General features: G+C 65.5%; 50 protein-coding genes (1 of these 50 only partly in view). 35 read left to right on the top strand and 15 right to left on the bottom strand.

The window, feature by feature from the left end; genetic code table 11:
* The 6 genes from LGM89_RS24845 to LGM89_RS24820 form a co-directional block, all read left to right on the top strand.
* Positions 1-334, top strand: the final stretch of a protein-coding gene (locus LGM89_RS24845) for an FUSC family protein (RefSeq protein ID WP_226274235.1). The gene continues 1,808 nt to the left of window position 1, outside the view; the window shows 334 of its 2,142 coding nt (coding positions 1,809-2,142); its start codon lies off the left edge, out of view; the stop codon is at positions 332-334.
* Between the two features lie 34 nt (positions 335-368).
* Positions 369-581 (top strand): DUF1656 domain-containing protein, encoded by a 213-nt coding sequence (locus LGM89_RS24840; RefSeq protein WP_011350409.1) that lies wholly within the window; start codon positions 369-371, stop codon positions 579-581.
* Between the two features lies 1 nt (position 582).
* Positions 583-1,557 (top strand): HlyD family secretion protein, encoded by a 975-nt coding sequence (locus LGM89_RS24835; protein WP_089499010.1) that lies wholly within the window; start codon positions 583-585, stop codon positions 1,555-1,557.
* Positions 1,554-3,053: an efflux transporter outer membrane subunit gene (locus LGM89_RS24830; protein WP_089499011.1), complete on the top strand. Its 1,500-nt coding sequence runs from the start codon at positions 1,554-1,556 to the stop codon at positions 3,051-3,053. The genes LGM89_RS24835 and LGM89_RS24830 overlap by 4 nt, the downstream gene beginning before the upstream one ends.
* Before the next feature lie 189 nt (positions 3,054-3,242).
* On the top strand, positions 3,243-3,668 hold the full coding sequence (locus tag LGM89_RS24825; RefSeq protein WP_089499012.1) for a TOBE domain-containing protein: 426 nt from the start codon (positions 3,243-3,245) through the stop codon (positions 3,666-3,668).
* Positions 3,669-3,752: 84 nt separating this feature from the next.
* Positions 3,753-4,343, top strand: a complete 591-nt coding sequence (locus LGM89_RS24820; protein ID WP_089499091.1) for a nitrogen fixation protein NifQ — start codon at positions 3,753-3,755, stop codon at positions 4,341-4,343.
* 108 nt (positions 4,344-4,451) lie between these two features.
* Here the strand turns inward: LGM89_RS24820 and LGM89_RS24815 are convergent, their stop codons facing one another.
* Positions 4,452-5,513: a DMT family transporter gene (locus LGM89_RS24815; RefSeq protein WP_089499013.1), complete on the bottom strand. Its 1,062-nt coding sequence runs from the start codon at positions 5,511-5,513 to the stop codon at positions 4,452-4,454.
* Positions 5,514-6,013: 500 nt separating this feature from the next.
* A complete protein-coding gene (locus LGM89_RS24810) occupies positions 6,014-6,679 on the bottom strand; it encodes a ProQ/FinO family protein (protein ID WP_089499014.1) in 666 nt (221 codons plus the stop codon).
* A 729-nt stretch (positions 6,680-7,408) separates the two neighbouring features.
* Here LGM89_RS24810 and LGM89_RS24805 point away from each other — a divergent pair.
* Positions 7,409-7,993, top strand: a complete 585-nt coding sequence (locus LGM89_RS24805; RefSeq protein ID WP_089499015.1) for a DUF2889 domain-containing protein — start codon at positions 7,409-7,411, stop codon at positions 7,991-7,993.
* 94 nt (positions 7,994-8,087) lie between these two features.
* Here LGM89_RS24805 and LGM89_RS24800 read toward each other — a convergent pair whose 3' ends face one another.
* The gene (locus LGM89_RS24800) at positions 8,088-8,579 is read right to left on the bottom strand and encodes a flavodoxin family protein (RefSeq protein WP_089499016.1); all 492 of its coding nucleotides are present in this window, start codon (positions 8,577-8,579) and stop codon (positions 8,088-8,090) included.
* Between the two features lie 196 nt (positions 8,580-8,775).
* On the bottom strand, positions 8,776-9,429 hold the full coding sequence (locus LGM89_RS24795; protein WP_124578686.1) for a TetR/AcrR family transcriptional regulator: 654 nt from the start codon (positions 9,427-9,429) through the stop codon (positions 8,776-8,778).
* Between the two features lie 83 nt (positions 9,430-9,512).
* On the opposite strand from LGM89_RS24795, the gene LGM89_RS24790 reads away from it, so the two are divergent.
* The 4 genes from LGM89_RS24790 to LGM89_RS24775 all read left to right on the top strand — a co-directional run bounded on the left by LGM89_RS24790 (position 9,513) and on the right by LGM89_RS24775 (position 15,396).
* Positions 9,513-10,637, top strand: coding sequence for an MBL fold metallo-hydrolase (locus LGM89_RS24790; RefSeq protein WP_226205273.1), 1,125 nt, complete (start codon positions 9,513-9,515; stop codon positions 10,635-10,637).
* Between the two features lie 126 nt (positions 10,638-10,763).
* Positions 10,764-11,780, top strand: a complete 1,017-nt coding sequence (locus LGM89_RS24785) for an AraC family transcriptional regulator (protein WP_226274234.1) — start codon at positions 10,764-10,766, stop codon at positions 11,778-11,780.
* 1,896 nt (positions 11,781-13,676) lie between these two features.
* Positions 13,677-14,372, top strand: coding sequence for a ParA family protein (locus tag LGM89_RS24780; RefSeq protein ID WP_031398033.1), 696 nt, complete (start codon positions 13,677-13,679; stop codon positions 14,370-14,372).
* Positions 14,365-15,396, top strand: coding sequence for a ParB/RepB/Spo0J family partition protein (locus LGM89_RS24775; protein ID WP_089499021.1), 1,032 nt, complete (start codon positions 14,365-14,367; stop codon positions 15,394-15,396). Before LGM89_RS24780 ends, LGM89_RS24775 begins: the two co-directional genes overlap by 8 nt.
* Before the next feature lie 95 nt (positions 15,397-15,491).
* Here the strand turns inward: LGM89_RS24775 and LGM89_RS24770 are convergent, their stop codons facing one another.
* Positions 15,492-16,808 carry a replication initiation protein gene (locus tag LGM89_RS24770; RefSeq protein ID WP_039369202.1) on the bottom strand — a complete coding sequence of 439 codons (1,317 nt, stop codon included), beginning with the start codon at positions 16,806-16,808 and terminating at the stop codon, positions 15,492-15,494.
* Between the two features lie 1,527 nt (positions 16,809-18,335).
* On the opposite strand from LGM89_RS24770, the gene LGM89_RS37215 reads away from it, so the two are divergent.
* Both LGM89_RS37215 and LGM89_RS24765 read left to right on the top strand, forming a co-directional pair.
* Positions 18,336-18,458, top strand: a complete 123-nt coding sequence (locus LGM89_RS37215; RefSeq protein ID WP_256990214.1) for a hypothetical protein — start codon at positions 18,336-18,338, stop codon at positions 18,456-18,458.
* 954 nt (positions 18,459-19,412) lie between these two features.
* Positions 19,413-19,721: a hypothetical protein gene (locus tag LGM89_RS24765; RefSeq protein WP_046547226.1), complete on the top strand. Its 309-nt coding sequence runs from the start codon at positions 19,413-19,415 to the stop codon at positions 19,719-19,721.
* A 179-nt stretch (positions 19,722-19,900) separates the two neighbouring features.
* On the opposite strand, the gene gcvA is transcribed toward LGM89_RS24765, so the two are convergent.
* Entirely contained in the window at positions 19,901-20,806 is a 906-nt protein-coding gene (gene gcvA / locus LGM89_RS24760) for a transcriptional regulator GcvA (RefSeq protein ID WP_226274232.1), read from the bottom strand.
* A gap of 139 nt (positions 20,807-20,945) precedes the next feature.
* Between gcvA and LGM89_RS24755 the strand changes: the two genes are divergently transcribed.
* The 3 genes from LGM89_RS24755 to LGM89_RS24745 all read left to right on the top strand — a co-directional run bounded on the left by LGM89_RS24755 (position 20,946) and on the right by LGM89_RS24745 (position 24,724).
* The gene (locus LGM89_RS24755) at positions 20,946-22,244 is read left to right on the top strand and encodes an adenylosuccinate synthase (RefSeq protein WP_226274231.1); all 1,299 of its coding nucleotides are present in this window, start codon (positions 20,946-20,948) and stop codon (positions 22,242-22,244) included.
* A gap of 299 nt (positions 22,245-22,543) precedes the next feature.
* Positions 22,544-23,485 carry a LysR family transcriptional regulator gene (locus LGM89_RS24750; protein ID WP_089430038.1) on the top strand — a complete coding sequence of 314 codons (942 nt, stop codon included), beginning with the start codon at positions 22,544-22,546 and terminating at the stop codon, positions 23,483-23,485.
* A 267-nt stretch (positions 23,486-23,752) separates the two neighbouring features.
* Positions 23,753-24,724: a sulfonate ABC transporter substrate-binding protein gene (locus tag LGM89_RS24745; protein WP_226274230.1), complete on the top strand. Its 972-nt coding sequence runs from the start codon at positions 23,753-23,755 to the stop codon at positions 24,722-24,724.
* A gap of 80 nt (positions 24,725-24,804) precedes the next feature.
* Here the strand turns inward: LGM89_RS24745 and LGM89_RS24740 are convergent, their stop codons facing one another.
* On the bottom strand, positions 24,805-25,785 hold the full coding sequence (locus LGM89_RS24740; RefSeq protein ID WP_226274229.1) for an AraC family transcriptional regulator: 981 nt from the start codon (positions 25,783-25,785) through the stop codon (positions 24,805-24,807).
* A gap of 597 nt (positions 25,786-26,382) precedes the next feature.
* Between LGM89_RS24740 and LGM89_RS24735 the strand changes: the two genes are divergently transcribed.
* The 4 genes from LGM89_RS24735 to LGM89_RS24720 all read left to right on the top strand — a co-directional run bounded on the left by LGM89_RS24735 (position 26,383) and on the right by LGM89_RS24720 (position 33,495).
* Positions 26,383-27,267, top strand: a complete 885-nt coding sequence (locus LGM89_RS24735; protein WP_226274228.1) for a LysR family transcriptional regulator — start codon at positions 26,383-26,385, stop codon at positions 27,265-27,267.
* A 229-nt stretch (positions 27,268-27,496) separates the two neighbouring features.
* Entirely contained in the window at positions 27,497-28,753 is a 1,257-nt protein-coding gene (locus tag LGM89_RS24730; protein ID WP_226274226.1) for an efflux RND transporter periplasmic adaptor subunit, read from the top strand.
* Positions 28,754-28,768: 15 nt separating this feature from the next.
* Positions 28,769-31,960: an efflux RND transporter permease subunit gene (locus tag LGM89_RS24725; protein WP_226274225.1), complete on the top strand. Its 3,192-nt coding sequence runs from the start codon at positions 28,769-28,771 to the stop codon at positions 31,958-31,960.
* 2 nt (positions 31,961-31,962) lie between these two features.
* Positions 31,963-33,495 carry an efflux transporter outer membrane subunit gene (locus LGM89_RS24720; protein WP_226274224.1) on the top strand — a complete coding sequence of 511 codons (1,533 nt, stop codon included), beginning with the start codon at positions 31,963-31,965 and terminating at the stop codon, positions 33,493-33,495.
* A gap of 141 nt (positions 33,496-33,636) precedes the next feature.
* Here LGM89_RS24720 and LGM89_RS24715 read toward each other — a convergent pair whose 3' ends face one another.
* The 3 genes from LGM89_RS24715 to LGM89_RS24705 all read right to left on the bottom strand — a co-directional run bounded on the left by LGM89_RS24715 (position 33,637) and on the right by LGM89_RS24705 (position 36,270).
* Positions 33,637-34,350, bottom strand: a complete 714-nt coding sequence (locus tag LGM89_RS24715; protein WP_089430049.1) for a dienelactone hydrolase family protein — start codon at positions 34,348-34,350, stop codon at positions 33,637-33,639.
* A gap of 322 nt (positions 34,351-34,672) precedes the next feature.
* Positions 34,673-34,984, bottom strand: a complete 312-nt coding sequence (locus LGM89_RS24710) for a DUF4148 domain-containing protein (RefSeq protein WP_222153302.1) — start codon at positions 34,982-34,984, stop codon at positions 34,673-34,675.
* A 320-nt stretch (positions 34,985-35,304) separates the two neighbouring features.
* Positions 35,305-36,270, bottom strand: coding sequence for a GlxA family transcriptional regulator (locus tag LGM89_RS24705; RefSeq protein WP_089498212.1), 966 nt, complete (start codon positions 36,268-36,270; stop codon positions 35,305-35,307).
* A 214-nt stretch (positions 36,271-36,484) separates the two neighbouring features.
* On the opposite strand from LGM89_RS24705, the gene LGM89_RS24700 reads away from it, so the two are divergent.
* The 4 genes from LGM89_RS24700 (at position 36,485) to LGM89_RS24685 (ending at position 38,875) form a co-directional block, all read left to right on the top strand.
* Positions 36,485-37,126 (top strand): HD domain-containing protein, encoded by a 642-nt coding sequence (locus tag LGM89_RS24700; RefSeq protein WP_011349307.1) that lies wholly within the window; start codon positions 36,485-36,487, stop codon positions 37,124-37,126.
* Positions 37,127-37,376: 250 nt separating this feature from the next.
* Complete coding sequence (locus tag LGM89_RS24695) at positions 37,377-37,580, top strand: DUF1289 domain-containing protein (RefSeq protein ID WP_089498213.1); 204 nt, start codon at positions 37,377-37,379, stop codon at positions 37,578-37,580.
* 363 nt (positions 37,581-37,943) lie between these two features.
* Positions 37,944-38,399: an antitoxin Xre/MbcA/ParS toxin-binding domain-containing protein gene (locus LGM89_RS24690; protein WP_089430054.1), complete on the top strand. Its 456-nt coding sequence runs from the start codon at positions 37,944-37,946 to the stop codon at positions 38,397-38,399.
* The gene (locus tag LGM89_RS24685; RefSeq protein ID WP_089498215.1) at positions 38,396-38,875 is read left to right on the top strand and encodes an RES family NAD+ phosphorylase; all 480 of its coding nucleotides are present in this window, start codon (positions 38,396-38,398) and stop codon (positions 38,873-38,875) included. The genes LGM89_RS24690 and LGM89_RS24685 overlap by 4 nt, the downstream gene beginning before the upstream one ends.
* Positions 38,876-38,916: 41 nt before the next feature.
* Here LGM89_RS24685 and LGM89_RS24680 read toward each other — a convergent pair whose 3' ends face one another.
* From LGM89_RS24680 to LGM89_RS24665, 4 genes are all read right to left on the bottom strand, one after another.
* Positions 38,917-39,855, bottom strand: coding sequence for a tyrosine-type recombinase/integrase (locus LGM89_RS24680; RefSeq protein ID WP_226274222.1), 939 nt, complete (start codon positions 39,853-39,855; stop codon positions 38,917-38,919).
* An 81-nt stretch (positions 39,856-39,936) separates the two neighbouring features.
* Entirely contained in the window at positions 39,937-40,449 is a 513-nt protein-coding gene (locus LGM89_RS24675; RefSeq protein WP_226274220.1) for a DUF2165 family protein, read from the bottom strand.
* 285 nt (positions 40,450-40,734) lie between these two features.
* Positions 40,735-42,090 (bottom strand): uracil-xanthine permease family protein, encoded by a 1,356-nt coding sequence (locus LGM89_RS24670; RefSeq protein WP_226274219.1) that lies wholly within the window; start codon positions 42,088-42,090, stop codon positions 40,735-40,737.
* 58 nt (positions 42,091-42,148) lie between these two features.
* A complete protein-coding gene (locus tag LGM89_RS24665; protein ID WP_089498219.1) occupies positions 42,149-43,273 on the bottom strand; it encodes an aryl-sulfate sulfotransferase in 1,125 nt (374 codons plus the stop codon).
* Between the two features lie 102 nt (positions 43,274-43,375).
* On the opposite strand from LGM89_RS24665, the gene LGM89_RS24660 reads away from it, so the two are divergent.
* The 11 genes from LGM89_RS24660 (at position 43,376) to LGM89_RS24610 (ending at position 56,411) form a co-directional block, all read left to right on the top strand.
* Positions 43,376-44,332 (top strand): LysR family transcriptional regulator, encoded by a 957-nt coding sequence (locus tag LGM89_RS24660; RefSeq protein ID WP_226274218.1) that lies wholly within the window; start codon positions 43,376-43,378, stop codon positions 44,330-44,332.
* Positions 44,333-44,555: 223 nt separating this feature from the next.
* Positions 44,556-46,541: a gamma-glutamyltransferase family protein gene (locus tag LGM89_RS24655; protein ID WP_226274215.1), complete on the top strand. Its 1,986-nt coding sequence runs from the start codon at positions 44,556-44,558 to the stop codon at positions 46,539-46,541.
* A gap of 77 nt (positions 46,542-46,618) precedes the next feature.
* Complete coding sequence (locus LGM89_RS24650) at positions 46,619-46,984, top strand: hypothetical protein (protein WP_226208191.1); 366 nt, start codon at positions 46,619-46,621, stop codon at positions 46,982-46,984.
* Between the two features lie 275 nt (positions 46,985-47,259).
* Complete coding sequence (locus tag LGM89_RS24645) at positions 47,260-47,796, top strand: hypothetical protein (protein WP_226274213.1); 537 nt, start codon at positions 47,260-47,262, stop codon at positions 47,794-47,796.
* A gap of 359 nt (positions 47,797-48,155) precedes the next feature.
* Positions 48,156-48,926, top strand: coding sequence for a hypothetical protein (locus tag LGM89_RS24640; protein ID WP_089430063.1), 771 nt, complete (start codon positions 48,156-48,158; stop codon positions 48,924-48,926).
* A 154-nt stretch (positions 48,927-49,080) separates the two neighbouring features.
* Positions 49,081-49,659 (top strand): hypothetical protein, encoded by a 579-nt coding sequence (locus tag LGM89_RS24635; RefSeq protein ID WP_226274212.1) that lies wholly within the window; start codon positions 49,081-49,083, stop codon positions 49,657-49,659.
* Between the two features lie 78 nt (positions 49,660-49,737).
* Entirely contained in the window at positions 49,738-50,280 is a 543-nt protein-coding gene (locus tag LGM89_RS24630) for a CbrC family protein (protein ID WP_226274211.1), read from the top strand.
* Between the two features lie 64 nt (positions 50,281-50,344).
* Entirely contained in the window at positions 50,345-51,595 is a 1,251-nt protein-coding gene (locus LGM89_RS24625; RefSeq protein WP_226274210.1) for a metallophosphoesterase family protein, read from the top strand.
* A gap of 3 nt (positions 51,596-51,598) precedes the next feature.
* Positions 51,599-55,069 (top strand): ATP-binding protein, encoded by a 3,471-nt coding sequence (locus LGM89_RS24620; protein ID WP_226274209.1) that lies wholly within the window; start codon positions 51,599-51,601, stop codon positions 55,067-55,069.
* A 121-nt stretch (positions 55,070-55,190) separates the two neighbouring features.
* Positions 55,191-55,715, top strand: a complete 525-nt coding sequence (locus LGM89_RS24615; RefSeq protein ID WP_043185438.1) for an HD domain-containing protein — start codon at positions 55,191-55,193, stop codon at positions 55,713-55,715.
* 9 nt (positions 55,716-55,724) lie between these two features.
* Positions 55,725-56,411: a DUF429 domain-containing protein gene (locus LGM89_RS24610; protein ID WP_226274207.1), complete on the top strand. Its 687-nt coding sequence runs from the start codon at positions 55,725-55,727 to the stop codon at positions 56,409-56,411.
* Between the two features lie 173 nt (positions 56,412-56,584).
* Here LGM89_RS24610 and LGM89_RS24605 read toward each other — a convergent pair whose 3' ends face one another.
* Positions 56,585-57,022, bottom strand: a complete 438-nt coding sequence (locus LGM89_RS24605) for an ATPase (RefSeq protein ID WP_226208196.1) — start codon at positions 57,020-57,022, stop codon at positions 56,585-56,587.
* Positions 57,023-57,384 lie beyond the last annotated feature (362 nt).

Here is a 57,384-nt window from a genome sequence, read left to right as displayed (position 1 = left end):
GCTGTCGGGCGACGTGCCCGACGCGATCGATCGCGTGCTGGCCGGCGTCACCGACCACTACGAACGCTGCGCCGCCGCGAACGCGCGCCAGCCGGCACCGCCCGCGCTGCTTGCAACGATCGACGATGCGCTGCGCCGCGTCGCGGGCCGCAACCTGCCGGGCGCCGCGCCGGCCGACGACGGCACGGCGCCCACCGCGCCCGCCGCACCGGCCACGCCCGCCACGCATCGCCGGCTGCGCGACACGCTGCACGCGCTCGTCGGCCTGCGCCTGTCGCTGTATCCGGCCGCGGCCGGGCAGGCGCCGCAGGCGCCGGACGGAGCACGCGCATGATCCCGCTTTCCCATCCGTCCTTCCGACCGCGACCATGATCGGCGAAATCGACATCTTCGGCGTATTCGTGCCGGCCCCGCTCGTGCTGATGCTGATCGCCTACCTGATCAACATCGTCGTGCGCGCCGTGCTCGAGCGCGTCGGCTTCTACCGCCTCGTCTGGCACCGTTCGATCTTCGACCTCGGCATCTACGTGTTCGTGTTTGCCGCCGTCGTGATCGTGTCCCACCATCTCGTGGCTACCTAACGTGAAAAAAACCTGGCTCTCGGCAGGGCAAATCCTGCTCACCCTGATCGTCGTCGTCGTGGCGGCCATCGTGCTGTGGCGCATCGTCAACTACTACATGTTCTCGCCGTGGACCCGCGACGGTCACGTGCGCGCCGACGTGATCCAGGTCGCGCCGGACGTGGCGGGCCTCATCACGTCGGTGCAGGTCGCCGACAACCAGGAGGTCAAGCGCGGCCAGGTGCTGTTCGTGATCGACCAGGCGCGCTACGCGCTCGCGGAACGGCTCGCCGAAGCCACGCTCGCGCAGCGCCGCGCGACGCTCGCGCAGGCGAAGCGCGAGTACGCCCGCAACCTGCAGCTCGGCAACCTGGTCGCGAGCGAGCAGGTCGAGGAAAGCCGCACGCGCGTCGAACAGGGCGAAGCGGCCGTCGCCGATGCGCAGGTGTCGCTCGACACCGCGAAGCTGAACCTGCAGCGCACGACGATCGTCAGTCCCGTGGACGGCTACCTGAACGACCGCGCGCCGCGCGTCGGCGAATACGTGCCGGCCGGCCGCGCGGTGCTGTCGGTCGTCGACCGCAATTCGTTCCGCGTCGACGGCTACTTCGAGGAAACCAAGCTGCGCGGCATCCACATCGGCCAACAGGTCGACATCATCGTGATGGGCGAGCCGCGTGCGCTGCGCGGCCACGTGCAGAGCATCGTCGCCGCGATCGAGGATCGCGACCGCACGCAGGGCGCGAACCTGCTGCCGAACGTGAACCCCGCATTCAGCTGGGTGCGGCTCGCGCAGCGCGTGCCGGTGCGCGTCGTGCTCGACGAGGTACCCGACGATTTCCGGATGATCGCGGGCCGTACCGCGACCGTCTCGATGCGCGAAGCCGACACGCGCCGCAACGACCAAACGAAGCCGGCGGCCGGCGCGTCGGCGGTCGCCGCACCGGTATCGACGGCTTCCGGCACGGCCGCCAGCGCGACAGGAGCATCGCAATGAAGCGGCACGGTCTGCGCCTCGCCGCGACGCTCGCGCCGCTTGCGCTCGCACTCGGCGCGTGCAAGTCCGTCGGCCCCGATTACACGCTGCCGCAGCAGGCGTACGTGAATGCGCCGCTCGCGAACCATGCGCTCGACGATGCGAACCGCACGCTCGTGTCGCGCGACGCCGTGCCCGGCAACTGGTGGCAGCTCTACGACGACCCCGTGCTCAACGCGCTCGTGCGCGATGCACTGAAGTCGAACACCGACCTGCGCGTCGCCGCGGCCAACCTCGCGCGTTCGCGCGCGGCGCTGGAAGTCGCAAGCCAGCAGGGTGGCTTCTCGGGCGGCGCGGAAGCCGCCGTGCAGCGCGCCCAGGAGTCGGCCGAGCAATACCTGCTCGAGAACAAGCTGCCGATCGTCAACGAAGGCGCGGTCGGCATCAACGTGTCGTACGAGATCGACCTGTTCGGCAAGCTGCGGCGCGGCGTCGAAGCCGCGCGCGCGGACAGCGAAGCCGTCAGGGCCGCCGGCGACCTGGCGCGCATCACGGTCGTCGCCGACGTCGTGCGTGCGTACGTCGAATCGTGCTCGGCCGGCGACGAGCTGGCTGTCGCGAAGCAGTCGCTCGCGCTGCAGAAGCAGCGCGTCGCGCTATCGCAGCGGCTGCGCGATGCCGGGCGCGGCAACCAGACCGACGTGACGCGCGGCGTGACGCAGGTGCGCACCCTCGCCGCCGATATCCCGCGCTTCGAAGGCCGCCGCAAGGTCGCGCAATACCAGCTCGCCGCGCTGCTCGCGCGTTCGCCGGCCGACCTGCCGAAGGCCGTTGCCGAATGCGAGCGCCTGCCGAAGCTGCGCCAGCCGATTCCGATCGGCGACGGCGCCGCGCTGCTGCGCCGCCGCCCAGACGTGCGCGCAGCCGAGCGGCAACTCGCGGCCGCGACCGCGCGGATCGGCGTGGCGACCGCCGCGCTGTACCCGTCGATCAGCATCGGCGCGTCGGCCGGCTCGGTCGGTGTCGCCGCCGACCTGTTCTCGTCCACGACGAATCGCTGGTCGTTCGGCCCGCTGATCAGCTGGTCGTTCCCGGTCAACGGCCAGCGTGCCCGCGTACGCGAGGCCGAAGCCGCGACGGGTGGCGCGCTCGCGCACTTCGACGGCGTCGTGCTGAACGCGCTGCGCGAAACGCAGTCGAGCCTCGCAACCTATGCGGCCGACGTGCAGCGCATGGAAGCGCTGCGTACTGCGTATGAATCGGCACGCAATTCCGCCGACGAAACGCATCGCCTCTATCTGGCCGGCCGCGAGTCGTTTATCTCCGATCTCGACGCGACGCGTACGCTGACGAGCGCGCAGGCGCAGGTGGCAGCCGCCGAAGGCCAGGTCGCGACCGACCAGGTGCGGCTCTTCCTCGCGCTTGGCGGGGGGTGGGAATCCGACGGTACGACGGCCGCACCGGACGTCCGCCCCGACGCCACGCGCACCGCCGCGACACCCGCGACCAGCGAGTAATCACGGCAGCGCAGTCATCTTCAGGACATCACGCGCATCTGGCGAAACGCTTGGCGGCGGCGAGCTTTCCTGATGCGCGCCATAGCGTCGGAAGGACGACGAACCCCCACGTTGACGGTAAACTGGCCGATGCATTTCCATTCATCTTTTGCCGCTGAACCCCCAGCAGCATCCACCCGGAGATCCATCATGCGAACCAGCGCCCGCAACCATTTCGCCGGCCAGGTCAGCGCCGTCAAGACCGGTGCCGTCAACGACGAAATTACGCTCCACACGCAGGACGGCCTCGACATCGTCGCCGTGATCACCCACGGCAGCGCGGCTTCGCTGGGCCTCGCGGCAGGCTCGAAGGCATTCGCGCTCGTGAAGGCGTCGTCGGTGATCGTGATGGTCGACGTCGACAGCAGCAAAGTGTCGGCCCGCAACTGCGTCGCGGGCACCGTATTGTCGGTCGCGAAAGGCGCGGTCAATTCGGAAGTCGTGATCAAGGCCGCGGGCGGCGCCGAGATCGTCGCGATCGTCACCAACGACAGCGTCGATCGCCTCGGCCTCGCGAGCGGCACGGCCGCGTCCGCGATCTTCAAGGCATCGAGCGTGATCGTCGGCGTCGAATGAACGCATGACGATTGCGATGGCAACCCGTTTGGCACCGCGCATTCACGCGAATCGCGACGTGCGGCTGCCGGTCGGATGCATGCGATGACAACCGCGTTCGATCACGCTCGGCAACGGGCGCTGCAGTCGTTGCTGTCCGCGGCGGCCAGTGCCGACACACCCGATGCACGCCTGTTCGGCGCACTCGTTGCGGCACGCGCGCGCCGCAACGAACTCGGGCTGCTCGGCCTGTCTCGTCGTCAACTGGCCGGCCTGCTGACGCGGCAGTTTCCGCACCTGCCTGCGGCCGATGTCGCAGCGCTCGCGCCAACGGCCGCGATGGCAGTGCTGCCATCCCCTCACGCGGCGTTCGTCGCAACGCTGCACACGCGGCTGATGAACGACGCGAATCCCGCCGCCGACCGCGACGACGCCGGCTGTCTCGCGTCGATCATCGCGCACGCCTGCCTTCGCCCCGATCATCTGTGGCGCGATCTCGGGCTCGACGGGCGCGACGCGGTATCCGCGATGCTCGATCGCTATTTCCCCGCGCTTGCCGCGCGCAACGTCGCTCACCTGCGCTGGAAGAAATTCCTCGCACAGGAAGTGGCCGCCGCGCTCGATGTACCGTCGGGCCCCGCCCCCGGGTGCCCGGGCTGCGAGGATTTCGGCTTTTGCTTTCCCCACGCGCGATAACCACCGCGGCTGCCGGGCTGCTCATCCGAGTCGTCGCATCGCTATCCGGAGAACCCGCCCCATAAACGGTTACCTTGCGCACCGTATCGCCTGCTGGTCATGACGCGCTCAATGCCGGTGCCGGTGATGAATGTCCGGAAAATGCGCATGGCTGTGCGTGATCGGCAGATGCACGTGCGGATGCGTGTGCGGTTCGTTGCCGTCGTACGCAAAATCGTGCGCATGCTGATGATGTTCGTCGTGCCGATGCCGATGCGTGTGCTCGAGTGGCTCGTGCGTGTGCGTGTGTTCATGTCGTTCGCGAACGTGCAGCCAGATCCCGAGCGCCATCAGCACGGCAGCGATCCAGAACGTCCCGGGCGGCAGCGCGGGCCAGATCAGCAGCGACAGCACGACGCCGAACAGCGGCGCGATCGAGAAATATGCGCCCGTGCGCGCGCTGCCGAGATGACGCAGTGCGACGACGAACAGCACGAGGCTGATCCCGTAGCCGCCGAGCCCCGTCAGCATCGCGGCAGCCGTGACCGGGACAGCCGGCAGCGTCGCGCCGGTCGCCAGCGCGATGCCGATGTTCACGGGGCCGGCGATCAGCCCCTTCGCGCACGCGATGACCATCGCATCGTTTGCGGCCACCTTGCGGGTCAGGTTGTTGTCGACCGCCCAGCACAGGCATGCGCCGACGATCAGCAGCGCGCCGACCGGCACGCCTGCGTGGCCCGGCGTCCACGACAGCAGCGTGCCGCCGGCGACGATCGCGACCATTCCGAGGAACACCTGCGAATCCACGTTCTCGCGAAACACGACCCACGCGATGACGGCCGTCAGCACGCCCTCGAGATTGAGCAGCAACGCACTCGTCGCCGCTGGCGTGCTCGACAGCCCGAGCATCAGCAACGCCGGGCCGGCCACCCCGCCCGCCGCAATCGCGCCAGCCAGCCAAGGCAGGTCTGCACGCTGCAGCGGCGCGGCGCCTGCGGTCGTCGCCTGCCGGTTGTGCAGGCGACGAAGCAGGATCCCGATACCGAGCCCGACGCCGCTGCCGAGATAGAACAGGCCGGCGACCATGAACGGCGACATCGCGCCGATCAGCGCCTTGGCGAGCGGTGTCGCGGCGCCGAACAGCGCGGCAGCGGTGAGCGCGACGAGAATCGCGGAATGTCTCGAGTGCATGATCCGGTTCGAATTGACGTTGAAAGACGCTGGCCGTCGCAGCGGGTTGCGTCGCGGTGGGCTTTTCGACCTTTCGCAATGCAAGCTGCATGGCAGCCGGCGAGCTTGCGTGCGACCTGACGACATCGACGAGATTATCGCGCGTCAGCATGTCACGATGACCGAGTGGGATCGTCCACGCGTCAGTCGATAGTTTCGGCATGCCTTTATTTTAGGAACACGAATCAATCGAAAGAAGCGTCGCCGTATGCGCGGCATGCGTACCGTTCATGCGCAAACGACACAGTCGAGACAACGCGCGTGCAGCATCGATCGGCGAACTTTCTTCGTCCGGTCGCGTGGTCTGTTCGAGGTGGGATAGATAAGCGCCCGGCACGTCGAGCACCGGTGGGAGCAGTCCTGACCTCCCTCGGTCGAGGCAGGTCGGACTGTCGGGTCATTCACCGCAGGCGATGTGCCTGCGGGAAAGCGCCGTGCAGTATGCAGCGGCGCGGTGCGGATTACGCGTTTCCGGCCGTTTGCTGCTCGACCTGCGGCGCTGCATCGGCTTGTGCTTCCACGTTTGCCGCTTGCGGCTCGGCGGCGGCCTCGGCTTGCTGCTCAGCCTTCGGCTGCTGCGGCGCGCCCTTGGCCGATTGCCCCGCGCCCTTGTTGCCGGGGCGACGAGCCTTCAGGCGGCGTGCCCGAGCTGCATCGTCATGCGTGACACGCCCTGCTTCGTTACCCTGCAGATCGACCCGCACGGCGTCTTCGACGAGGCACGACCAGTAGCGGTTGCCACGGCACCACGTCGACATCGCTTCGCGCAGTTCGGCTTCGTTGAGCCCGACGGCCTGTGCTTCACGTGCGAGGTCGTCCCAGATACCGACCTTGAGCGGCACTTTGGGGGCCGGATTCTTCGGGAACGCACGTGGAAACTTACGCTGCAGTTTGCCGATCGCAACGATGACCGGATCGACCGGCGCCGACGGCTTCGCCGGAGCCGGCTTCGCGCGGTGCGCTGCTTTGCCGCCGGCCGCAGCCGGCTTGGCGCCACGCTGCGGCTGGTCGCCGGACTTCGGCTTCGCGCCGGTGTCCGCCGGCGCTGCCGGCCGCTTCGCGTTGCGCTCCTGCTTGGCCTTCGCTGCGAGCTGCGCCCGCAATTCGGCAAGTTGTTCAAAACCCATAAATTCAATCCACCAGGAATATAAGGTGTGGTTCGTGCGGCCATGCCGCGCGGCGCACAAGCTTCGCCGCCATGCGTGCGACCCCTCTGCCGCCGATGCGGAACACTACGGGGCCGCATCGCGCACGCCACTCTGTTTTCAGGCACCCGGCCACGATGCCGGACAAGGCAGGAGTGGAAGTATACCGGTACGCGCGGCGGCCGGTTGACTCACTGGTCTGCGTTGGCCCGATTCGGTGTACCGGAAATGCGTCGATGCGGTCGTGTTGCGCATTATATGGATACGTTTCCGGAAGTCACGCCGTTCACGCTCGTGGGCGGAAATCGGGGCCATTTTCCGTGCTGCGATTGCCCCGGCGACACCGATCGACGCCCGACACGTGGTATTCCGCCTCCGGACGTCGAACGCGATCCCGCCGCATCGGCGCGCCTCGGCCCCGGCTGCGCTTCTGCATCCCGGGCAGCGGCGTCGGCTGCGAGCGAATCAATGACCACGACGATGGATCGGCGCAAGTGCCGTACCCATTCGACAGCATCGGTGCCCGCATACGACTCGTTGCGTCCGCATCCATCACGTGGCGCACGAAGAGGCCGAAAAGTGCGTAGTATGGCCGGATCGATGTCAACGGCAGCGTGCGTCGGCCCGTTTCGCCGAGCCCCACCGGCGACCCGCCGCCATCCCGCTTGCCTGCCAAAAGAACGAACCGGTTGTACGAAACGGAGCAGAGACATGGTTCCCCCACACGACATCCCGCACGACGGCATCACGCGCGAGGAGATTCACCATCGGCAAATCGACATGCGCGGCTATCGGCGCAGCGACGGCCGGTTCGAAGTAACGGCCTGCCTCGCGGACCGCAAAACCTTTGATTTCACGCCGCCGGGCGGCACGCGGACGGTCGCTGCGCTGTCGCCGATCCACGACCTCGGTGTGACGCTGGTCTTCGACGCCGACATGGTCGTCCGCACCGTGTCCACGTTCCTCCGGTCGCATCCATATGCGCAGTGCCCGGGCGGCGGTGACTCGCTGCAGGCGCTTGTCGGACTGAGCATCGGCGCGGGCTGGAACAGCGAGATCCGCAAGCGCCTGCCGTCCTGCGATACGTGCACGCACCTGAAGGAGTTGCTCGGCCCGATCGCCACCACGGCCTATCAGACGATGGTCGGCATGCGGAAGTCGTCGCTCGAGGCGCGCGACAGCGACGGGAAACCGCTCAAGATCGATAGTTGCCATGCCTACGGCGCATCGCGCGATCTCGTGAAACGACTTTGGCCCGAATATCATCGGCCTTCCGAGGCGCCAAAGGGCAGTTAAGGGCCGGGCGTTCGGCCAGTGCCGTATCGGCAGAATGCGCGCGTCGCGTGCACCACCGGGCGTCGAACAGTCGTCGCAGTTGCAGCACCGGCAATCAAAAAACGCCCAGTGCAAGCCCCGCTGCGAGACCGGCGCCCAATTCGGCACAGCGCGCGAGATCGGCGGCGTCGATCGTCTTCGCCGCGAGGATGCGTTCCGGCGTCTGCGCGTGGGTACAGACGATCAGGCCAGGCGCCACGTTCTTCAAGCGCCATCCGGTCGCGATCCGGTCGATCTGGCGCAGCGCGTTCTGCCCATCGCTTCCCGCGCAGATCATCACCGCATACGGGCGGCCGTTCACGCGATCGAGCGCCGCGTAGTAGCAGCGGTCGAAGAAATCCTTCATCAGCCCGGACATTGCCGCGAGATTCTCCGGCGTTGCGAACAGATAGGCGTCGGCGGCCAGTACGTCGTCCGCGCTCGTCGCATCGGCGCGCTGCAGCCTCACGTCGACGCCGGTTTGCTCGCGCGCAGCACCGGCGGCCGCTTCGGCCATCTGTTGCGTGCCTCCGGTCATCGTGTGATAGACGATCAACAGCGTCTTCATTCGTCGTTGCTCACGTTCGGTTCAGGTGCGCTGACGGCATCGCCGATTTCCGCTGAATGGCCAGAGATCCGATAAGACATCCCGCGGTCGCTTTCCTGGATCTGCCGGTTTGCCGGCGCGTCGTTACGAAGCACGTTCCGATCATGCATGTTGCGCCAGGTTCGATTCGCGCAAGTTCGACCGGATACACACACGGTCAGTCCGTTACGCCGCGCGATGCGTCGGTATGTTCCGGCTGCGCGTAGTACGCGAGAAACATGTCGGCGGCGGATTCAGCGACTTTTTGTTGCGCCGGCTCCGCGAGCGGCGGTTGGCCCATCGTTATCTGCGGCCAGAACGCAAATGCCTTCACGACACCGTGCAGCTGATGCGCGGCAAACACCGGATCGGTGACGGACAGGCGTCCGGCCGCCGCAGCCGTCCGCACCCAGACCGTCATGTCTTCCTCGCGTTCTCCGAGGCGCTCGACCATGTCACGCGCACGTTCCGGCGAATGGATGGCCGCACCGATCGCGACGCGTGCGAGCGACAGAAATGCCTCATCGCTGAGCAGACGCATCTTGCGATCCAGCAACGCAAGCAATTGCTCGCGCAGCGGCACATCGGCACGATAGGTTGGCGAACTGCCTGTCCGGGTTGCATCCCACAATTTTTGCAGGATGGCGGCGAACAATGTTTCCTTGCCCGGGAAGTGGTTATAGACCGTGCGCTTCGACACGTCCGCACGCGCGGCGATGCGGTCCATGCTGGTCGCGTCGTAACCCGACGCGAGAAATTCCTCGATGGCCGCGTCGACGATGGCCGCGCGCTTTCGATCGGTCAGGCGCTGAGGGGGAGTGCTGGTATCCATCCAGAAATTTTACACCGGGTAGTTTACTTATCCCAGAAATAAACTACACTGTTTAGTGTACTTTCTCTTCCGGACGAACCGACATGGCATCGCCTCTCGTTTTGATTCACCGCATTCTGGGTTTGGCGGCCGCCCGGCGCGGCCGCGCACTGTCCGGCGGCTCGCCGCAGCACAATGGCGAGCGTTTCAGCAATGTCGCGCCCCGTCCGGTCGAGGGGTTGAGCAAGACGCTCGGGATCGCCTGGAACATGCTGTTCAACAAGCCGCGCCATACCGTGCCCGCGGGGCGGCTACCCGTCGATTCGTTGACGCGCGCCGCGCTCGACACGGCGCCCGATCGCAGCCTGTACCGGCTTGGCCATTCGACGCTGCTGCTCAAGCTGCGCGGCGAATTCTGGCTGACCGATCCCGTGTTCGCCGAGCGCGCGTCGCCGTTTCGGCGCGTTGGTCCGAAGCGTTTCCATGCGCCGCCGATCGCGCTTGAAGATCTTCCGCCGCTGCGCGGCGTGATCCTGTCGCACGATCACTACGATCATCTCGACCGCGACACGGTGCTCGCGCTCGCGGCGACCACCGGCGTGTTCGTGACAACACTGGGTGTCGGCGACCGCCTGATCGAATGGGGCATCGACGCGAAGAAAGTCCGTCAGCTCGACTGGTGGCAGAGCGTCGACGTCGCCGGCCTGACGCTGACCGCGACGCCTGCCCAGCACTTTTCCGGGCGCAGCCTGTTCGACGGCAACAGCACGCTGTGGGCGTCCTGGGTCATCGTCGACGACGACTTGCGCGTGTTCTTCAGCGGTGACACCGGCTACTTCGACGGCTTCCGGACGATCGGCGAGCGCCTCGGGCCGTTCGATGTCACGCTGATCGAAACAGGCGCATACGACGCGCAATGGCCGTATGTGCACATGCAGCCGGAAGAGACCGTACAGGCGCACATCGATTTGCGCGGACGCTGGCTGGTTCCGATTCACAACGGCACGTTCGATCTCGCGATGCATCGCTGGCAGGAACCGTTCGAGCGTGTCACGGCACTGGCGATCGTGCGAGGCGTCGATCTGTCGACGCCCAGGATGGGCGAGCGCCTCGCACTCGACGAACCGCATCGCGGCGAGCGGTGGTGGCGCACGGTGGACGAGCGCGTGACGTCCGTTGCCACGAAATCGCGCCGCTGGACGCTTTGCGCGTCGCAGGCCGCGAAGTAAAGTCCGCCGACCGTTGTACATTTTTTCCCCGGAGCGCGGCAATGCCGCAGCTCCGGCAGGCGCGTTGCCGGCGTACCCGCACGTCGACGGGCTGTCTGTAGATCCGATTACCTGAGTAGAGAAGTCATGCATCCGGCACCCGTCCGATACGCCCCCGGCCACCCCGTCGACGACGCCACCATCGCCGCATTCAACCCCGTTGCCCCCCGATCAACGAGCCGCAGCCGGGAGAACGAATTGCGGCAGACGCTCGCAGAGCGCGTCGCGAGATGGACGAAAGACGTCGATCACCTCACCACGGCCATTCCGAACCTGAGCCTCCATCGAAGGGAGGCGACAACGCAGCCGATGGACTGCATGGTCGAGCCGAGCTTCGGTCTCGTCGTCCAGGGCACGAAGCGGCTCATTCAGAGCGGCGATGTGTATCTCTGCGACGCCAACCGCTTTCTGATCACGTCCCTCGACTTGCCGGGTTCGACACAGGTCATCGAAGCCAGCCGCGAAAGGCCATTTCTCGGAATCGGGCTCAAGCTTGATTTTCGCGTCATGGCTGAATTGATGGCGCAGGTCGCAGCGGATCACGAGGAAGCCCCGGCAGGCCGCGGCCTCGTCGTCGGCGATATGAACGAATCGCTCTATGACGCGGTGAATCGCTTGCTGGCGTTGCTGGATGATCCGAACGCCATCGCAGTTCTCGCACCGTACGTCGAGCGGGAAATCTATTACCGGTTGTTGACCAGCGACCAGGGTGCCCGCCTGCGTCAGATTGCGTCCGCCGGCAGTCAGGGCAACCGCGTGTCGCGGGCGATCCAGTGGTTGCGGACCCATTACGACGAGTCGCTTCGGGTCGACGATCTGGCGGCGCAGGTACAAATGAGCAGTTCGACCTTCCACCACCACTTCCGCCAGCTCACCGGCATGAGTCCGCTGCAGTACCAGAAATGGATACGGCTCAATGAGGCGCGTCGACTGATGCTGTCCGAGCGGCTCGACGCCGCGTCGGCCTCGTTCAGGGTCGGATATGCAAGCCCGACTCAGTTCAATCGCGAATACAGCCGGTTGTTCGGTAATTCTCCGCGGAGAGATATCGATAGCCTGCGAAGCGGAACGGATGTCGCTCTTTCGGTCGCGGCGACGTATTGATCACCGGGACGGTACCGGAGATGTGAGATACCGCGGTTGGTGGTATCCGCGGAATGCGTGGGTCGCCCCTTCATGCGCGAAGGGGCGACCCGCTTGAGCCAGACGAGCGCAGCGAGATGCGCGCTAGTTGCTTGCTCCGAAGTGATTGCTCGGCAGGCCGCCGCGAATTCAAATTAAGTATCGGGCGGTGCGCGGGCGCCTCGCGGCGTCGGACCTGTATCCGAAATCGCAAATGTTCATCGGCTAGAGGCAAGTCATTTCATATCGATCTCATGAATTGATGAGGACCATGCCGTCTCCGCAACCAAGTCGTCTTAGTACCCTCCGGACGCTCGGCCACAAACGCTGCAGCGCTGGGAGTCTCGCGCCACGCTGCGAACCATCGATTTGCGCGGTGAAAGTGTGCGTTGTCACGTGACAACTCTCGCCGATAGACCGGCGTGGGCACCCAAGAAGTCGCTCGACGCCTTGTCAAGATGCATCTGATTCGCCTCGGTTCGATTTATCTCGGCATCAGATCGACTGGATACGTTTCGAATACAACATTTTACGTATCGTTAAGTACATATCGAACCGCATTCACACCGTCTCTTGCTCGAAGAGTGCGAAATGGCCATACGCCCCTATTTACAAGGTTAATCTTGCCGATTTGGCGTGAAACAACATGAAGAATATAGCGCAACCCATTGCCAGATAAGGATTTCCGCGAACACCGAATTTCTTGGAAATGTTTCACGATCCGGCCCGTTTGAGTTGTTAGGTGGCCATCAACACTGCGGTTCGTCACAAATTGGAGCCTCATTTGCATAGTTGCCGAGCAGAAGCTCGACTGTACTGGTTACGTAACTCATGGGTACGCGCGGCAAAGCCCGCACCCTCCCCTTCCGGACAATACGCGCGCAATGTTGGTCTGACCGCCTCAATTAAATAGGGTCACATCAATAGCATCAATGACACTCACTCGTAGGCGCGACCCAGCAAGCTGACCAGCGCCTTTCTTCTGGTACGCGATTGCAAATAGTCAGCGATGGAGCCCTCGTGCCTGCAGACCAATTGGTGACTAAGGCTTTTCGACATAGGCGCCCCCGACACGCGGCGCAACCCGCCGCTTCGACACGCAATTTCCCCGATACAACACTTCAGTTGTCACGTGACAACGCCCCAGCCAGTTCACCCAGGAAACTGCATGTCGCGACGAGATCGCGATGCGAATCTCTTCTTTGGCGATCCACGCGCCCATGTCCTATGAAGTCCGATCACAACTCGTCCTGGGGGGCGATTCGGCACCGACGCGACCTGCCGCACCGCACCGCACCGCACCGCACCGCACCGCACCGCACCGCACCGCACCGCACCGCACCGCACCGCACCGCACCGCACCGCACCGATTGTCACGTGACAACTCGTCGTGCCGGAAACAGTCATGCCAAAAACCCAAAGGGAGATTTCGAGCGTCGAATGATCTCGCCATAGCTTTAAGTGCAATCGAAGGAGAGATTTTCTGGCGCCGGACTACGTTGAGAAGGACCGAATCCCGCTACTTGTCACGTGACAACCAAGATTCCTTTCGACGCCCATGAACTGACTAGCGGAAACCGTGGTGATTTTTACCGCGAACACCGCGACATCAAGCGCCCCGTCTTCATCTCCATTTGCCAACGCAGCCATCGACATCGAGATCTATCGAATTTTTTCTCGATCTTCGTACGTACTTTTCGATCTCGGTCGTCTATTTTATTTTTACTCGATCATCAATCATGACTGACTCATTGGCCGTTTGGCCCACTTGTCACGTGACAACCACATCGATCCTTAAGACATACATCGCATCGAAGGCTTTTCTGGACATTTTTGCAATAACTGCATATATTACGCAAAACTCCGTGGAGGAATTTAATGGCTTTCAAGATCGCCGTCAGTAATCAAAAAGGTGGGACTGGAAAGACAACCATCTCCGTCAATATCGCCGCCGCATTCGAAGCCGGCGGCAACAAGGTCGCGCTGATCGATGCCGACCCTCAAGGAACGTCCGTCCGGTGGGTGACGAGCGGCGAGAACACGCTGCCGATGACGGTTCTCTCTCTGGCCCCTGCCGGTCGCGGCATCGGCGGCGAGATCAAGAAACAGGACGCGAACTTCGACGTGATCGTGGTCGACTGTCCTGGCAACCTCGAAGACCCGCGAATCGCCTCCGTACTCGAAGTCGCCGACTTTTGCCTCGTGCCGCTGTCACCGTCGCCAGCCGATCTCTACAGCACGGTCGCGATGATCCGCATGATCGAGTCGATGCGAGCCGTCCGTAACCCAAATCTTTCTTCCGCATTAATGCTGAATAGCGTTAATGGAAAAACTAAAATGCGTGAAGAAATTTTAAAAATTCTAAGAGCTGAAGAAATAGGGGAGCATCTGCTCGACAGCCAGATCGCGCAGCGCGAGGTCTACCGTCAGACGTTTGCGCTCGGCACCACGATCCATCACCACAATCGTTATCTGAAGGGCCTGAAAGAAGCCCGTGCGGAAATCGAAAAGCTGGTCACGGAAATGGCCCAATACATCGCGTCGACGCGCGCTACCGGAGCCGCCCATGGCTAAGGACACATCGAAAGACAAGAAGCCGACCGGCAACCTGCATCTCGCAGCCGGCCTGCTGCGCGGACTCGCGCAGGAGAATGCGGCGCTCGAAACGCGGCTGCCCGAACCGGCGGCTGCACCGAACGTCGTCGGCGAAACGGCACCCGCCGGCGCTCCGGCCGCGGCCACGCCGGCCAGCGCACCGGATCTTGGCGCGCCTCAGAAGGTATTGGTCAAGGATTGCATTCCGAACCCGTTCAACCCGCGCGTGTTCTACTCGGAGTCGAGCCTGCACGAGCTCGCCCTGACACTGAAACGGGAAGGGCAGATCGAGCCGATCAAGGTTACGCGGCTCCCGGAGTTTCCCGGCAAGCTCGTGGTGATCGACGGGCAACGCCGGCTCCGCGCGACGAGCATCAACGGCGATGAAACCATCAACGCCACGTTCCGCACGGATCACACGCCGGAGCAGCTCTACACGATCGCGTATCGCGCGAACCACGACCACGAACGCCAGACGATCTTCGACGATGCGGTCGCGTGGAAGCGTCTCCTCGACGAGAAAGTCTTTTCCGACCAGAACACGCTGGCGGAAAAGATCGGCAAGGACAAGGCATCGATCAGCAAGACGCTGTCGCTCAACGCACTCCCGAACACACTCCTGGAGCGGATGGCTAGCGCGAACGACGTGGTCGGCCTGCAGGCGGCGTACTTCCTGAAGCTGATCTTCGAACGCCTGGGCGAGCCGACTGCCGACCGGCTGTTGACGGCCGTGATCGACCGGAAAAAGTCGGTTCGTGATCTGGAGAATTTCCTGCGTGCACAAAGCGACGGCAGCAAGAAAGCGGGACGTACGCGTTATAGCGTTCGCCATGACTTCGCGCTCGAATCGCGAGCGATCGGCCAGTTGAAAACCTATCCGGACGGACGTCTGGATCTGCAGCTCAAAGGCGTCGACGCATCGCATCAGGAAGCGCTCGCCGACAAGCTCAAGACCGTCATCGATGCGTACGTTGCCGAACTGGCAACGGCCACGCAACAGTAACGCGCGAAAAGCAGAAGGCCTCGCATCCGCGGTGCACCGCGAAGCCGGACGACGACGTCCGGCGCGCGACGCACATCCGGCTGCGAGGCCTTCGTTCAGTTGCCGGCGAGACTGCTTTTCAGCAGGAATTCCAGCAAGTCGTCCGAAGTCGGTTCGCCCCACGTATCCAGCGCGAGCCACCGGAAGAAGCTGGTCTGCGCGAGCTTGCTCGCCTTCTTCTTCGGCGACAGCGTCAGGTCCTTCGAGCCTGCCACCGTCTCGTTGTAACGCTCGATCAGCTTGGTCTGGTCGTCGATCTCCAGTTCGCGGAAATACGCGCCGGCTTCCTCGACCTTCGCCGCCAGATATTTGTCGCGAATCTGTTCCTGCTTGCTCTGCGCGGATTCCTTCGCCGGGGCCGCCGCTTCCGTTCCCTGCCCGTCGGACAGCGTGTAGCCGTGCGTCAGCGCCTTGCGGAAATACGCGGCCACATTGTCGACCGGGGCCGCATTCTTCTTCGTAGTCCGATTGAGCGTATAGGCAATCGCCGCCTTGATGCGCTGCACGCCATATTGCGTAATCAGCCGGCGCGCTTCCGAGCGCGGGATGCCGAACTTGGCGACCTCCTCGACCAGCGCTTCGTTCTTGACGTCGCCATCCTCCACCGTATCGGTGCTCTGCTTGCGCGTCACCTTGAACTGAACCGCCTCCACGCTCCGGCCAGACTTGTGTTCGATCAACTCGAGCGTGTGATCCGAAACTTCGTTCACCTCCTGAATGCACGGCACCAGGACCTTGCTCTTGAACAGCTTGTATTCCTTGTACGACTGCGACGCCTTGTCCTGGCCGAGAATGAGGTCACGAAATTTCGGCAGCGGGATCTTCGCGGTGATGCCGATCCCCTCGTAGCGCACCGTGTTTTCCCACAACGCGAGCGAGTGCGACCGCCGGAACTCGCGGGCGATCCGCATATCGATCAGTGCGTAGATCTCGGGGTTGAGCAACTCGCTGCGAATCTGGTCGGAGAAGCTGTACTTCAGCACCGATTGCTCGAGCTCCGCGCCGGCGAGCAGGCCCGACGCTTTCCAGACGGTCGACCGATCCGCGGCCAGATAGTCCCAGTTGACGACGGTACTGATCAACGAGTTGACCGTGTCCTTCACGTACTTCGTATTGTTGCTGTTCAACCCGCTCTCGTGCGAAAGCGACGCAAGCGAAATCGAGAAGCTCGTCCGGCCTGGCTCGAACGCCTCCTGTCGAAGCGCGTTCTTGATCAGCGAGCTGAACATCTTGCGCTGCTGCAGGCCGATCTTCCCGGACTTGGGCGCGATATGAATCGCCTGGACCGCCTTGCGCAGCAAGTCGGGAGGCTCGGGTGTCTGAAACAGTGAAACCTGTTTGTCTGAGCCTTTGCTTGCGGGCTTGCGCGGCATCGTAATGTCCGGATAAGGTGACCTTGTTGAGAGCGGACTTTATACCTTTTCCCGCCGAGGAGCAACGTCCTTGTTCCGGCTTTACTTGCACTATCTCCGCTAACCTGCAGATATAAAAGGAAAATTTGCAACCAGAAGAGTTGTGCGGGACCCCATATCCAGCTACCTTTCGACAAAAATGCTTCCCACAAGCCGCTACCTTTCATGTCCGGACGTGGAAACCCGGCATGAGATTTGCCCTTGGCAAGGTAACCATCCATGGGAAGCAAATGCCGAGAATCGGGATCGTGGGACAAATTCGTGGTGCCCTGCAGCACAGACCGACTTTCTTCCCATAACCTGCTACCTTCACCGATTCCCACAGGAGGGTACCTAACGACAGGCTCCGGCTGCGTTGCCTGCACTGATTTCAGCCCGAAAGGCAACCATCGCTCCCATAAACGGCAACCCATTGTTTTCCCCATAAAAGGTTACCTGTCGGTCCCATCGATCCTGTCTATGGGAGACCGCCACAGGAAATCCTGGAGAAAGGCAATCGAGCTGCCTCAAATGTGACCCATAACTGGCTACCTTTGAGGTGCCCCATAACCGGCTACCCAAGAAAAATCACTGTGCGACCCGGCGTTCACGGATCCTCAAAGGCGCCCCATAAAAGGCTACCCACAGGCATCCCCATAGACGACTACCCAACGCGTTTCCGGGCCGATTTCCCATAACCGGGTACGCTTGCCCCATATCCACAACCCCGATTCCCCACAACGCGGTACCCGAATCCCCAAATCCACAGACCTTAACTCCCAAGCCCTTACACCTGTGCTCCCATAAATGGGTACCGAACACCCCTCAAACCCTTGTCAGATAAGGCTGTGAGCCGTCTAAAAGTAGTTAAAGAAGTAAACGTGGTTTACAAAAGATGTAAACACACGTGCGCTTCCACAGAAAGACGAACCCCATAAACCGCTACCAATGGGAGCCGTCTATGGTGTGCCTGGCATCTCAAACCTTCGATTCACACCTGAAAACAATGACTTGGCGCCCTGTTCTACACAGGCTTCAGGCCCGACAAGGCTCCTGGAAGAGGTGAGTACACACTCACATGAGCTTGAAACGTAGAAACCTATGGGAAAAAAACGGGAAGAAAACCTCGCTACCGAGCACAGGTTCCCATTTATGGGATCAAAAAAGCGGCTCCGAGACCTCGACGGCGCCCGTTGTCGACCCGCAAAACAGATCAACGATCCGGAAACACGAATCTCTCTGGTTTCGTTCACAGCAGTTTGAAATCATCCCGGACGACAGCCGAAGGGTTTTTTTGCACTCATGCTTCGCTGTCCATGGACAAGTTTTTCCATTCGCGCGCGCGCGTCTCTCGTCAAATTTAGCCTGGGGACCGTGTACCGAGGGAATAGGTGTCATTCGCTTGGCAGCCTCGGGGGTCTTGCAACTTTCTACCTTTGGCGCCATCAACCCAATTTCGATGCTGTGCGCCACGCTCGCAAGGAGAGGCCCTGGAACGGCTTCCCGCAGATGAACCGGGTGGTCGCGCTGTCGGCACGCATCGCCGGCTCCTGGGTCGATCTACCGCACGTCGCGAACAACGTGAAGATGCGGGCGACCACGCAGCTCACCATAATCGAATTCGAGCGATGATCCCGAAAATGCTCACCTTCCGACAGTTTCGAATCCTGTAAAAGCTCACCAACCAGGCAAGGCACCGGGAATCGGCATGCTGTGCAGGCACCGACACCCGTCTGGGATGCCGGGCAACCCAGGCTGCGGAATGAAAAGCCTGTGGCGCGCGCACGTTGCGCGATGCGTTCCTGAGCAGAATCGGACGGTTCACAAGCGTGGCCGCGACACCGCAACCCAACGTGCCACGGTCACCAGCCGAGCGCCGCGACATCAGTGCGGCACCGTCGGCGCAGCCGTGAAGTGAATGCCTCCGATGTATTCACCGCACGCAATGTGTTCACACCATTCGTCATACAGACCACAGGACCACGCGGTGACGCGTTGTACCGGTTCAGGTGACGCTCGGCATCACAGTGCGGCGATGGGTTGCCGGATCGAATGCTGCGCGCCGTGGCGATGCAATCGTGCATGCCTTGATCGCTGCAAAACCGAATCGTGGTCGTTTATGGGAGGAACCGCCGCTTGAGCCGCGTCGATCGGCAACGCGGCACACAGTTCGACTGCTGATGCTGTGATCGCGACTGGCCTGATAACAGTCACATCAGACGTGAGCATGCCGGCGACACCACCTATGAAACAGTCCTGGCTATTTCACCTCGCACTGTGCCGCGCGTACATCGCCCATCCTCGTCGCTGAATCGCGGGTACATCGACCGCTTCCTGTTGCCGCCGCAGCGCGATCGGCACACGCAACGATACGAGCGACACAGTTCGTCCTGTCCGTGACCGCCGACCGGCATCCACGTTTTCTCCCATACGTGTATCCCCAATTCCATTCCCACGTTGGCGCCACATTTTTCGCGGCGCGGTTATGATGCACAGGTCCCGAACGCGGCATGACAACCGATCGGGGCTGGGGCGGTATCTCGATGGTCTTTCAATCCGTGATAAACCAGAAAAGAGAGTTCAGCGATGCAAATCCAGATCAGAAAACTCACGCTGGCTGCTACCGCAGCCGCGTTCCTGTTCGGCTCGGCAGTTCCTGCGTTTGCGCAGACCGACGCCAGCGCACCCGCGGCACAGGACGCGAAGGCAGCGAAGAGCCAGGCACGCAAGGCGGCCCGGGCCCAACGCAAGGCAGAGCACAAGGCAGCGCGTGCGAAGAACAACGCCGAGCTGAAGAAACTCGAAGACGCCGGTTACAAGCCCGCGGCCAATGATCCGAACTATCCGCAGAACCTGCAGAACGCGGAGAAGAAAGCCGCCGGCGCTAGTCAGTAAGCGCCGTCCGGCGGCAAGCCACGGTTCGATCCGCGGCTTGCCGCGTGCGTCGCGGCTCCGCGGCGCACATCGAAAACAGCATTCCCGGCACCGACGAAGGCAAACGCGATCCAGGCGCTTGCGTTATTTGTTTCGCATTCCTGTCTGTCTCGGCGCGCGCGCTCCGCACACCGACACAGTCAGTTCCGCACGCCCATCGCGGCCGTATTTCCCGCCACCTTCAACCATTCCTTGAATGCCCGCACCGCATCGTCGTTCGCGCGTGCCGAGGCCACGTACGTGAAATAGCGCCACGGCGGCAGTGCCGGTTCGCTGAACGGCTGTACCAGCCGCCCCTCTGCGATGTCGTCTGCGACGAGCGCGATCGGTCCCATCGCGACGCCGAGCCCGTCGAGCGCCCCTTGCAGCGTCAGGTAGAAATGCTCGAGCGTCAGCGAGTGGCGTGGCACGAGATTCGGCTGTCCGGCTGCCGCGAGCCATTCAGGCCACATGCCGGGATAGGTGGCGGCGTGCAGCAGCGTGAAGCCGGCCAGGTCGGCAGGCGTATGCAACGGCCGGCCCTCCAGCAGCTTCGGCGCACACACCGGCAGGCGGACTTCGGACAGGAATTCCTCGGCAACGTAACCGTCGATGGCCTGCGGGCCGCCGCGAACGATCAGATCGACCTTGTCGCGCAGTTTGTCGATCGGCTCGTTCGACGTCGACAGCCGCACCTCGATGGCCGGATGGGCGACCTGGAACGACGACAGCTTCGGCACCAGCCAGCGCAACGAAAACGTCGCGGGTGCGCTGACGCGCAACACGCGCTGCTGCGCGTGGCCGAAATGCTGCGCGGTGGCGAGCGCGATTCGGTCGAACGACGCGCCGACCTCGGCGAGATACGCGCGGCCCGGGTCGGTCAGTTCGACCCGCCGGTTATGGCGTTCGAACAGCGGCCGCCCGAGCCAGGCTTCCAGCTGTTGCACGTGCCGGCTGATCGCGCCGTGGGTCACGCACAGTTCGTCCGCGGCCAGCGTGAAGCTGCCGAGGCGCGCGGCGGCTTCGAACGCACGCAGCGAATTCAGCGGAGGGAGTCGTCGGGCCATTGCATCGTTCGCGTGAGTTTTACTCACACGATGGTTCAGGTTTAATCGTTTGATCGGGTACTCAAGCTCCGCCAATATGGCACACAAACGTCCGGCTCGGCCGAACGATTGTCTGAATTTCTCACATGGAGTACGGAGCATGCCGAACGTGGTGGTCGTGGGCGCCCAATGGGGCGACGAAGGCAAGGGGCGCGTCGTGGACTGGCTGGCGGCACAGGCCGATCTCGTTGCACGCTACAACGGCGGCCACAACGCGGGTCATACGCTGGTCGTGGGCGGCAAGACGTACAAGCTTGCACTGCTGCCGAGCGGTGTCGTGCGCGGCAAGCGCGGCGTGATCGGCAACGGCGTGGCGCTCGATCCGGAAGCGCTGCTCGCGGAAATCGGGCGGATGGCCGAGCTCGGGCTGCCGGTGACGCCGGATAACCTGTCGATTGCCGAGAACGCAACGCTGGTGCTGCCGATCCACCGCGCGATCGACCAGGCTCAGGAGCGTCTGCGCCGCGAGCCGATCGGCACCACGCTGCGCGGGATCGGGCCGGCCTACGAGGACAAGGTCGGGCGTCGCGGGCTGCGGGTCGGCGATCTCGCGGAACCGGGCCAGCTCGCCGCCAAACTGGATGTGCTCGTCGACCATCACAACGCGTGGTTCCGCGGGCTGGGGCTCGACGAATACTCCCGCGACGCGATGCTGGCGACGCTGGTCGACCTTGCGCCGCGGATCCTGCCGTTCGTGCGCCCCGTCTGGGCCGATCTCAACGATGCGACCGACCGCGGCGAGCGCATCCTGTTCGAAGGGTCCCAAGCCGTGATGCTGGACATCGACTGGGGCACGTACCCGTTCGTGACGTCGTCCGGCACCGTTGCCTCGGCGGCGGCGGCCGGTACGGGGCTCGGTGCGTCGAAGCTCGGCCACGTGCTGGGCGTCACGAAGGCGTATGCGACACGGGTCGGCGGGGGCCCGTTCCTCACCGAGCTGTCCGACGCGACCGGCGAAACGCTGCGTGCGCGCGGGCAGGAGTTCGGCGTGAATACCGGCCGACCGCGCCGCTGCGGATGGCTCGATGCCGCGCAATTGCGTCAGGCCGTCAGGATCTCCGGCATCGATTCGCTGGCGCTCACCAAGCTCGACGTGCTCGACGGTTTCGAGTCGATCGAGCTGTGCGTCGGTTACGAACTCGATGGCGTGCGGGTCGATCATCTGCCGGCGAGTCTCGATGCACAGTCGCGCGCGAAACCCGTGTACGAGCGGTTCGACGGCTGGCGCGGCACCGTGAAGGGAGTACGTGAACGTGCGGCGCTGCCGCGCGCCGCGCAGGATTTCATTGCGCGCGTCGAAGCGGTCGCCGGCGCACCGGTATCGATGATCACGACCGGCGCGGAGCGCGACGACACGATCGTGTTGCGTAATCCGTTCGATCCGGCCGCCGGCGCCTGATACGTCGTACATGCCATGAATCGCGCGGCGGCATCGGGGTTGCCGGGTAGTTTTTGCCGATCCGATGCCGGTCGTGTGCCGGTGCGACGGGGCGCGTATGCGCGCGGTCCATACACCGTGCGCACGGCGGCTCGGCGACACGATTCGGCGTCCGGATCACGTCGCATACGGCGAACTGGACACGTCTGCACTGCTGCTGTACTGTTCCGCACAATTCGCGCCAGACCGGCCTGCGCCGGCGCTGCCGGCACCATGGCCGCGCGGTGGCGCGACGTGATCTCAATCCCGGGGACAGGTCGATGGACACGTTACAGATGATGCGCATTTTCGTCCGGGTGGCGGAAGAGGGCAGCTTCACGAGCGCAGCCCAGCGCCTGGATATCACGACGGCTTACGCATCGCGGTCGGTCGCGCAGCTCGAAACGCACCTGCGCACGCGCCTGCTCAACCGCAGCACGCGCCGCATCGCGCTGACCGACGCCGGGCAGCGCTATCTCGACCGCTGCCAGCGCATCCTCGGTTATATCGACGAAGCGGAAGCCGAGGCGGCCGACGCACAGGCAAAGCCGTCGGGACGGCTGCACGTTCACGCGACGACGAGCTTCGGCCAGTCCTACGTGGTGCCCGCAGTCGTGCGCTACCGTGAGCGCTATCCGTCGGTTGCGGTCGAACTGACGCTGTCGCAGCATGTGCCCGACATCATCGACGAAGGCTACGACGTTTCGCTGCAGTTGAGCACGACCGAGTTGCCCGATTCCGGGCTCGTGTCGCAGCGGCTCGGCGAGGTGGGCAGCGTGCTGTGCGCGTCACCCGCATACCTGAAGGCGCGCGGCACGCCGCACACGGTGAGCGACCTCGACGGGCATGCGTGCCTGCAGATCGTCACGCCGCTCTTTCCGCGCGACCGTTGGCATCTCGATGGCCCCAACGGACGCGAAACGTTCGAACTGCCATTGCCGGATTTCCAGGTGAACATCGCCGATGCGCTCGGCGCCGCGTTGCGTGCCGGACTCGGCATCGGTTCGCTGCCGATGTCGGCCGCCCTGCCCGGGCTCGCGAGCGGCGCGCTGGTGCGCGTGCTGCCCGACTACCGGTTGCAGAAGCTGACGGTCTATACGCTGTACGCGTCGCGTCAGTATCTCGACGCGAAGATCCGCACGTTCGTCGATTTCCTGCGCGAATGCGTGCCAGAGTTGCTGGCGGCCGACGAGGCTGCGCTGGCCGCTTCCTGCAAGTCCTGAAGTCGAACCTTCCGCATGTGAGTACGACGTTGGGCATCGATCGCGCCAATAATACGTAGTCCTGTATTTAACGCGGATATCGGCCGCATCCCCACGACCGACCCGGGCAATGACGCCCGGATGACCGGCGTGCCCTTATGAAAGCGCTTGCTTTCGATATCGAACATCGTTGGTTCGGTGCGTGGCGCCAACCCCCTAGAATCGGTTCGACCGGCTTCATCGCATGCGTGCGCGAAGCGGCATCCTCTTCATCGAACCCGATACGACATGGCAGACCAACACTCCACAACCCGCCGCCGGCTCCTGCATGCCGGCCTGGCGATCGCGGCGGGTGCCGCCGCGCATCCGGGCTTTGCGCTGGCGAGCGCCGCCGGCGCGCGTACGTTGCGCATCGGCTATCAGAAAGGACCGCTCAGCCTGTTGAAGGCACGCGGTACGCTGCAGAGCAAGCTTGCGACTCTCGGCGTGACCGTCACGTGGACCGAGTTTCCGTCGGGGCCGCCGCAGCTCGAGGCACTGAACGCGGGATCGATCGACTTCGGCGACGTCGGTGAGGCACCGCCGATCTTCGCGCTCGCGGCCGGCGCTCCGCTCGTCTATTACGCGCAAACGCCGGCCGGCCCCGCGGCCGAGGCATTGGTGGTCGCGAAGGATTCGCCGGTGAAGACCTTCGCGGACCTGCGCGGCAAGCGCATCGCGCTGGTGAAGGGATCGAACACGCACTTCCTGCTGGTTCGGCTGCTGCAGTCGGCGAAGCTCAATTACACCGACATTTCGCCAGTCTGGTTGTCGCCGTCCGACGCGCGGGCCGCGTTCGAGAACCGCTCGGTCGATGCATGGATCATCTGGGATCCGTTTCTCGCGGTGGTCCAGCAGGCGTTCGGCGCGCGCATCGTCGCGGACGGCACCGGGCTCGTCGAGAATCGCAGCTATTACTTTGCGTCGCGCACCTATGCGCAGCGTAACGCCGACGTGCTGGACGCAACCGTGTCGGAATTGACGACGGTCCAGCGATGGCTCGATGCGAACCGCACGCAGGGTGCGGCCGAGTTCTCGAAGCTGTGGGGGATTCCGGAGCCGGCGGTGGCGCTCGCATTTCGCCGCGCGCGCTTCGGTGTCGAGCCCGTCACGCGCGACACGCTCGCGTATCAGCAGCGCATCGCCGATGTGTTCTACCAGACTGGCGTCCTGCCGAAACGCGTCGACGTCAGTCTGGCCGCGCCACCCGCGCTCGCTTGACTGTCCAGCCGGCCAGGCAACCGCTCAACGGCGGAATGGCTATGCCACACCGTCCGCAATCGGGCAGATGTCCAGCCGGCCTACGGCGCGACGCGCGATAACGGCACCGCTTCGTCGCGCAGCTTCAGCACATCGCGGCCCGGCGCATCGCCGAACAGGCGCGCGTATTCGCGGCTGAACTGCGACGCGCTCACATAGCCGACACTGCGGCACGCCTGCCGCGCATCCATTGCCGACAGGCACATCAGGCGGCGTGCCTCCTGCAGCCGCAATACCTTCTGGCATTGCAACGGGCTCATCGACGTGACCGCACGGAAGTGGTGATGGAAGGTCGACGGGCTCATGTCCACTTGCCGCGCGAGCGATTCGACCGTCATCGGGTCGAGGTAGTGGTCGCGTATCCAGGCGACGGCGCGCGAGATGCGCTGCGTCGTCGAATCGGCCTGGCCGACCTGCGCGACGCGTGCACCCGACGGGCCACGCAGCAGCCGGATGAGGATCTCGTCGACGATCAGCGGCGCGAGCAGGTCGATGTCGTCCGGTTGCGCGATCAGCCGCATCAGGCGCACGACGGCGTCGACGATTTCAGGCGGCGTATCGTGCGTGTCGAGCGCGCTGTAGTCGGCGGCTTTCGGCAGCCCGTGCGGAAACACGCGCGGCGTGAGTGCCGCGATGCGGTCCGGGTCGAGATCGAGTTGCACGTAAAGGAACGGCTCGGCCGGGTTCGCGCGTATCACGCGGCCGGTGACGGGCAGGTCCGCTGTCGCGACCATCATCCGCGATTCGTCGGTCACGTAGGTGTCATCGCCGACCCGCGTCGATTTCGCGCCTTGCCCGACGATGCTCAGGCACGCGTGGTGCACGCCATGGTTCCAGGGCGGTGGCGACGCGGACGCCCGCCCGATACGCATGCCCCGTACCGGGAGCTCGAACGTGCCGTCATGTGGCGCGTACGCGGCGATCAGCGCAGCGAGCCGGGCCGTGGGCGACCGCGCCGGCGACCCCGAGTCGTGATCGTGCGTGAGGCGCTGTAGCGGCGGCGTTCGGGCGTCGATTTCCATGGTGCGTGAGCGGATGGCGGAGTGGTCAGTGCAAGGTGTGCGGCTGCGATTCCGGGTTGGTGTCCCGGCAGGGGTGCCGGCACGGCGGTCACATCGTACGGCGAGTCGCGCGCATGTGATTGCCTAAACCTGTGGGAAATTAGCCCGATCATCCGGATCTGCATGGCCGGTGGCCGCATCGCGGGTCACTGCGCGGTGTGCAGCGCACAAATTCGGAAATTAAGGCAAAACAATCGCAGGATCGGGCAAGCCATTTTCCGGCCGTTTTCATACCATTGCACCTGCTGAAACAAACGTGATCCAGTGCGCTCCGGCGATACGGGTATGACCGTCGCATGGCCGGGGGGATACCACCGGCATTGCCGTAGCGAACCACTGGAAAAGACTCAGGACTGCTATTCGAATAGTCATGCATCGGGCCAGCCGAGGCCGGCTTGCGTCCGTTGCATGCCGGCTCGCGTCTGGCGCGAGCGTGCCGACCGACCCGGCGTGGCTGGCGTCGGTGCAGCCGCATTGGCCGGGCCGTTGCATGTCGGTCGCGATGCGGCGACGGAGGTGCGCGTCAACGCAGTCGACCGCGCAGGGGAATCCGGACAAATGGACCAACTTCAATCGATTCGGGCATTCGTGACGGTGGCAAGGGAAGGCGGCTTTCGCCGGGCGGCGACCCGGCTGCGCGTGTCGACGGCGATGGCGAGCCGGCTGGTCGATGCGCTCGAGACGCGCCTTGGCGCACGCCTGCTTCAACGCAGCACCTGCCACCAGTCGCTGACCGAAATCGGCGAGCTGTACCTCGCGCGCGTCGAGCGGATTCTCGGTGCGATCGACGAGATCGACGGTCGCTTCGTCGCGATGGGCAGCAAGCCGGAAGGCGCGTTGCGCATTGCCGCGCCGGTCGCGTTCGGGCTCAGCCAGTTGAGTGCGTTGCTCGATCGTTTCGTCAACCGGTTTCCGGACGTGCGGCCGACCGTCACGCTGACCGATGCCCATGTCGACCTGACATCCGAAGACATCGATGTCGCGTTTCTGACCGACGGCATGCCGGTGACCGGTGCGCATGCGCTGCACATGCTGGCCGCCTATGAATCCGTGCGCATCGCGGCGCCGACTTATGTCGACGCGCATGGCGGCGCGGCTGCGTCGGGCGACTGGCCGGACATCACGGCCGTGCGGCTCGATCTGCCGGCGACCGGCGATGACGATGCGGTTGCGTTTCGACCCGACACGGCGCCCGGCGGCAGTTTGGGTGTCGGCCATCTCGAGATGGCACGGCGACTGGCTGTGGCCGGCATGGGCGCCGCGGTGCTGCCCGCGTATCTCGTCGACGCCGATCTGGTGGCCGGCACGCTGGTGCGCGTCGCGCCGATTCGCCCGCTCGCGCCCGTCACGCTGAAGCTCGCGCATGCGCGCACCGCGCATCTGCCGGCTGCCGCACGGGCATTCATCGAATTCGCCGGCGCCGCGTTCCAGCCGGCGAGCTAGCGGCCAGCTTGATAGCCGCGGCTATGCCCGCCCGCCAGGGCAGCGGGCTCATGGTTTTTTCCACGGAAGCAGTTCGACGAACGAACGCTCCGCAGGGCGCAACGCACGCCCGAAATACGTGACCGTATCCGCGGCAAACAGGAAGCGACAGCATTCCGGCCGCGCGTGCAGGTCACGAGGAGATCTGGTGATTCCCATTGAAGGTCGTCTATTTGCGAGAGGTCGCTCCATGCGCGTCGAACGGGTTCCATACCGCTTAATCACTGCTGCAACGGCTGCCGTTTTCCTGGCCGCGTGCGGAAAAAAAGAATCGGCACCGCCGCCGCAAACGCCGGAAGTCGGCATCGTCACCGTCCAGCCGCAGGCCGTGCCGGCGGTAACCGAACTGCCGGGTCGCACCAGCGCGTTTCTGGTCGCGCAGGTGCGCGCGCGGGTCGACGGCATCGTGCTGCGCCGCGAGTTCACCGAAGGCACCGACGTCGAGGCCGGCCAGCGTCTGTACAAGATCGACCCGGCGCCATACGTCGCCGCGCTGAACAGCGCGAAAGCGACGCTCGCGCGGGCACAGGCGAACCTCGTCACGCAGAACGCGCTGGTCGCACGCTACAAGGTGCTGGTGGCCGCGAACGCGGTCAGCAAGCAGGACTACGACAACGCGGTGGCCACGCAGGGCCAGGCCGCGGCGGACGTCGCGGCCGGCAAGGCGGCGGTCGATACCGCGCAGATCAACCTCGGCTATACCGATGTCGTCTCGCCGGTTTCAGGCCGAGTCGGCATCTCGCAGGTGACGCCGGGCGCATACGTGCAGGCGAGCCAGGCGACGCTGATGTCGACGGTGCAGCAGCTCGATCCGGTGTACGTCGACCTCACGCAGTCGAGCCTCGACGGGCTGAAGCTGCGCCAGGACGTGCAGAGCGGCCGCCTGAAGACGAGCGGCCCGGGCGCCGCGAAGGTGTCGCTGATCCTGGAAGACGGCAAGACCTATTCGGAAGCCGGCAAGCTGCAGTTCTCGGACGTGACGGTCGACCAGACCACCGGCTCGGTGACGATTCGCGCGATCTTCCCGAACCCGGGCCGCGTACTGCTGCCGGGCATGTTCGTGCGCGCCCGGATCGAGGAAGGCGTGAACGAGAACGCGTTCCTGGTGCCGCAGATCGGCGTCACGCATGACCAGAAGGGCCAGGCGATCGCACTGGTCGTGAACGCGGCCAACAAGGTCGAGACACGTCCGTTGACGACGGCCGGCACGTACGGCCCGAACTGGATCGTCGAAGGCGGTCTGCAAGCGGGCGATCACGTGATCGTGCAGGGCGTCGACAAGGTGCGCCCGGGTGCGACCGTGAAGACCGTCTCGGCGCAGCTCGCACCGGCGCAGGACACAGCGTCCGGCACACCGGCAAGCGCCGCGAATGCGTCCGGCGCCGCGCCGGCGAGCACTGCCGCCCATGCTGCCGCGCGTTCGACCGCCGCGTCGGCCGCGCAATAACAAGGAGTCCGTTTCATGGCCAAGTTCTTTATCGATCGCCCGATCTTTGCGTGGGTGATCGCGATCGTGCTGATGCTGGCCGGCGTCGCATCGATCTTCAAGATGCCGATCGCGCAGTATCCGACGATCGCACCGCCGACGATCCAGATCCAGGCGAACTATCCGGGCGCTTCCGCGAAAACGGTGGAAGACACGGTGACGCAGGTGATCGAGCAGCAGATGAGCGGTCTCGACAACTTCCTGTATATGTCGTCGACGAGCGATGACTCGGGCAACGCGACGATCACGCTGACCTTCTCGCCGGGCACGAATCCGGACGTCGCGCAGGTGCAGGTGCAGAACAAGCTGTCGCTCGCGACGCCGAACCTGCCGCAGGTCGTGCAGCAGCTCGGCATGCAGGTCACGAAGTCGAGCAGCAACTGGCTGATGTGGTTCGCGTTCAACTCCGACGACGGCAGCATGTCGAAGGAGGACCTGACGAACTACGTGGCGTCGCACGTGCTCGATCCGCTCAGCCGCGTGAACGGCGTCGGCCAGACGCTGCTGCTCGGTTCGCAGTTCTCGATGCGCATCTGGCTCGACCCGGTCAAGCTGACCAACTACAGCCTCACGCCGACCGACGTGTCGGCCGCGATCACGCAGCAGAACGTGCAGATCGCGGGCGGGCAGATCGGCGGCACGCCGGCGAAGCCGGGCACGATGCTGCAGGCGACGATCACCGAATCGACGCTGCTGCGCACGCCCGAGCAGTTCGGCAACATCCTGCTGAAGGTCAACCAGGACGGTTCGCAGGTGCGCCTGAAGGACGTCGGCCGCGCGGCGCTGGGTTCGGAGAACTACACGTTCGACACGAAGTACATGGGGCAGCCGACGGCCGGCCTCGGCATCCAGCTCGCCACCGGCGCGAACGCGCTGGCGACCGCCACCGCGCTGCGGGCCAAGGTCCAGGAACTGTCGAAGTACTTCCCGCACGGTCTCGTCGTCCACTATCCGTACGACACGACGCCGTTCGTGCGCCTGTCGATCGAGGAAGTGGTCAAGACGCTGCTCGAAGGTATCGTGCTGGTGTTCCTCGTGATGTACCTGTTCCTGCAGAACCTGCGGGCGACGATCATCCCGACGATCGCGGTGCCGGTCGTGCTGCTTGGTACGTTCGCGATCATGGGCGTCGCCGGCTTTTCGATCAACACGCTGTCGATGTTCGGCCTCGTGCTCGCGATCGGCCTGCTGGTGGACGATGCGATCGTGGTGGTGGAGAACGTCGAGCGGGTGATGGCGGAGGAGGGCCTGTCACCGAAGGAGGCGACCCGCAAGGCGATGGGCCAGATCACCGGCGCACTCGTCGGCGTGGCGCTCGTGCTGTCGGCGGTGTTCGTGCCGGTGGCATTCTCCGGCGGGTCGGTCGGCGCGATCTATCGTCAGTTCTCGCTGACGATCGTGTCGGCGATGGTGCTGTCGGTACTCGTCGCGTTGATTCTGACGCCGGCCCTGTGTGCGACGATCCTCAAGCCGATCCCGCAAGGGCATCACGAAGAGAAGAAGGGCTTCTTCGGCTGGTTCAACCGGACGTTCGACCGCAGTCGCGATCGCTACACGAGCGGCGTGAACCACGTGATCCGGCGCTCGGGCCGCTGGCTCGTGATCTACCTGGCCGTGTTCGTCGCGGTCGGCGTGATGTTCGTGCGCCTGCCGAAGTCGTTCCTGCCGGATGAAGACCAGGGCTACATGTTCATGATCGTGCAGACGCCGTCGGGCTCCACGCAGGAAACGACCGGCAAGACGCTCGACAACATCAACACGTACCTGACCACCACCGAGAAGGATGTGGTCGACTCGGTGTTCACGGTCAACGGCTTCAGCTTTGCAGGCCGCGGCCAGAACGCCGGGCTCGTGTTCGTGAAGCTGAAACCGTACGAGCATCGCCAGCGTTCGGACCAGAAGGTGCAGGCGCTGATCGGCCGGACGTTCGCGCACTACGCGCAGTACAAGGACGCGATGGTGATCCCGTTCAACCCGCCGTCGATTCCAGAACTCGGCACCGCTGCCGGCTTCGACTTCGAGCTGACGGACAACGCCGGTCTTGGCCACGAAGCGCTGATGGCCGCGCGCGGGCAGTTGCTCGGGATGGCCGCGAAGGATCCCGCGCTGGCACTCGTGCGCCCGAATGGCCTGAACGATACGCCGCAGTACAAGGTCGACATCGACCGCGAGAAGGCGAACGCGCTCGGCGTGACGGCTGCCGCGATCGACCAGACGTTCTCGATCGCGTGGGCGTCGCAGTACGTGAACAACTTCCTGGATACGGATGGCCGGATCAAGAAGGTGTACGTGCAGTCGGACGCGCCGTTCCGGATGACGCCGGAAGACATGAACATCTGGTACGTGCGCAACAGCACGGGCGGCATGGTGCCGTTCAGCGCGTTCGCGACCGGCCACTGGAGCTACGGTTCGCCGAAGCTCGAACGCTACAACGGCGTGTCGTCGATCGAGATCCAGGGGCAGGCCGCGCAAGGCAAGTCGACCGGGCAGGCGATGGCGGCGATGGAAGCGCTCGCGAGCAAGCTGCCGGAAGGGATCGGCTACTCCTGGACCGGCCTGTCGTTCCAGGAAATCCAGTCCGGTTCGCAGGCGCCGATCCTGTACGCGATCTCGATCCTCGTCGTGTTCCTGTGTCTCGCGGCGCTGTATGAAAGCTGGTCGATCCCGTTCTCGGTGATCATGGTGGTGCCGCTCGGCGTGGTCGGCGCGCTGCTCGCGACGATGCTGCGCGGTCTCGAGAACGACGTGTTCTTCCAGGTCGGCCTGCTGACGACCGTGGGCCTGTCCGCGAAGAACGCGATCCTGATCGTCGAGTTCGCGCGCGAGTTGCAGGCCGGCGGAAACATGGGGCCGGTGCGCGCGGCGATCGAGGCGGCGCGCCTGCGGCTGCGTCCGATCCTGATGACGTCGCTCGCGTTCATGCTCGGCGTGCTGCCGCTCGCGATCAGCAACGGCGCAGGCTCGGCGAGCCAGCACGCAATCGGTACGGGCGTGATCGGCGGGATGATCACGGCGACGTTCCTCGCGATCTTCATGATCCCGATGTTCTTCGTGCGGGTTCGCGCGATCTTCAGCGGCGAGACGGAAAACGTCGACGACGCATGGCGTCTCGTGCAGGGCGACCTGCAGCGCGGTCAGGACGACGCACACGATTCGAAGGGGCAGTAACGATGCAAAAACACGCTTTGACTACGACCGCGGCCGCCCTGGCGGTCGCGCTCTTCGCCACGGGCTGCACGATGGCGCCGCATTACAAGCGGCCCGATGCACCCGTCGCGCAGGCGTACCCGGCCGGCGGCGTCTACGCGACGCAGCCGGGTGCGGCCGGCGCGCGCAGCGCGAACGGGCAAGCTGCGACCGCCATCGGCTGGCGCGAGTTCTTCGTCGATCCGCGCCTGCAGCGGCTGATCGAGATCGCGCTGAAGAACAACCGCGACCTGCGCGTATCGGTGCTGAACATCGCGGCGGCGCGCGCGCAGTACCAGATCACGCGCGCGGGCCTGTTCCCGACGATCGATGCGACGGGTACCGGTAATCGTCAGCGCCTGCCGAATGCGCTGTCGGTGGCGCCGGGCCGGAACATCACGACGACCTACAACGTCGGGCTGTCGGCGTCGTGGGAACTCGACCTGTTCGGCCGCGTGCAGAGCCTGAAGGACCAGGCGCTCGCGCAGTACCTGTCGACCGCGTATGCGCGGCAGGCGTCGGAGATCTCGCTGGTGTCGCAGGTGGCGGATCAATACCTGACGCTGCTGTCGACCGACGATCTGCTGAAGGTCACGGAGAACACGCTGAAGACGGCGCAGGACTCGTACAACCTGACGAAGCTGCAGTTCGACAACGGCACGGGCTCCGAGCTCGAGCTGCGTCAGGCGCAGACGGTGGTCGAGCAGGCGCTGTCGAACCAGCAGGCGCAAGCACGGGCACGCGCGCAGGCGTTGAACGCGCTGGTGCTGCTGATCGGCGAGCCGCTGCCGGACGATTTGCCGGCGGGCATGCCGCTCGACGCGCAGAACCTGCTGACGGACGTGCCGGCCGGCCTGCCGTCCGACCTGCTGACGCGTCGCCCCGACGTGATGCAGGCCGAGCAGTCGCTGCTGGCGGCGAACGCGAACATCGGTGCGGCACGCGCGGCGTTCTTCCCGAAGATCTCGCTGACGGCCGCGTTCGGCACCGCGAGCCCGACGCTCGGCGGCCTGTTCAAGGCCGGCACGGCGGCATGGTCGTTCGCGCCGAGCATTGCGTTGCCGATCTTCGAAGGCGGCTCGAACATCGCGAACCTCGATCTTGCGCACGTGCAGAAGCGCATCGAGATCGCGAACTACGAGAAGGCGATCCAGTCGGCGTTCCGCGACGTGGCGGACGGGTTGGCCGCACGCGGCACGTACGACCAGCAGATCGCGGCGCTGGAGCGCAACGAGCATGCGCAGCAGCGACGCTTCGACCTGTCGGACCTGCGTTACAAGAACGGTGTCGACAGCTACCTGTCGGTGCTGACCGCGCAGACGGACCTGTATTCGGCGCAGCAGTCGCTGATCAATGCGCGTCTGGCACGCTGGACCAACCTGGTCAACCTGTACCGTTCGCTGGGCGGCGGGTGGATCGAGCGGGCCGGCGAAACGCCGCGCGCGCCGGATGCACCGGTCGACTACGACAAGGCGGCCGCTCCGGCGCCTGCGTCGGCAACGGCGACGAACGGGTAAGCAAGACCAAGGGCAGGGGCGAGCCATTGCCCCTGTTCGCGGAGGCTGCCCGACGCGAAAACGAAAACGCCACGGATGAAAATCCGTGGCGTTTCTTTTTCCGCAGTCTACGTAGCCGCTCGCGTCGGAAGCGGCGTTACGTTACCCCTGCTTTTCCCAAAGCGTGCGGCCGAAGAACGTCAGCGTGCGATCCCACGCCATTTGCGACCACACCGGATCGAACTGCGTGCCGGCGATACGGCCGGGGCCGACAGCCGTTTCGTTCGCGAATGCGTGATGCGCGAGATAGCGATGGAATTCGACATTGACCTTCGCATCGGTCAGCTTCTTCTCGAGCGCATCGACCTGGTCGATCGCGAAGAACGCATCCTGCGTGCCCCAGTGGCCCATCAGCGGCACCTTGAGCTTCGCCGGATCGAGGTAGTCGAGCGGCGGGAGGCCGTACCACGTGACGCCCGCGTCCGCATCGGCGAACTGCAGCGACAGCAGCGTGAGTGCGCCGCCCATGCAGTAACCCGTCACCGCGACACGCGAGGCGAGCGTCTTCAGATGCGTCACGGCGCCCGGAATGTCCTGCGAAGCCGCGTCGCCGAAATCGAGCCCGGTCATCAGGTGGTGTGCTTCCTCTTCCTCGACCGTTGATTTGCCGCGGTACAGGTCGGGCACGAGCGCGAAGTAGCCGCAGCGCGCGAGGCGATCCGCGACGCCACGGATCTGGTCGTTCAGCCCCCACCATTCCTGGATGACGACGACCGCGGGCGCGCCTTCGGTCTTCGCCGGCGTGGCGAGATAGCCCTGCAGTTCCTGGCCGTCCGGGCGTCGAAACGTGATCATGGAACCGGATGTTTGAGACATGAAACCGCTCCTTTTCGAAAAATGCGATGAGTGCGGCATCGGGGCCGGCCTGCGGGCGCGGCGACGATCGGGCAAGCCGGGCGTCGTGGTTCCGCTCGCGTTCGTTTTGGCCGGCACCGACCACGCGGCCATTCTATGCGCAAACACCGGCTGCCGTCGTGAACGGAGCCGCGCGGCACGCGACTCGCGAGACCGCATCGATCGGGGCGCGCAATCCGTTCCGGGCGCGGACGGCCGGAAAACAAACACCCCGCCCCGACGAACGGGAGCGGGGTGTTTCGTTTGCTGCGCGCGTATCGGAATACGCGGGCGCGTGTCCGGCTTACTGGCCGAAATACACGGAGTCGCGGCCATCCTGCTTGACTGCGATCGCGCGGCCCGCGCGTACGCCGGCGGAGGCTTGCGCGCCGTAGCCGGTTTCATCGGCGTTCGTCACGCGGGCCTGGGCGGTCTGCAGCGCGCGCGGGTAATACTGATCGGAGACTTCGGGCTTGTAGCCGGCCTGTTCGAGCTGGACGAGTTCGGCGCGCACCTGGGCACGCGTCAGCTGGCCCGACGGATTCGATTGTGCAAATGCGCCGTACGAGGCGGACAGCGCGGTTGCGGCGACGACAGCGTAGATGAACGACTTCATGATGACCTCCGGTTTCATTGATTTCGCGCTTTGCTTGTTGCGTTCAGCGGTTGATTGCATCGTAGCGATCGCGTTACCGGTCGGAAATACGCGTTCCAGCGAATAATTATTGCAACTGGGTAAACGATCTGGGGCGGCGGGGTGTTTCGTCTGATGATTGCGAGGCTGTCCGGCGCTTGACGGGGACTGCGGACGGAGCCATGAGTGGGGCGATGCCGTCGGTCGGTAGGGGCCACAAAACGACCAGTTACATCGCATTCCGAAGTATTTGTGTGAGGCTGTTTATATCGTTCGTGCCGTATTTGTGGCACATGACCGCGTCACTCGACCAGGACCGCCTGCCGTTTCCGGTATTCGGCAGGCGTGATTCCAACGTGCCGGCTGAACGACCGCCTGAGCGTATCGACATTCGCGAAGCCGCATTTCGCGGCGACCTGTTTCGGCGTGTCGTGACCGTTCTCGAGCAAGTGGCGGGCGGCCGAAATGCGGGTCGCCTCGACCCATGCGGCCGGCGTCATGCCGACTTCCGCGCGGAACAGGCGTGCGAAGTGGCGCGGGCTCATGCCTGCATGCTTCGCCATTTCCGCCACCGAATGCTCGAGTTCCGGATTCGCCGCGATCCAGCGTTGGACCTCCTGCAGTACCGAACGTCCGGCAGGGCGCGCCTCGCCCTTGCGGCTGAACTGGAGTTGGCCGCCCGGGCGCTTGAAGAACATGACCAGTTGTGCGGCGACGCGCCGCGCGATCTCGCGGCCGAGATCTTCCTCGACCAGCGCGAGCGCGAGATCGAGCCCGGCCGTGACGCCGGCGCCGGTGCGCAGCTTGCCGTCGCGCACATACAGTGCGTCCGCGTCGACGGCGAGCGATGGATACGCTTCGGCAAGCGCATCGGCCGCAGCCCAGTGCGTGGTCAGGTGACGGCCTTTCAGCAGGCCGGTGGCCGCGAGGATGAACGCGCCGGTGCAGATCGAGCCGTAGCGCTTGCTCTGCACGGCCGCCGCTCGCAGCCACGCGAGGACGTCGGAGCGCAGTGCGATCCGGCCGGCGCTCGGCGCGCCGGCGACCAACAGCGTGTCGATGCGCTCAGGAATGTCGGGAACGATCCAGTCGGGCAGCAACTGCGCACCGGACGAACTGCGGATCGGACCGGACTCGCTGGCGATGATCCGCAACGTATAGAACGGCTTCCCGCATTCGGCGTTCGCTTGCGCGAAGACGTCGAGCGGTGCGGAGACATCGAGCAGTTGAACGCCCGGAACGGCGAAAATTCCTACGACCTTCGGCATGATCGATGGTGTGTCGTGTCGAACGTGACGGGTAGCAGTATAGACGCGCCAGCGGCGCACGATGCTCGCAGACGGGCCTGGCTCCGGTGTTCTTCTCGCTGCGCGGGCGCCGTGTCTGTCCATCGCGCAAAATGGCAGGATTTGACGTAACACGTCTATTGGAGACAGCTATCGGACGCCGGAGAATCGAGGGTGTTTTCAATGGAGGTCGATCATGACTGAGAACGTTGCAGGCATCACCATTCCCGATAGCCAATTGACGCGCGAAATCACCGAGCTCGTTCGCGATACCGCGTCTCCGTTGCTGTTCCATCATTCCAGCCGCGTGTTCTATTTCGCGGCGCTTGCGGGCCAGCGGCGCGGGCTGAAATACGATCCCGAGCTGCTCTACTGCGGCTGCATGTTCCACGACATGGGGCTCACGCACAAACACAGCAGCGCATGCGAGCGTTTCGAGGTGGACGGCGCCAATGCCGCACGCGATTTCCTGAAGGGCAAGGGCATTTCGCAGCAGGATATCGACGTCGTGTGGACCTCGATCGCGTTGCATACCACGCCGGGCATCCCGCAGCACATGCATCCGGTGATCGCGCTCGTTACCGCGGGCGTCGAGATGGATGTGCTGGGCCTGACCTATCCGGAATACAGCGATGTGGAGCGCGAGGCCGTCGTTCGTGCGCATCCGCGTACGCCGCACTTCAAGGAAGACATCATTCAGGCGTTCTACGATGGGATCAAGCACAAGCCTGATACGACGTTCGGCAACGTGAAGGCCGATGTGCTCGCAGACAAGGACCCGCATTTCCACGCAGGCAATTTCTGCAGCGTGATCCGGTCGTCCGCGTGGGCCGGCTGATTGCTCGCGGTGTGGCGCACGATCCCGGATATTGAGCGGGGGTCGTGCGCGAAAAGTGAATCGTGGCTCCTGAATGACTAAGTCGTGCGACTGTAGATGGCAACCGCACGATCGAACCCGGGCACACGTGAACGCCGCATCGTACGGCGACAACGCCATCATTCGGACAGCCGGCCCGGGCGGAAAGGTACCCGTGTATGGGAGCGTAATTCGTAACGCTGCCGGATTTTCAACCGATACGAACGTTCCAATGGCTTCCACACTTCATGACTTACCCGACAGCCCCTGTGTCGGTGTGTGCTCGACGTTGTTCGACGATGTCTGCAAGGGATGCGGCCGAACGGCTGACGAGGTCTCGCACTGGGTGTTCATGAACGATGACGAGAAACGCGCGATATGGGAGCGCATCCGGCACGAGTGCACGGCGATGCGGTTCCGTCGCGATGGACGGTGAATCGTCGGGAGCGGCGTTCCTGATGACGGGGCGCGCTTGAAGAACATCCACTTGTCTTGATCGAACCGATCGACCTTGCCGGGGAGGATGAGCCGGCGAAATCGGAGAAAATGCAATCAGTTAAAAAGTTGTTACGTGACAACCGTACGGCGTTTGTCGGGATTTTATATACTGAATAATTGCACCCCGTCCCCCGGGCGAATCTCCGATTCGCGGCCGTAGAAGCTTGCCTCCAGGTGGATGGCGTACGTCGTCCTCGCCTCCGCAGGCACCCCGACGAGCACCACAGGCACGCCCCTCATCCGCGTCCGCAGGTTTTCGGCAAAACGCCTATAATGATTGGGCAAATTGCCGGGAGAGACCATGAGCACCATTGCTTTCCATCCTTCGGGCGTCGCGCACCCGCGTCAGGCCGAATTCACGATTCTCGAACAGCTGCTGGCGATCCGTGTCCGATCGGGGGCCGATCTTGCCGAGTTGGCGAGCGCCCGCATCGACGTCTCGGTGATCGACCGTCTGTCCGAGCGCGGGCTGAAATCCGACGAGCTGGCCTTCATCATTCCGCGTCGCACGCTGAGCCATCGTCGTCAGGCGCACGAACGCCTGTCGCAGGAGGAATCCGACAAGGCGATCCGTCTCGCGCGCATCGTCGCGCAGGCGACCGCCACGTTCGGCGACCAGGAGAAGGCGATGGCGTGGCTGCGCAACGGGCTTCAGCGCTTCGGCGGCCGCACGTCGCTCGACATGGCGAGCACCGAGCATGGCGCGCGGCTCGTCGAGGAAGCCCTCACGCAAATCGACGAGGGGTACTTCGCTTGACGACACTGTGGCGGATCAGCAATTTCGCCGACCTGAAAGGGATCGGCGGATTGCGCGCCGGCGGGCGCTGGCATTTTGCCGGGCAGCCCGTCGTGTATCTCGCCGAGCATCCCGCGCTCGCACTGCTCGAGACGCTCGTTCATTTCGAAATCGCCACGGTCGCGCAATTGCCGAGCGGATACCAGTTGCTTCGCATCGAGGTGGCCGATTCGGTCGATATCGCCGAAATCGCGGAGGGCGACGCGCCGGACGACTGGCGAACCAACGTCGACTGGACCCGCAGCGCCGGCACCGAGTGGCTGCATACGCAGCCGAGCGCGCTGCTGCGCGTGCCGAGCGTCGTCGTGCCGCACGCGCACAACTTCCTGCTGAATCCGCTGCATCCGGTCGCTTCCGAGGTTCGTATCGCCGAAGTCATGCAATCGCCGTACGACACACGGATTCTGCGGCTGATCCAGTCGCCGCCGGGCGAATAGGGCGCCGAGCGACTCGCGGCGCGCGCCGAGCGCGGGCCGGATCAGCGCTCGTGCGCGGCGCGGTCCGCGGCCGCATCGGGCGGCAGCGTCTGCCGGATGCGCGTGACTGTTCGCGCGCTGACGAGACCGAGCATCGCACTGACGTCGGCATGCGCGTGGCCTGCAAGCAACTGGCGGCGCGCATACGTATTGCGCAGCACGCGCGGGCTCATGTCCGCCGCGTGGAAACCGATCGCGGTCAGCGCGTCGCGCACCACGAGCAGCAGGAACATGTCGTTCATCGCGCCACCGCCGCGCGGCGCGGGAAACAGCAACGCGGATGCCGGCGTGTCTGCCGAGCGCACCCGCCATGCGGCGAGCGGCGCCAGCGCAAATTCGGCGAGCGTGATTCGGCGCCCCGGCCGCGCCCGATCGCGCGGCACGGCGAGCGCAGGCGGCTGCGCGTCGAGATCGGGCGCGTCGCAGGTTGTCGCCCGTATCTCGGCCGACGTGATGCCGCTCGCAAGCAGCAGCGCGACGATCGCGCGATTCCGGCAGTCGGTGCGCGTGTCGTGTGCTCGCGGCTGCACGTGGCGCTGCAGCGCTGCGTCGGCATCGGGTGGCAGATAGCACGGTTCGGGCTCGCCGTCCGGCCATGCGAGATCGCGCGTCGTCCGGCCGGCCGGATGAATCGTGCGCACGCCTGCGTCGACCAGATGCCGGCCCAGCCGATCGATCAGCTTCGCGTAGCGCACGCCGGTCGACGTGCCGGGCGCGCAGGTGCGATCGAGTTCCGCCAGGAAGGCCGCGACGTGGTCGGGTCCGAACGTGGCCAGCGACACGCGTCGTGCGGTCAGATAACGCAGGAACCGTTCGAACATCGCGACGTGCTGCACGACCGATCGCGGCGCGAACGGCCGGCGATCGGCGCCGGTCGCGGCGGTTTCCTGCCACGCGCGGAAGGCGCCAACGGGGTCGTGAATCCAGCGATTCGTGTCCATGCACGATTTATAGCCGGACGCGGTCACGCCGGCAATCGTCCCGATGTCCTGTTGGCCGCCCGGCCCGATGCAAGCGCCGTGTCACTGCGCGGTACGCGTGTCGTCGATGCCGTCGTTGTTCATCGTCAGGTAGACCAGCACGAGCAGCAGCGTGATGAAGAAGCGGAACGCGTCCGGCACGCCGTTCCATTGCTTCGACATCCACATGCCGAACCACTCGCCGCCGACCGACATGAAGGCGACCTGCCACGTGAGGAAGCCGAGCGTCAGGCCGGCGATCGCATACGCCTTGGCCGCGCGGAATGCCGCATCGCCGGCGCGTCGTGCGCGCAGCAGGCGGACACCGCCGATCCAGCACAGCACGGCCGTCAGCGTTTCCAGTGAGATGATGCCGATATAGCCGGCGTGATGAACCCACGTCGTGCCGATCGCGCGATACATGATCCCGTTGCTGGGGAACGTCGTGTCCATCAGGAACACGTGATGCACGAACGCGAAATTCGTCGCGTAGTCGGTGATGTTGCCGAACGCGACGAGCGAGGCGAAAAAGGTCATGGCAAGCACCATGGCTGACTTGGAAAGACGAACCATCATATTGGACTCCGAAATGAATGGGCAGGCGAAAGCGCGACCGCGCGGCGATCAGCCGGCGTTCGGGGCGATTCCTGCATGAGCGTGTCCGGCGGGGCCGGCGGTTTGCGTGCGTGGCACGGCGGCGCGGAGATCGGGACTGGAAGACCTGAAGCCGGGGCGGCGTCGAGGAGACGCACGCGCCGGCTGGATCGAGTGCCCGCGCAAGGAGGGAGCGGCGATTGTCGGTCGAACGACGGGAGTCGTCAAGCGGGGCTTGCGCGCGTGTCGCGCTGCCGGCCGTCGCCGTCAGGCGTCGGGCGAAGGCGCAGTTGCCGCTGCCGTTCCCGCCTGTCCGCTCAGTCGCGCCAGCGCAGTGAACGCCAGTTGCGTCGCGATGGCCGCGAGTGTGCCGGCCGCCATGCCGTTGCCGAGCACGATCTGCACCGGTGAGCCGAAATGGCGATACAAGTTCGGCACCAGGATCGGCGCAAGGCCGACGACGAGCGCGGCCGCGAGCGTGTACTGGTTGGCGCGCGCATGCAGGTCGACGCTCGCGAGCAGCCGGATGCCCATCACGCCGATCATCGCGAACACGACCAGCGCGGTGCCGCCGACCACGGCGGCCGGAATCGCATACGCGAGCCGCGCGAGCGGTGCGAACAGCGCGATGACGATCAGGATCGTGCCGGCGGCGGCCGTCACGTAGCGCGAGCGCACGCCGGTCGTCTGCACGACACCGATATTCTCGGCGCTGGTCACGATCAGCGGCGTGCCGAACAGCGCGCCGGCCAGCGACGCCAGCGCATCGCCGCGTATCGTCTTCGGCACGTCACGCGACAGCGAGATCGGCTTGCCACACGTTTCGCCGACGGCGACCGTCTGCGCGGTGGCCTCGGCCATCGAGATCGCGGTGAAGATCAGCAGCGGCAGCGCGGCCAGCACGTCGAAGCGCGGCATCCCGAACGGCAGCCATACCGGATGCGTGAACAGCGGGCCGCGCCACACGTCGGCGAGCGCCGGCATCGCATCGAGCGCCCAGCCGAGCGTCGCACCGGCCATCAGGCCGATCAGCACCGCGAGCCGCCCGAGCGTGCCGCGGAACGCACCGGCCACGACGACGGTGGCGACGATCGTCGCCAGCGCGAGACCGAGTGCGCGCGGCTGCGCGAAATCGGCCGAACCGGGTTGGCCGACGACGATCGTCGCGTAGATCCGGATCAGGTTGACCGACACGAGCAACAGCATCGCGCCGACGACGATGCGCGGAAAGAGCCGCAGGCAGCGCGTGAAGACGGGCAGCAGCACCCAGTAGAACGCGCTGGCGAGCAATGCCGAGCCGGCCGCCGTCGGCAGGCCCGATTGCGCGGCGATGCCGGCGAACAGCATCGTCGGTGCACCGCCGGGCACCATCACGAAGGGCATGCGTGCGCCGATCGGCCCGGCACCGAGCGATTGCAGAAGCGTGCCGATCCCGCACGCGAAGAACGTCGCGCCGATCAGCTGGACCGTCAGGTCCGCCGGCAGCGCGAGCACTTTTGCGATCAGGAACACGGCCGTGATCGGGGACGCGGCCATCGACAGCACGTGCTGCAGCCCGAACAGCGCGAGCTGCCAGGCGGGCAGCCGCGCGTCGATGGGTGTTGAGATCGGATCGTGCGACACGACAGGCCCCTTCGAAGCGAACGGCGACGAGCGCCGGAAACCGGCGGTGAACGAACGGTCAGGCCCGCAGCCAGGGCAGTTGCGCGGCGCTGTAGCGGAACGTCTGGAATACGCTGTTGAGCTGCCCGGGGCCGGTCTTGCGCGCGGCTTCGTCCGGGTATTCGGCGAACCACGGAATCACGTATTCCCAGACGACCTCGCCGGCGGGCGTCACTTCGAACAGCCGGCCCGTCGATGATTCGGTGACGTGCGTGTTGCCGTTCGGCAAGCGTTGCGCGTTGCCCATGAACGGCGTGTAGAACAGGTTCACGACGTCATCCGCATACGACCACACGACGCGCTGCGTCGCCGGATCGATCTCGACGACGCGCGAGAACACGACGTGCGCGCCGTGGCGGAAATTGCCGTTGTCGAACGCGAGGATGTTGCCGTTCGGAAGCGGCACCGGCGCATGCTGGTGCGACACGACGTCGGGCCCGATCCGCAGGTCGACGCGGCCGGTTTCGCGATTCACGCCGATGATGCCCGACGTCGTGCGCAGGCTCATCAGCACGCGGCCGTTCGCATCGACCGCGAGGCCGTTGACGAGCGGCCAGTGATAGCGCCCGAAACCGGCCGCGATCGGGAAATCCTCGGGCCGCAGATGGTCGCGCGCATGCCATTCCCAGACGATCTGCCCGGCCCGGTTCACTTCGCGGATCACGTCCGCATACATCGCTTCGTCGTCGCCGTGCGGCGTGCCGCCCGGCACGCGCCGCGCGAACGCGGCGTCGACCGGCTCGCACGCGGCGTAGAGCAGGTTGCCGTTCGGCAGCCACTGCGCATCGTGGTGGTGCGCGGGATCCTCGTAGCGCCATACGGTTTCGCCTTGCGGCGTGACTTCGTAGAAGTCGCCGCCATGCCACATCGACCACGGCGCATAGCGCGATTCGGATTGCGGATGGTTGCCGTTGTAGCCGAGGTTGCCGTTCGGGAGGATCACCGCATGGCGGCCGGGGCGCACGGGCATCTTCCACTGGTGGGCGACTTCGCCGTCGATGCCGACGAGATAGACGTTGCCGTCGGCCGTCTGCGGCGCGATGAGCGTATAGCCGCCCGCGGACAGGGCGGGATCGTGGGCGATGAGGCCGACGCCACGGCGGCGCTGGGTAATCTGGTCGACGGTTGTCACTGCGGTCTCCATTCGAATCGGATGCGGGGATGCAGCGGAATCTAGACGATCCGGACGGTCAGTAAAATTGGATTATTCTTGACGGCCTGTTCGGAAAAATCTAACGGACCTTTTATGCGTTCGATATCGCAGACATTCCGCTGTTTCGACGAGGTCGCGAGGCGCGGCTCGATTCGCAAGGCGGCCGACGCGCTGCACCTGACCGCTGCGGCGGTGCACCAGCAGATCCGCAATCTCGAGGACCAGGTCGGCGTGCCGCTGTTCGACCGGCTGCCGCGCGGCATGCAGTTGACGCTCGCCGGCGAGATCGTGATCGCGGCCGTGCGGCGCGGCCAGCGCGACTTCGACAACGCGCTCACGCAGGTCGAGGACCTGCGTGCGCTGCGTCGCGGGCACGTGAACCTGGCGGTACCCGCGTCGACCGCGGAAAGGCTCGTGCCCGACGCGATCCTCGCTGCGATGCGGCGCTATCCGGGCGTCACGTACAGCGTGCGTTCGGGAAACGGCGAGAGCATCGTGCGCTGGGTCGAGACAGGCGAGGCCGATATTGGCTATGCGTTGCGCCGGCGCACGTCGGCGGGCGTCGTCGAGGTGCGCGCATTCGCTCAGCCGCTGGGTGTCGTCACTGCGCCCGGCCATCCGCTCGCGGCGTCCGGCGGCAAGGTGCGGCTGCGCGACTGTTTCGCGCATCCGCTGATCCTGATGACGCCCGACACGGAGCTGCGCGCGATGTTCGACCAGATCGATGCGCGGCAGCCGCGCAACGTGCGGCCGCTGATCGAGACGGGCTCGGTGCCGATGGTTCGGCGCCTCGCGGCCGAAGGCGCGGGTGTCGGCTTCCTGATCGCCGAGAACGTCGCGGACGACGTGGCCGCTGGCCGGCTCGCGTGGACGCCGCTTGCCGATGCGGGGGCGCGCTCGTTCAGCTGCATCTATCAGCGGGCCGACATGAGCGCGACCGTTGCGATGACGATGTTTCTCGAGTTCTTCTCCGAGGCGATCGAAGCGATGGAGCGCGGATTCGCGCGCGACGGTGGGGCAGCCGGCAAGCGCCGTCGGGCAGCAAAGTAACGCCATCGGCCGTGCGGGCGCATCGCACTGCGATGCAGTGCAGCACGCGAACCCGCGTGCGTAAGCGGTGACGTTGCGCACACAACATCCGGCCGCGCGACGCCAATCCCTTATTGCGAAAAAAATTCTGTTCATGGGACTATCGAGCGCGTTGCCGGCGCACCGAGGGGGTCGCAGGCAGCGTGATGTCCATCGCAACGACCTACGAGAACATCGGCAGACAATGAACAGAACAGCGATTTTTCCGTATGCGTCCGCGTTGCTCGCGGCCGCCCTGTTGACGGCATGCGGCGGCGACGTCGAGAACGACGTAGGCCGCACGCCGACACCTTCCACCGATGCGAGCTGCCTCGCGGTCGACAACAGCGGCGCGACGGTCGTGGTGGGCTCGAACCAGCCGGGCGACCCGTCATTGCCGGAGGCCTCCTCGGGCTATCGCACCGGGATGAAGCCGGTTTATGCGAAGACCTACCTGGTGGCCACGTCGAACGCGTACGCGAGCGCGGCCGGCTGCGCGGTGCTGAAGAAGGGCGGCACGGCCGCCGACGCGGCGGTCGCCGTGCAGGCCGTGCTTGGCCTGACCGTGCCCGAGGCGACGGGCCTCGGATCCGGCGGCGTGCTGCTGTACTACGATGCGCGCGGCAAGACGCTGCAGGCGTACGACGGCCGGGAAACCGCGCCGGCGGCCGCGACGGAGAACTATCTGCGCTACGTCGATGACGCGACCGACCGGTCCGCACCGCTGCCGAACGCACGGGCGAGCGGCCGCTCGATTGGCACGATCGGCGTGCCGAGGCTGATCGAGGCACTGCAGCAGGATCACGGCCGCTTGCCGTGGCAGAGCCTATTCGGCGATGCGATCACGCTTGCGACCAACGGCTTCCCGATCGGTGGCCGGCTCGCCGACGCGATCGCGGCGAATGCCGCGAACCTGAAGCGCGACCCCGAGGCCGCCGCGTATTTCCTGAACGCGGATGGGTCGCCGAAGACGCTCGGCACCGTCCTGAAAAATCCGGCCTATGCGCGCACGCTGACGCAGATGGCGCAGTCGGGTGCGAACGCGCTGTACACGGGGCAGATCGCGCAGGACATCGTAGCGAAGATCGCGACGACGAAGGGCGCGGACGGGTCGACGCTCACGCCGGGCAAGACGACCGTCGCCGACCTCGCCGCGTACCAGGCGAAGCGCCGCGATCCGGTGTGCACGACCTATCGCAGCTACTGGGTATGCGGGATGCCGCCGCCGTCGTCGGGCGGCATCGCGGTCGCGTCGGCGCTCGGCATTCTCGAGAATTACGACCTGAAGTCGCTGAAGCCGACGGCGATCGATCTCGAAGGCGGCAAGCCGACCGTCGCGGGCGTGCACCTCATCACCGAGGCGGAACGGCTTGCGTATGCCGACCGCGACAAGTACGTGGCCGATACCGATTTCGTGCCGCTGCCGGGCGGCACGTGGAACACGCTGCTCAACAAGCCGTACCTGAAATCGCGCGCGGCGCTGATCGATCCGGCCAAGAGCATGGGCACCGCCCAGCCCGGCAATCTGGGCGCGGTGCCGCTCGGTGTCGACACGACGCTGATCGAGCACGGCACGAACCAGTTCACGATCGTCGACGGCGACGGCAACGTGCTGAGCGCGACGACCACGGTCGAGTCGAGCATGGGCTCGTTCCACATGACCAACGGCTTCCTGCTGAACAACCAGCTGACCGATTTTTCCGCGAACCCGGTCGATAGCGCGGGCAATCCGGTGGCCAACCGCCTGCAGCCGGGCAAGCGGCCGCGCAGCTCGATGGCGCCGACGATCGTGTTCGGGCAGGCCGCAGACGGTTCGCGCGGCGATTTCGTGATGGCGACTGGTTCGCCGGGCGGCGGCACGATTCCGCAATATGTGGTCAAGACGCTCGTCGGCGCGCTCGACTGGGGGCTCGACGCGCAGCAGTCGGCGGGGCTCGTCGACTTCGGCGCGAGCAACAGCCCGACGACCACGATCGGCGGCGAGCACCCGAACGTCAACACGACGAACAACGGGGCGAACGATCCGCTGATCACGGGGCTGCTCGCGCTCGGGCACAAAGTGTCGACGTCCGCGCAGGCGAGCGGCGTCAATACCGTGATGCGCGTGACGGTCGGCCAGTCGCCCGCGTTGCAGGGCGGCACCGATCCGCGGCGTGAAGGCGTCGTGCTCGGCGATACGTTCCGGCCGTAACCGGGCAGGTCGCGCGGCCCCGAACTACCTGTATGCATCGACGGGCGGTCGGGGCCGCACATCGTGAAGGTGTCGCAATGACGAGCGCGCATCTGCTTGAAATGGACGCCATCCTGTCGGCGCCGGGCTTTTTCGATTTCCTCGACGACCTGGATTGCGATCGCGCGCTGGACAGTCGCGATGCCGAGCTGTTCGATGCGCAGTGGATGGCGTCGTTCGATGAAGTCGATGGCGATCCAGGCACAGCGGTCGACCGGCCGGCCGTGAGCGCGCTGAGGGAAAAGGCGTTCAAGCTCGCGTTCGGCGCAGCGGGGAACGCCGGTGCGGCGGCATGCGTATCCGACGATATCGAACTCATCGCGAGGAATTGGTTGTCGGGCCGCACCGATGGCTGGGCGATACACGTTCTTTGGAATGCTTATCGAAGCGGCCGGTTTTCCTGATCCGCCGCGATTGGCCGCGTCGCCGTCGTGTGATGCTCCGCGTGGCACGTCTCCAGCGTCACCCCGTCCACCGCTCAATCCCGCCGCAAGCCCCCGATTGTCAAACTATGTGAGGCAATCGTCAGCATTTGCAACGGAAGTAACAGTCCCCGCAAATCAGTCGTTTTGCGCGTCCGCGCCGCTACATTAGCTCCACCTGCCGCACGTCGCGGCAAGGCATGCGACAAGCCGCACGAAGGCGGCCCGCAGCAACAACGTCTTTGGGGAGAATGACCATGAACACGATTCGTACGATTCTGGTGGGTGCTGCACTGACGGCGATGGCGACTTCGGCTGCTTTCGCACAAACGGCCCAGACCGGTGCCCAGGGTTCCGCAGGTGTCGGCGCGCAGGTTCAGACGCCGCTGCTCGGCGGTGGCGTGGGCGTGCAGGCTGGCGCCGGCGCGAATGCGGCAGGCTCGGGTTCGGGCAACGTCGTTGGCGGCGCGCTGAACGGCGTCGGCAAGACGGTCGGCGGCGTAGGCTCGGCAGCCGGCGACACGGTTGGCGGTGCGACGCATGCGGTCGGCTCGGCAGCGGGCACCGCGAAGGATGCCGCCGCATCGGCCGTCCACTCGACGAAATCGCACGTGAAGCACGTCGCGGGCACGGCAAAGAGCCGTGCGCAAGGCGCGATGTCGACGGCAGGTGACGTCGCAGGCGGCGCGAAGGCGAAGGCCGGCGAGGCGCTCGAAGGCGCGACGAACTCGGTGCAGGGTGGCGCATCGGTCGGTGTGAAGGGTTCGGCGTCGGCGCAAGGCGGCGCGCTGTAAGCGTCACGCTTCCCGATAGAGCCCGGCCCGCTTCGATGCGGGCCGGGCTTTTTTATGGGCGCGCGCGGCGTGCCGTTCATCCCGTCCTCGATACCGGGATGCGTCGGCGTTCGCCACCCATCCGGCGACGCGACGGGCCTGCCTGCCGGCATGGACCGGCAACGTGCGGCGTGCGCACCCCCTGCCCATCGCCCGCCGGCCATGCTTAAATAGCGAGGCTCCCGGTTGCCGGGCCGCCGCGATCGCGGCGCCGTGGGATACGGGCCAGCATGTCCGATCGACATCGTGACGACAGACGACACCAAAACGCCGTTCCGGCCAGCCCGGCGCGGCCCGATAACATTCCGAGGCATCACGTCATGACCATCCTGTTCCGTCTTCTCGCGCTCGCCTGCGCGCTCTGGCTGGCCGCCTGCGCAGGGTCGCCCCCGCCGTCCGGCAGTACCAGCGCATCCGCCGCCGCACCGGACGCCAGCGAACGCCGCGGGCTCGGCACGGCATGGGGCGAGTCGGTGCGGTCCGAAACCCGCCAGGTCGATTTCGAACGCGCGGATCCGGCGAAGCCGACGGATCTCGCGTCGGTCTACTACAACGACGCGTTGCCCGGACATCCTCCCGCGTCCCAGGTTCGCCGGTTGCCGACTCGCGTCGCACTCGCCAACGGCGACATCGCGCTGTCGTTCACGGACGAAAAGGGCGCGCCGCTGCGTCTGGCACGCAGCGACGGCCGCTGGCACATGGCGGGCGTCGAAGGTTCGCGCTACATGATCGTGCTGCGCAACCAGGGGCGCCGTACGTTCGAGATCGTGTCGAGCGTCGACGGGCTCGACGTGCTGTCGGGGCGGCCCGGCAGTTATACGAACGGCGGTTACGTGCTGTATCCGGGCCGCACGCTGACGATCGAGGGTTTCCGCAAGAGCCGCGACGAAGTCGCCGCGTTCCGCTTCGCGGCGGTGCCCGACAGCTATGTCGCGAATTCGAAGTATGGCGATGCCGCGAACGTCGGCGTGATCGGCGTCGCGGTGTTCGCGCAGAAGGAGAACGACGAGGAAGCGCTGCGCCGCAACGCGAATCCGTTCCCCGGCAATGACAACGGCTATGCACCGCCGCCGGTGCCGCGCGGCGAGTGACGGCACCTCGTGGATCAGCCGCGTGCGTCGTGACGAACGACGCGCGCGGGGCGTTCCTGGATCGGGGCTGCCCGAACGGCATGCCGGCGCATGCGACGAACTTCACGACCCTCCTGCGCGATTGATGCGGACACGGATCATCCCGACGAAATCGATGGCGTTGAAGCTCGCGGCGCTGGCGCTGCTGGCCTCGAATGCCGCCGTTGCCTTCGCCGAAACGCCGGCGCCCGAATCGGTGCGGCTCGCCAACGGTCACGCGATCGAATGGGCGCGCCCGGGGTTGTTCGAGGTCGATGCCGCCCGCCACCGGAAATCGGCATTGATCGTGCCGGCCGCGCTTCGCCACGCATTGCGCGATGCATCGAGTGTTGCATTCCCGTCGGACCGTTCGAAGCGAATCGACGGCAAAGACTATCTGCTGGTCGTCGTCAACCGCTCGTCGAGCAGCCGCCCGACAGGCTATTGCGGCGCGGGCGAAGAAGGGGCGCTGTACGTGCTGGAGCTGCACGGCGCCCATGCCGTGCCGCGTTTCTCGCTGCCGGTTCAAAGCTGCCTCGACTCCGTTTCGCTCGACACCGACGGTGGCGCGCAATCGCCCTACCTGGCGATCGCGTGGCGCGACGACCCGGTCGGCATCGACATCCGGTGGGAATTTCTTTCTCACGGCGGTGCAACGCATCGCGTCTATCGTTTCGTGAACGGCACGTTTGTCGAGACCGGGATTCCGCAGTAACGCGGCCGGGCTGCGGCACAATGGCCGTTCGAATTCGCGTCGCGTGCACTCCCACCATCCGGATCGACGGAGAGCCTCATGTCGTTACCCGCTTTCAGGTACCATCCCGACCCGCTGGCAACGGGTAGCGTGATCCGCTCGGACGCGCGCTGCGTGTGTTGCGGCGATGCACGTGGTTACGTGTACGCTGGCCCCGTGTATGCGGTCGACGAGTACGAGCAATGCATCTGCCCGTGGTGCGTCGCCGACGGTTCGGCACACGCGCGGCTCGATGCGGTCTTTACCGACACGTACGGCATCGGCGGCGGCGAGTGGGATGATGTACCTGACGCGGTCGTCGACGAAATCGCCTGCCGCACGCCGGGCTTCCAGGGCTGGCAGCAGGAACGGTGGTGGACGCATTGCGGCGATGGCGCGCAGTTCATTGGCCGGGCAGGTGCGGGCGAACTGACGGCGCTCGGCCCGCAGGCGGTCGTGTCGATTCGCGAATCGACCGGACTCGACGAGGGCGCCGAGTGGGAGCGCTTCTTCGCCGCACTCGACAAGGACGGCTCGCCGACCGCGTATTTGTTTCGCTGCATCCATTGCGGCGAACTCGGCGGCTACCAGGATTGCGACTGATGGCCCGGCTGACGGCACCGCACGTCGATCGCTGGCCCCATCGTCATGAAACAAAGGAATCTTCGTGAAGTTCATCCACGCGGCAGACATACACCTCGACAGCCCGTTGCACGGCCTGAGCGCCTATCCCGACGCGCCGGCCGCGCAGTTGCGCAACGCGTCGCGCGAGGCGCTGCGGCAGCTCGTGGATCGTGCGATCGAAGAGGAGGTCGCGTTCCTCGTGATCGCCGGCGACCTGTACGACGGCGACTGGAAGGACCACAACACAGGCATCTTCTTCGGTCAGCAGATGGGGCGCCTGCGCAAGGCCGGCATCCGCGCGTTCGTCCTCGGCGGCAACCACGATGCCGAAAGCGAGATGACGAAGAAGCTGACGCTGCCCGACAACGTCACCGTGTTCGGCCACCGCAAGGCGGAAACCCACAAGTTGCCCGAATTCGACGTCGCGCTGCACGGGCAGAGCTTCAAGGACAAGGCTGTCGTCGACAATCTCGCGATCGGCTACCCGGACCCGGTGCCCGGTTACTACAACATCGGCGTGCTGCACACGGCGCTCGAAGGCTATGCGGCGCACGCGAACTATGCGCCGTGCACGCTGGCCGAACTTCACGCGAAAGGCTACGACTACTGGGCGCTTGGCCACGTGCACGAATTCCAGCAATGGTCGGGGCCGTCCACGGTGGTGTTTCCCGGCAACCTGCAGGGGCGCCATATCCGCGAGACGGGCCGCCGCGGCGCGGTGCTCGTGACGGTCGAGCAGGGCCGCACGCAGGTCGAGCGCCTGTATCTCGACGTGCTTCGGTGGGAAGCCGTGTCGGTCGACGCGTCCGATTGCCTTACCGTCGCCGACCTCTCGAGAAAAATCGGCCAGGCGCTGGAAGCGCTGCTGACCGTCGACGGCCATGTGCCGCGCGCGGTGCGCGTGACGGTCACGGGGCGCACGCCCGCGCATGGCCTCTTTTTCGGCCGCGCGCCGCAGTTGCGCGCGGAGGTGCTGAACCAGATCGGCATCATCGGCAACGAGCGGCTGTGGCTCGAGAAGGTCCGGCTCGCGACGTCCGCTACCGATCATCAGCCGGGCGAAAGCGAGCCGCTCGAAGCGCTGGAGGACCTGAAGCAGATCCTGGCCGACGCCGCGCGCGATCCGGATTTCCTCGAACTGCTCGAGCGCGACCTGAAGCCGTTCGTCGGCAAGGTGCGCAGCGACGTGAAGGAAGAGGTGCCGTTGTTGACGATGGCGCGCGCGGGTGAGCTGACCGCACTCGTCGAGCAAGTCGGGCCCGCGTTGCTCGCGCGGCTGGCGAGGGGGGAATAAGCGATGCGGATCAACCGGCTCGAACTGATCAAGTACGGCAAGTTCACCGACGAGACGCTGCGTTTCCCGTCGGCCGGCGAGGATTTCCACGTGATCGTGGGGCCGAACGAGGCCGGCAAGTCGACGATTCGCACGGCCGTGTCGGAGCTGCTGTTCGGGATGAAGCTGCAGACACCGCTTGATTTCCTGCACAGCACGCCCGAACTGCGGATCGGCGGCGTGCTGGAGAGCGGCACGGGCGAACTCGCGTTCCACCGCGCGCGCGGGCGCAGTCCGCTGCGCACACCCGCTGACGACAAACTGCCCGACGACTTTCTGGCCGCCGTCCTTGACGGCGCCACGCGCGAATTCTTCGAACAGATGTTCGGGCTCGATCACGGGCGTCTGGTCGACGGCGGCCGGAGCATTCTCGACGCCTCCGACAAGCTCGGCCAGGTGCTGTTCGAATCGGCTGCCGGTGTCGGCAGTCTCGGGCCGGTGCGTGAGGAGCTCGAGTCGCGTTCGGCCGAACTCTGGGCGCCGCGCCGCAGCGGCAGCGCGTTTGCACTCGCCGAATCATCGTTCAACGAAGCCGTGACCGAACTGAAGACGGTTCAGGTGCGCACGCGCGACTGGGTCGAGCGCAAGGACGCGCGCGAAGCGGTCGAACAGCAGATCGAGCAGGCACGTGCCGAACAGCGTCGGCTCGAAGCGCTGCGCTCGAAGCTCGAACGCGTGCGACGGCTGGCACCGTACCTGAAGGAACTGACGGTCAAGGACGCCGCGCTGGCGGAACTGGGCCCGGTCGTCGAGTTGCCGCCCACCGCGTATGCGGACCTGCTGAAGGCGCAGGGCGATCTCGCGGCCGAACAGAAGGTGCTCGAGGAGCGGCGTGCCGACCTGCTTGCAAAACGGCAGGCGCGCGATGCGATCGACGCCGACGCCGACACGCTGCCGCTCGAAGCCGACATCGAAGCGCTCGACCGGCTGCGCGGCGCGTGCATGAATCACGCGCAGGATCTGCTGCTGCTCGGCGCGGATGTCGAGCGGCACCTGGCCGCCGCGTTTGCAGCGGCCGCCCAGCTCGGCTGGCCGACCGATGAAGCGTCGCTGCGTGCGTCGCTGCCGACCGCGTTGTCGCTGAAGACCGTTGCAAACCTGTTGCGCGAACACGGTGCGCTGCACCAGGCGCTTGCCGGCGCGCGCGAATCGCTCGACGAACGCACGCGCGAGCTTGCGCAGGTGCAGGAACAACAGGCGCGCCTGTCGACCGTCGACGTGCCGGAGGCGCTGCGTGCGGCGCTGGCCGATGCGCAGGGCTTTCGCAACAGTGGCCAGCGCGAGCAGGCGCTCGAGCAGGAAATCGCCGCCGCCGAACGCACGTTGTCCGGCGCACTCGATGCGCTCGGCCAGTGGCGCATGCCGGTCGATACGCTGCGTGCGCTCGACGTGCCGTCGGCGGCGCGGCTCGGCACGCTGCTAAAGGAAGACAGCGAATGCGCGAGCGCGGTCGCTGCTGCACGCGACGCGCGGGACGGCGCACTCGAAGAGCTCGAGCGGCTCGAACTGCAGGAAAAGCACTTCGCGGAGAACCACAAGGTCGTCACGACCGCCGACGTGCTGGCGGCGCGCGCGCGACGCGACGGCGCGTGGGGCGATATCCGCAGCGGCGCGGTCGATCTCGCAACGGGCGCACCTGCGGTCGACGACGCGATCCGCCTGGCGGACGAACTCGTCGACGCACAGCTCGGTGCGACGCAGGCGGCGGCGACATTGCAGTCGCTGCGCCAGCAGGTCGAATCCGCGCGTGCCGGCGTGACGCGCAGGCAGGCCGCGCTGGACGAGCGCGAGCGTGAGCTCACCGCGCATCGCGACGCATGGGCCGCGCTCGCGACGACCGCCGCGGTGCCCGGCATGCCGTTGGCGGCGATGGGCGACTGGCTTGCAAAGCGCGACACGGTGTTCGCCGCGCAGGTCGATCTCGACCGGCAGCGCCGCGAATTCGACACGATTCGTGCCGCGCGGGCCGGTGCCGAGGCTGCGTTGCGTGCGGCGTTGCGTACCGTGTCGCGCGGCGGCGAGTCGGACGGTCTGGCGGCGCTCGTCGCGATCGCCGAGACCTTCGTACAGTCGGCCGAGAAGGCGCTCGCGCAACAGGACAGCCTCGAGGATCGCGCGCGTGAAGCCGAACGCGGATGCGCGACGGCGCAATCGCGCGCCGGCCACGCACAGGCGGCCTACGATGCGTGGCAGGTGCAATGGCGCGACGCGCTGGCCGCCGCGAAGTTGTCCACGAGCGCGGCGACGCTGGCCGCCGCGGAAGGTGCGCTTGGGCTCGCCAACGCGGTGACGGTCGAACTGGCCGATGCCGACGCGCCGCGCAACCGGATCGTTGCGATCCGTGCGGAGCTGTCCGCGCTCGAGTCGGGCGCACGAAGGCTCGCCGAAGCGCTCGCGCCGGAATGGCTGACGAGCGGCGACTGGCCGGATGTCGCACGCCGACTGACGATGCGCCTTTCGACTGCAAAGGAAATCGCGCGTGCGATCGGTCGTGCCGATGAAGCCGTTCGGCAGGCTGACAGCAAGGTCGCGGATGCCGCCGCCGCGGTGGCCGGTGCCGATGCGCGCATCCAGCCGCTGCTGCAACTGGCAGGCGTGGCGTCGATCGACGCGGCGCTGCCGCTGGCCGAGCGCTCGGATCGCCAGCGCCAGCTGCGGCAGGCAGTCGATGCCGCGCACGAGGCACTGGTGCGCGATGGTGACGGTCTGTCCCGGTCCGCCGTCGAAGCGGAAGTCGCGGAGCAGGACATCGCCGACGTACCGGCGCACCTCGAGGCGGTGAAACAGTCGCTCGGCGACGTCGGCAAGCGTCTGAACGAGCTTGCCCAGCAGCAGGTCGTGGCCGATCAGGCGTTCGGCGCGATCAATGGCCAGGCGAACGCGGCCGTTGCCGAATCGAAGCGACAGGAAGCGCTGGCGGCGATGGGCGAAGCAGCCGAACAGTATCTGGAGGCGGCCACGGCGAGCCGGTTGCTGAAGTGGGCGACGGATCGCTATCGCGACCAGAAGCAGGGGCCGATGCTCAGGCGGGCCGGCGAGATTTTCGCGGGGCTCACGCTGGGCGAATTCGCGCGGCTGACCGTCGATACCGAACGGACGCCGCCCGCGCTGTATGCACGACGGACGCAGGGGGCATCGGTCGAGGTCGCGGGGTTGAGCGAAGGGACACGCGACCAGTTGTTCCTCGCGTTGCGGATCGCGGCGCTGGAGCTGCAGCTCGGCAGCCGGACCGCATTGCCGTTCGTGGCCGACGACTTGTTCATCAACTTCGACGATGCGCGCGCGAAGGCCGGCCTCGATGCGCTGCGCGATCTGTCGACGCGAACCCAGGTGCTGTTCCTGACGCACCACGACCACTTGCTGCCGCTCGTGAGGGACGTATTCGGCGCGCGGGTCAACGTGGTCGAGCTCCAGCGCGCACCGGTGGGCGCGTGACGCAGGGCGGGCGTGAATGCCGGCGCGCGGAGAGGGTCATCGCGAACAGGTAGTATGTGCGGTTCCGAAATGCACGCGGCCGGTTCTGCCGGTCGCGGGTCAGGCCACACGAGGGGGGAATATGAAAAAGCTGGTAGCCGCCATCGCGTTCGCGGCGGACAAGCATCGCAATCAGCGGCGCAAGGACGAAGAAGCGTCGCCGTACATCAATCATCCGATCGCGCTCGCCGATGTGCTGGCCAACGAGGCCGGCGTCGAGGACGAACGTGTGATCGTCGCCGCCGTGCTGCACGACACGGTCGAGGATACGGAGACGACCGAGCAGGAACTGCTGCGACTGTTCGGCAAGGACGTGGCGGACATCGTGATGGAGGTCACCGACGACAAGTCGTTGCCGAAGGAGGAGCGCAAGCGCCTGCAGGTCGAGCATGCGGCGACCATCAGCCGGCGCGCGAAGCTCGTGAAGCTGGCCGACAAGATCTGCAACCTGCGCGACATCGCGCGGCATCCCCCCGCGGACTGGCCGCTCGAGCGCAAGCAGGCGTATTTCGACTGGGCGAAGTCGGTCGTCGACCCGATGCGCGGTGTGCATCCCGGTCTCGAGGCGATCTTCGACACCGCCTACGACGCACGGCCGGCAGACTGAGGCGCCCGCATGCGATCCGCTCGATCCTTCGGATCCGCCACGTGGCAATCGTCGGCCGTGGCGGGTGTCGATGTGGGTGGAGAAAAGAAGCAGTGCGATCTCGTGATCCTGCGCGGACGGACAGTCGTCTATCGCGAGGAACGGATCGCGCCCGAGGCGGTGCCTGCGCTGTGCCTCGTCCATGACGTCGTGGCCGTGGGTGTCGACGCGCCGAGCCTGTGGTGGACGGGGAGCGGGCGCCGCGCGGCCGAACAGGCGCTCGCGCGCGAACGGATCTCGTGCTTTCCGACGCCGTCGCGGGAGCAGGCGGTTGCAAGCACCTCAGGTTTCTTCGACTGGATGTTCATGGGAGAGCGGGTCTACCGCTCGCTCGCGGATGCCTATCCGCTGCTGACCGGCGCCCGCTATGCGGGCGGGCGCGCGAGCTTCGAAACCTATCCTTATGCGATCACCTGCGCGATGCTGGGGAGGGCCGTCGCATCGGCGAAGCAGAAACGCAACCAGCGCCGGCAATTGCTGGAACGACTGGGCGTCGACGTGTCGACGCTGAAGTCCGTCGATGCGCGAGACGCGACCCTTTGCGCGTTGACGGCGCAATGCGTCATCGACGGGAATGCGCACGCGTATGGCGATGCGGAGGGCGGATATATCCGCGTGCCGATCGTGAGCGAGACGATCGTTCTCGACGCACTGTAGTCGTGTCGCGCCGCCCGGGCGACGGGGAGGTGCGAAAAGGTGAGCTTTTGCGGGAGGGCGGCGCCCCGCGCGACGGCGAAGGCTTCGGGCCGGGGCTGCAGGCCGGCAAACATGGGGATGGCTGGCGCACACGACATCATGCCGGTGCGCTACGCGGTCCCGAGCAGCGTCGCTCAATCCTCGAGGATGGCTTTCGGTACGCTGGACAGATCGCAGGCGTCCGCCTGTTCGAAGTAGCCTTCGGCATCGTCGATCATCACGACTGCGACGTCGATCAGCTCGTCGAGCCGTTGCAGCAGCGACTCACGCCACTCGATGTCTTCGTCGCGCTCGGGCGTCTTGTCCAGTTGCTCGATGATCGAGTCGGCCGTCTGCAGGAAAGGAATCGCCTGCTGATAGTTTTCGATCGAGACCATCGCTGCGTTGCGCGCACCGACGAGTCGCTCGCGATGCTCATCCGCCAGTTCGGATTCACCGCTGATCCGCGGCAATACATCCGAGATGCGTTGCAGAAGCGGCGGAGCCTGTTCTTCCAGGATGATGGCGCGCTCGCGCAGCGCTGCATATTCGTCGCGAAGGTCGGCGTCGCCGGATTGAGAGGTGCTGTCCATCGTGGATATGAGTGCGTGGTTCGGTCGCGGCATGATACTCGACGGCACCCGCTTCCTTGTCCGTTCCGCGACCTCGTATATAGGGGGACGACAGTCATACGTCACATCAATAGAGGGGGGCTCGCGTTGCGATGCGTGGCCTGCCGAGCCCCAAGCCCCCGTGCGCGCCAGCGCACGGGGGCTTTTTCAAAATATTTTCACAAAGGGGCTTGCGTAGACGGGGGCGGGTGCTTAGAATCACGCCTCTTTCGCGCTAACGGAAACGCGGCGCGGGGGAAGGGAAGCAGGGTTGGCGGTGTGCTGGAGTCTGGGGCGCGCAACTGGCCTGGAAGTTGAGCCCCGCAGTCGCAACGATGTAGTGT

Source organism: Burkholderia sp. AU31624, assembly GCF_020420065.1.
Lineage (GTDB): Bacteria > Pseudomonadota > Gammaproteobacteria > Burkholderiales > Burkholderiaceae > Burkholderia.
The sequence above is the reverse complement of the archived record's forward strand: the minus strand, read 5'-3'. Positions and strand labels throughout refer to the sequence as shown.

What these genes read in the sequence shown, in the direction of transcription:
- LGM89_RS24840 (WP_011350409.1), top strand. Translation starts at nt 369, where the DNA reads ATGATCGGCGAAATCGACATCTTCGGCGTATTCGTGCCGGCCCCGCTC.
- LGM89_RS24830 (WP_089499011.1), top strand. Translation starts at nt 1,554, where the DNA reads ATGAAGCGGCACGGTCTGCGCCTCGCCGCGACGCTCGCGCCGCTTGCG.
- LGM89_RS24825 (WP_089499012.1), top strand. Translation starts at nt 3,243, where the DNA reads ATGCGAACCAGCGCCCGCAACCATTTCGCCGGCCAGGTCAGCGCCGTC.
- LGM89_RS24820 (WP_089499091.1), top strand. Translation starts at nt 3,753, where the DNA reads ATGACAACCGCGTTCGATCACGCTCGGCAACGGGCGCTGCAGTCGTTG.
- LGM89_RS24815 (WP_089499013.1), bottom strand. Translation starts at nt 5,513, where the DNA reads ATGCACTCGAGACATTCCGCGATTCTCGTCGCGCTCACCGCTGCCGCG.
- LGM89_RS24810 (WP_089499014.1), bottom strand. Translation starts at nt 6,679, where the DNA reads ATGGGTTTTGAACAACTTGCCGAATTGCGGGCGCAGCTCGCAGCGAAG.
- LGM89_RS24805 (WP_089499015.1), top strand. Translation starts at nt 7,409, where the DNA reads ATGGTTCCCCCACACGACATCCCGCACGACGGCATCACGCGCGAGGAG.
- LGM89_RS24800 (WP_089499016.1), bottom strand. Translation starts at nt 8,579, where the DNA reads ATGAAGACGCTGTTGATCGTCTATCACACGATGACCGGAGGCACGCAA.
- LGM89_RS24795 (WP_124578686.1), bottom strand. Translation starts at nt 9,429, where the DNA reads ATGGATACCAGCACTCCCCCTCAGCGCCTGACCGATCGAAAGCGCGCG.
- LGM89_RS24790 (WP_226205273.1), top strand. Translation starts at nt 9,513, where the DNA reads ATGGCATCGCCTCTCGTTTTGATTCACCGCATTCTGGGTTTGGCGGCC.
- LGM89_RS24785 (WP_226274234.1), top strand. Translation starts at nt 10,764, where the DNA reads ATGCATCCGGCACCCGTCCGATACGCCCCCGGCCACCCCGTCGACGAC.
- LGM89_RS24780 (WP_031398033.1), top strand. Translation starts at nt 13,677, where the DNA reads ATGGCTTTCAAGATCGCCGTCAGTAATCAAAAAGGTGGGACTGGAAAG.
- LGM89_RS24775 (WP_089499021.1), top strand. Translation starts at nt 14,365, where the DNA reads ATGGCTAAGGACACATCGAAAGACAAGAAGCCGACCGGCAACCTGCAT.
- LGM89_RS24770 (WP_039369202.1), bottom strand. Translation starts at nt 16,808, where the DNA reads ATGCCGCGCAAGCCCGCAAGCAAAGGCTCAGACAAACAGGTTTCACTG.
- LGM89_RS37215 (WP_256990214.1), top strand. Translation starts at nt 18,336, where the DNA reads ATGAACCGGGTGGTCGCGCTGTCGGCACGCATCGCCGGCTCCTGGGTC.
- LGM89_RS24765 (WP_046547226.1), top strand. Translation starts at nt 19,413, where the DNA reads ATGCAAATCCAGATCAGAAAACTCACGCTGGCTGCTACCGCAGCCGCG.
- gcvA (WP_226274232.1), bottom strand. Translation starts at nt 20,806, where the DNA reads ATGGCCCGACGACTCCCTCCGCTGAATTCGCTGCGTGCGTTCGAAGCC.
- LGM89_RS24755 (WP_226274231.1), top strand. Translation starts at nt 20,946, where the DNA reads ATGCCGAACGTGGTGGTCGTGGGCGCCCAATGGGGCGACGAAGGCAAG.
- LGM89_RS24750 (WP_089430038.1), top strand. Translation starts at nt 22,544, where the DNA reads ATGGACACGTTACAGATGATGCGCATTTTCGTCCGGGTGGCGGAAGAG.
- LGM89_RS24745 (WP_226274230.1), top strand. Translation starts at nt 23,753, where the DNA reads ATGGCAGACCAACACTCCACAACCCGCCGCCGGCTCCTGCATGCCGGC.
- LGM89_RS24740 (WP_226274229.1), bottom strand. Translation starts at nt 25,785, where the DNA reads ATGGAAATCGACGCCCGAACGCCGCCGCTACAGCGCCTCACGCACGAT.
- LGM89_RS24735 (WP_226274228.1), top strand. Translation starts at nt 26,383, where the DNA reads ATGGACCAACTTCAATCGATTCGGGCATTCGTGACGGTGGCAAGGGAA.
- LGM89_RS24730 (WP_226274226.1), top strand. Translation starts at nt 27,497, where the DNA reads ATGCGCGTCGAACGGGTTCCATACCGCTTAATCACTGCTGCAACGGCT.
- LGM89_RS24725 (WP_226274225.1), top strand. Translation starts at nt 28,769, where the DNA reads ATGGCCAAGTTCTTTATCGATCGCCCGATCTTTGCGTGGGTGATCGCG.
- LGM89_RS24720 (WP_226274224.1), top strand. Translation starts at nt 31,963, where the DNA reads ATGCAAAAACACGCTTTGACTACGACCGCGGCCGCCCTGGCGGTCGCG.
- LGM89_RS24715 (WP_089430049.1), bottom strand. Translation starts at nt 34,350, where the DNA reads ATGTCTCAAACATCCGGTTCCATGATCACGTTTCGACGCCCGGACGGC.
- LGM89_RS24710 (WP_222153302.1), bottom strand. Translation starts at nt 34,984, where the DNA reads ATGAAGTCGTTCATCTACGCTGTCGTCGCCGCAACCGCGCTGTCCGCC.
- LGM89_RS24705 (WP_089498212.1), bottom strand. Translation starts at nt 36,270, where the DNA reads ATGCCGAAGGTCGTAGGAATTTTCGCCGTTCCGGGCGTTCAACTGCTC.
- LGM89_RS24700 (WP_011349307.1), top strand. Translation starts at nt 36,485, where the DNA reads ATGACTGAGAACGTTGCAGGCATCACCATTCCCGATAGCCAATTGACG.
- LGM89_RS24695 (WP_089498213.1), top strand. Translation starts at nt 37,377, where the DNA reads ATGGCTTCCACACTTCATGACTTACCCGACAGCCCCTGTGTCGGTGTG.
- LGM89_RS24690 (WP_089430054.1), top strand. Translation starts at nt 37,944, where the DNA reads ATGAGCACCATTGCTTTCCATCCTTCGGGCGTCGCGCACCCGCGTCAG.
- LGM89_RS24680 (WP_226274222.1), bottom strand. Translation starts at nt 39,855, where the DNA reads ATGGACACGAATCGCTGGATTCACGACCCCGTTGGCGCCTTCCGCGCG.
- LGM89_RS24675 (WP_226274220.1), bottom strand. Translation starts at nt 40,449, where the DNA reads ATGATGGTTCGTCTTTCCAAGTCAGCCATGGTGCTTGCCATGACCTTT.
- LGM89_RS24665 (WP_089498219.1), bottom strand. Translation starts at nt 43,273, where the DNA reads ATGGAGACCGCAGTGACAACCGTCGACCAGATTACCCAGCGCCGCCGT.
- LGM89_RS24660 (WP_226274218.1), top strand. Translation starts at nt 43,376, where the DNA reads ATGCGTTCGATATCGCAGACATTCCGCTGTTTCGACGAGGTCGCGAGG.
- LGM89_RS24655 (WP_226274215.1), top strand. Translation starts at nt 44,556, where the DNA reads ATGAACAGAACAGCGATTTTTCCGTATGCGTCCGCGTTGCTCGCGGCC.
- LGM89_RS24650 (WP_226208191.1), top strand. Translation starts at nt 46,619, where the DNA reads ATGACGAGCGCGCATCTGCTTGAAATGGACGCCATCCTGTCGGCGCCG.
- LGM89_RS24645 (WP_226274213.1), top strand. Translation starts at nt 47,260, where the DNA reads ATGAACACGATTCGTACGATTCTGGTGGGTGCTGCACTGACGGCGATG.
- LGM89_RS24640 (WP_089430063.1), top strand. Translation starts at nt 48,156, where the DNA reads ATGACCATCCTGTTCCGTCTTCTCGCGCTCGCCTGCGCGCTCTGGCTG.
- LGM89_RS24635 (WP_226274212.1), top strand. Translation starts at nt 49,081, where the DNA reads ATGGCGTTGAAGCTCGCGGCGCTGGCGCTGCTGGCCTCGAATGCCGCC.
- LGM89_RS24630 (WP_226274211.1), top strand. Translation starts at nt 49,738, where the DNA reads ATGTCGTTACCCGCTTTCAGGTACCATCCCGACCCGCTGGCAACGGGT.
- LGM89_RS24620 (WP_226274209.1), top strand. Translation starts at nt 51,599, where the DNA reads ATGCGGATCAACCGGCTCGAACTGATCAAGTACGGCAAGTTCACCGAC.
- LGM89_RS24615 (WP_043185438.1), top strand. Translation starts at nt 55,191, where the DNA reads ATGAAAAAGCTGGTAGCCGCCATCGCGTTCGCGGCGGACAAGCATCGC.
- LGM89_RS24610 (WP_226274207.1), top strand. Translation starts at nt 55,725, where the DNA reads ATGCGATCCGCTCGATCCTTCGGATCCGCCACGTGGCAATCGTCGGCC.
- LGM89_RS24605 (WP_226208196.1), bottom strand. Translation starts at nt 57,022, where the DNA reads ATGGACAGCACCTCTCAATCCGGCGACGCCGACCTTCGCGACGAATAT.